Annotated in this window: 53 protein-coding genes, 1 tRNA gene and 1 riboswitch (2 of these 55 running past the window's edge); of the genes, 21 read left to right on the top strand and 33 right to left on the bottom strand. The window is 63.1% G+C overall.

Going from position 1 to position 56,626, the window contains the following annotated elements:
* A protein-coding gene (pabB, locus tag P0D71_RS14640) for an aminodeoxychorismate synthase component I (RefSeq protein WP_408480707.1) crosses the window boundary here: on the top strand, positions 1–1,705 show its 3' portion. 224 nt of this gene lie to the left of the window's left edge; only the last 1,705 of its 1,929 coding nucleotides appear in the window; its start codon lies off the left edge, out of view; its stop codon occupies positions 1,703–1,705.
* A 156-nt stretch (positions 1,706–1,861) separates the two neighbouring features.
* Here the strand turns inward: pabB and panB are convergent, their stop codons facing one another.
* The 7 genes from panB to P0D71_RS14605 all read right to left on the bottom strand — a co-directional run bounded on the left by panB (position 1,862) and on the right by P0D71_RS14605 (position 8,174).
* On the bottom strand, positions 1,862–2,677 hold the full coding sequence (panB, locus tag P0D71_RS14635; protein ID WP_408186796.1) for a 3-methyl-2-oxobutanoate hydroxymethyltransferase: 816 nt from the start codon (positions 2,675–2,677) through the stop codon (positions 1,862–1,864).
* A gap of 38 nt (positions 2,678–2,715) precedes the next feature.
* Positions 2,716–3,396 carry a deoxynucleoside kinase gene (locus tag P0D71_RS14630; protein WP_408301054.1) on the bottom strand — a complete coding sequence of 227 codons (681 nt, stop codon included), beginning with the start codon at positions 3,394–3,396 and terminating at the stop codon, positions 2,716–2,718.
* Positions 3,393–3,941: a 2-amino-4-hydroxy-6-hydroxymethyldihydropteridine diphosphokinase gene (gene folK, locus P0D71_RS14625; protein WP_091796664.1), complete on the bottom strand. Its 549-nt coding sequence runs from the start codon at positions 3,939–3,941 to the stop codon at positions 3,393–3,395. The genes P0D71_RS14630 and folK overlap by 4 nt, the downstream gene beginning before the upstream one ends.
* 48 nt (positions 3,942–3,989) lie before the next feature.
* Positions 3,990–5,579: a polynucleotide adenylyltransferase PcnB gene (gene pcnB / locus P0D71_RS14620; RefSeq protein WP_408301052.1), complete on the bottom strand. Its 1,590-nt coding sequence runs from the start codon at positions 5,577–5,579 to the stop codon at positions 3,990–3,992.
* Positions 5,576–6,262: a histidinol-phosphatase gene (locus P0D71_RS14615; RefSeq protein WP_091796662.1), complete on the bottom strand. Its 687-nt coding sequence runs from the start codon at positions 6,260–6,262 to the stop codon at positions 5,576–5,578. The genes pcnB and P0D71_RS14615 overlap by 4 nt, the downstream gene beginning before the upstream one ends.
* On the bottom strand, positions 6,255–7,025 hold the full coding sequence (gene hda / locus P0D71_RS14610) for a DnaA regulatory inactivator Hda (RefSeq protein WP_408301050.1): 771 nt from the start codon (positions 7,023–7,025) through the stop codon (positions 6,255–6,257). Before hda ends, P0D71_RS14615 begins: the two co-directional genes overlap by 8 nt.
* Before the next feature lie 72 nt (positions 7,026–7,097).
* Complete coding sequence (locus P0D71_RS14605) at positions 7,098–8,174, bottom strand: AI-2E family transporter (protein ID WP_408480705.1); 1,077 nt, start codon at positions 8,172–8,174, stop codon at positions 7,098–7,100.
* A 101-nt stretch (positions 8,175–8,275) separates the two neighbouring features.
* On the opposite strand from P0D71_RS14605, the gene purM reads away from it, so the two are divergent.
* Positions 8,276–9,343 carry a phosphoribosylformylglycinamidine cyclo-ligase gene (gene purM, locus P0D71_RS14600; protein ID WP_091796660.1) on the top strand — a complete coding sequence of 356 codons (1,068 nt, stop codon included), beginning with the start codon at positions 8,276–8,278 and terminating at the stop codon, positions 9,341–9,343.
* Positions 9,344–9,421: 78 nt separating this feature from the next.
* Here the strand turns inward: purM and miaA are convergent, their stop codons facing one another.
* Both miaA and mutL read right to left on the bottom strand, forming a co-directional pair.
* Positions 9,422–10,369, bottom strand: coding sequence for a tRNA (adenosine(37)-N6)-dimethylallyltransferase MiaA (miaA, locus tag P0D71_RS14595; RefSeq protein ID WP_408480703.1), 948 nt, complete (start codon positions 10,367–10,369; stop codon positions 9,422–9,424).
* A gap of 34 nt (positions 10,370–10,403) precedes the next feature.
* The gene (gene mutL / locus P0D71_RS14590; RefSeq protein ID WP_408480701.1) at positions 10,404–12,452 is read right to left on the bottom strand and encodes a DNA mismatch repair endonuclease MutL; all 2,049 of its coding nucleotides are present in this window, start codon (positions 12,450–12,452) and stop codon (positions 10,404–10,406) included.
* 206 nt (positions 12,453–12,658) lie between these two features.
* On the opposite strand from mutL, the gene P0D71_RS14585 reads away from it, so the two are divergent.
* Positions 12,659–13,330 (top strand): DedA family protein, encoded by a 672-nt coding sequence (locus P0D71_RS14585; protein ID WP_091796657.1) that lies wholly within the window; start codon positions 12,659–12,661, stop codon positions 13,328–13,330.
* 161 nt (positions 13,331–13,491) lie between these two features.
* Here the strand turns inward: P0D71_RS14585 and P0D71_RS14580 are convergent, their stop codons facing one another.
* The 14 genes from P0D71_RS14580 to ydfG form a co-directional block, all read right to left on the bottom strand.
* A complete protein-coding gene (locus P0D71_RS14580; RefSeq protein WP_408301042.1) occupies positions 13,492–14,304 on the bottom strand; it encodes a mechanosensitive ion channel family protein in 813 nt (270 codons plus the stop codon).
* 234 nt (positions 14,305–14,538) lie between these two features.
* Positions 14,539–14,913 carry a hypothetical protein gene (locus tag P0D71_RS14575; RefSeq protein ID WP_408301040.1) on the bottom strand — a complete coding sequence of 125 codons (375 nt, stop codon included), beginning with the start codon at positions 14,911–14,913 and terminating at the stop codon, positions 14,539–14,541.
* A 315-nt stretch (positions 14,914–15,228) separates the two neighbouring features.
* Positions 15,229–17,019 (bottom strand): chloride channel protein, encoded by a 1,791-nt coding sequence (locus P0D71_RS14570; protein ID WP_408480699.1) that lies wholly within the window; start codon positions 17,017–17,019, stop codon positions 15,229–15,231.
* A gap of 48 nt (positions 17,020–17,067) precedes the next feature.
* Entirely contained in the window at positions 17,068–17,481 is a 414-nt protein-coding gene (locus tag P0D71_RS14565) for a MarR family winged helix-turn-helix transcriptional regulator (RefSeq protein WP_091796653.1), read from the bottom strand.
* 85 nt (positions 17,482–17,566) lie between these two features.
* A complete protein-coding gene (locus tag P0D71_RS14560; protein WP_408480697.1) occupies positions 17,567–18,730 on the bottom strand; it encodes an HPP family protein in 1,164 nt (387 codons plus the stop codon).
* A 357-nt stretch (positions 18,731–19,087) separates the two neighbouring features.
* A tRNA-Lys gene (locus tag P0D71_RS14555) sits at positions 19,088–19,163 on the bottom strand.
* Positions 19,164–19,327: 164 nt separating this feature from the next.
* Positions 19,328–20,077 (bottom strand): tol-pal system protein YbgF, encoded by a 750-nt coding sequence (gene ybgF / locus P0D71_RS14550; protein WP_408349857.1) that lies wholly within the window; start codon positions 20,075–20,077, stop codon positions 19,328–19,330.
* Between the two features lie 19 nt (positions 20,078–20,096).
* Positions 20,097–20,606 carry a peptidoglycan-associated lipoprotein Pal gene (gene pal, locus P0D71_RS14545; protein ID WP_012431817.1) on the bottom strand — a complete coding sequence of 170 codons (510 nt, stop codon included), beginning with the start codon at positions 20,604–20,606 and terminating at the stop codon, positions 20,097–20,099.
* Positions 20,607–20,638: 32 nt separating this feature from the next.
* Positions 20,639–21,931 (bottom strand): Tol-Pal system beta propeller repeat protein TolB, encoded by a 1,293-nt coding sequence (tolB, locus tag P0D71_RS14540; RefSeq protein WP_091796650.1) that lies wholly within the window; start codon positions 21,929–21,931, stop codon positions 20,639–20,641.
* 139 nt (positions 21,932–22,070) lie between these two features.
* A complete protein-coding gene (tolA, locus tag P0D71_RS14535) occupies positions 22,071–23,108 on the bottom strand; it encodes a cell envelope integrity protein TolA (RefSeq protein ID WP_091796649.1) in 1,038 nt (345 codons plus the stop codon).
* Positions 23,105–23,551: a protein TolR gene (gene tolR, locus P0D71_RS14530; RefSeq protein WP_007179120.1), complete on the bottom strand. Its 447-nt coding sequence runs from the start codon at positions 23,549–23,551 to the stop codon at positions 23,105–23,107. The genes tolA and tolR overlap by 4 nt, the downstream gene beginning before the upstream one ends.
* A gap of 10 nt (positions 23,552–23,561) precedes the next feature.
* A complete protein-coding gene (tolQ, locus tag P0D71_RS14525) occupies positions 23,562–24,239 on the bottom strand; it encodes a protein TolQ (protein WP_007179119.1) in 678 nt (225 codons plus the stop codon).
* Positions 24,240–24,394: 155 nt separating this feature from the next.
* Positions 24,395–24,874, bottom strand: a complete 480-nt coding sequence (gene ybgC / locus P0D71_RS14520; RefSeq protein WP_408480695.1) for a tol-pal system-associated acyl-CoA thioesterase — start codon at positions 24,872–24,874, stop codon at positions 24,395–24,397.
* 58 nt (positions 24,875–24,932) lie between these two features.
* On the bottom strand, positions 24,933–25,679 hold the full coding sequence (gene ydfG, locus P0D71_RS14515) for a bifunctional NADP-dependent 3-hydroxy acid dehydrogenase/3-hydroxypropionate dehydrogenase YdfG (protein ID WP_091796647.1): 747 nt from the start codon (positions 25,677–25,679) through the stop codon (positions 24,933–24,935).
* Positions 25,680–25,920: 241 nt separating this feature from the next.
* Positions 25,921–26,029, top strand: a riboswitch (ZMP/ZTP riboswitch).
* A gap of 166 nt (positions 26,030–26,195) precedes the next feature.
* On the opposite strand from ydfG, the gene glyA reads away from it, so the two are divergent.
* From glyA to P0D71_RS14480, 7 genes are all read left to right on the top strand, one after another.
* Positions 26,196–27,443 (top strand): serine hydroxymethyltransferase, encoded by a 1,248-nt coding sequence (gene glyA, locus P0D71_RS14510; RefSeq protein ID WP_408301028.1) that lies wholly within the window; start codon positions 26,196–26,198, stop codon positions 27,441–27,443.
* Between the two features lie 6 nt (positions 27,444–27,449).
* On the top strand, positions 27,450–27,932 hold the full coding sequence (nrdR, locus tag P0D71_RS14505; protein WP_091796645.1) for a transcriptional regulator NrdR: 483 nt from the start codon (positions 27,450–27,452) through the stop codon (positions 27,930–27,932).
* 204 nt (positions 27,933–28,136) lie between these two features.
* Entirely contained in the window at positions 28,137–28,697 is a 561-nt protein-coding gene (locus P0D71_RS14500) for a GspH/FimT family pseudopilin (protein ID WP_408480693.1), read from the top strand.
* Entirely contained in the window at positions 28,694–29,140 is a 447-nt protein-coding gene (locus P0D71_RS14495) for a type IV pilus modification PilV family protein (RefSeq protein WP_408186716.1), read from the top strand. Before P0D71_RS14500 ends, P0D71_RS14495 begins: the two co-directional genes overlap by 4 nt.
* Positions 29,137–29,946 (top strand): PilW family protein, encoded by an 810-nt coding sequence (locus tag P0D71_RS14490; protein ID WP_408480691.1) that lies wholly within the window; start codon positions 29,137–29,139, stop codon positions 29,944–29,946. The genes P0D71_RS14495 and P0D71_RS14490 overlap by 4 nt, the downstream gene beginning before the upstream one ends.
* On the top strand, positions 29,943–30,557 hold the full coding sequence (locus tag P0D71_RS14485; RefSeq protein ID WP_408480689.1) for a pilus assembly PilX family protein: 615 nt from the start codon (positions 29,943–29,945) through the stop codon (positions 30,555–30,557). Before P0D71_RS14490 ends, P0D71_RS14485 begins: the two co-directional genes overlap by 4 nt.
* A gap of 11 nt (positions 30,558–30,568) precedes the next feature.
* Positions 30,569–31,021 (top strand): type IV pilin protein, encoded by a 453-nt coding sequence (locus P0D71_RS14480; RefSeq protein ID WP_091800788.1) that lies wholly within the window; start codon positions 30,569–30,571, stop codon positions 31,019–31,021.
* Positions 31,022–31,101: 80 nt separating this feature from the next.
* On the opposite strand, the gene P0D71_RS14475 is transcribed toward P0D71_RS14480, so the two are convergent.
* The 3 genes from P0D71_RS14475 to P0D71_RS14465 all read right to left on the bottom strand — a co-directional run bounded on the left by P0D71_RS14475 (position 31,102) and on the right by P0D71_RS14465 (position 32,499).
* Entirely contained in the window at positions 31,102–31,581 is a 480-nt protein-coding gene (locus P0D71_RS14475; protein ID WP_091796642.1) for a DUF3318 domain-containing protein, read from the bottom strand.
* A 97-nt stretch (positions 31,582–31,678) separates the two neighbouring features.
* Entirely contained in the window at positions 31,679–32,065 is a 387-nt protein-coding gene (locus P0D71_RS14470; protein WP_011486908.1) for a phage holin family protein, read from the bottom strand.
* Between the two features lie 131 nt (positions 32,066–32,196).
* The gene (locus P0D71_RS14465; RefSeq protein WP_091796641.1) at positions 32,197–32,499 is read right to left on the bottom strand and encodes an ElaB/YgaM/YqjD family protein; all 303 of its coding nucleotides are present in this window, start codon (positions 32,497–32,499) and stop codon (positions 32,197–32,199) included.
* A gap of 341 nt (positions 32,500–32,840) precedes the next feature.
* Between P0D71_RS14465 and P0D71_RS14460 the strand changes: the two genes are divergently transcribed.
* On the top strand, positions 32,841–33,479 hold the full coding sequence (locus P0D71_RS14460) for a peroxiredoxin (protein WP_408480745.1): 639 nt from the start codon (positions 32,841–32,843) through the stop codon (positions 33,477–33,479).
* A gap of 137 nt (positions 33,480–33,616) precedes the next feature.
* Here the strand turns inward: P0D71_RS14460 and P0D71_RS14455 are convergent, their stop codons facing one another.
* Entirely contained in the window at positions 33,617–34,807 is a 1,191-nt protein-coding gene (locus tag P0D71_RS14455; protein WP_091796639.1) for an acyl-CoA dehydrogenase, read from the bottom strand.
* 104 nt (positions 34,808–34,911) lie between these two features.
* Here P0D71_RS14455 and P0D71_RS14450 point away from each other — a divergent pair, with 104 nt between their 5' ends.
* Positions 34,912–35,697, top strand: coding sequence for an IclR family transcriptional regulator (locus tag P0D71_RS14450; RefSeq protein ID WP_091796638.1), 786 nt, complete (start codon positions 34,912–34,914; stop codon positions 35,695–35,697).
* A 140-nt stretch (positions 35,698–35,837) separates the two neighbouring features.
* On the opposite strand, the gene P0D71_RS14445 is transcribed toward P0D71_RS14450, so the two are convergent.
* Positions 35,838–36,671: an EAL domain-containing protein gene (locus tag P0D71_RS14445; RefSeq protein ID WP_091800785.1), complete on the bottom strand. Its 834-nt coding sequence runs from the start codon at positions 36,669–36,671 to the stop codon at positions 35,838–35,840.
* A gap of 343 nt (positions 36,672–37,014) precedes the next feature.
* Between P0D71_RS14445 and P0D71_RS14440 the strand changes: the two genes are divergently transcribed.
* From P0D71_RS14440 to fahA, 3 genes are read left to right on the top strand one after another with little or no spacing between them, the layout of a single operon-like run.
* Positions 37,015–38,379, top strand: coding sequence for an MFS transporter (locus tag P0D71_RS14440; RefSeq protein WP_408480686.1), 1,365 nt, complete (start codon positions 37,015–37,017; stop codon positions 38,377–38,379).
* A gap of 34 nt (positions 38,380–38,413) precedes the next feature.
* Positions 38,414–39,760: a homogentisate 1,2-dioxygenase gene (hmgA, locus tag P0D71_RS14435; protein ID WP_408480684.1), complete on the top strand. Its 1,347-nt coding sequence runs from the start codon at positions 38,414–38,416 to the stop codon at positions 39,758–39,760.
* Positions 39,757–41,067, top strand: a complete 1,311-nt coding sequence (fahA, locus tag P0D71_RS14430) for a fumarylacetoacetase (protein WP_091796635.1) — start codon at positions 39,757–39,759, stop codon at positions 41,065–41,067. Before hmgA ends, fahA begins: the two co-directional genes overlap by 4 nt.
* 122 nt (positions 41,068–41,189) lie before the next feature.
* Here fahA and P0D71_RS14425 read toward each other — a convergent pair whose 3' ends face one another.
* The 3 genes from P0D71_RS14425 to P0D71_RS14415 all read right to left on the bottom strand — a co-directional run bounded on the left by P0D71_RS14425 (position 41,190) and on the right by P0D71_RS14415 (position 44,686).
* On the bottom strand, positions 41,190–42,350 hold the full coding sequence (locus P0D71_RS14425) for an MFS transporter (RefSeq protein WP_408480681.1): 1,161 nt from the start codon (positions 42,348–42,350) through the stop codon (positions 41,190–41,192).
* Between the two features lie 152 nt (positions 42,351–42,502).
* Positions 42,503–43,669, bottom strand: coding sequence for an MFS transporter (locus P0D71_RS14420; protein WP_091800783.1), 1,167 nt, complete (start codon positions 43,667–43,669; stop codon positions 42,503–42,505).
* A 192-nt stretch (positions 43,670–43,861) separates the two neighbouring features.
* Complete coding sequence (locus P0D71_RS14415; RefSeq protein ID WP_408480679.1) at positions 43,862–44,686, bottom strand: crotonase/enoyl-CoA hydratase family protein; 825 nt, start codon at positions 44,684–44,686, stop codon at positions 43,862–43,864.
* 87 nt (positions 44,687–44,773) lie between these two features.
* Here P0D71_RS14415 and P0D71_RS14410 point away from each other — a divergent pair, with 87 nt between their 5' ends.
* Positions 44,774–45,391 carry a plasmid fertility inhibition factor family protein gene (locus P0D71_RS14410; protein ID WP_091796632.1) on the top strand — a complete coding sequence of 206 codons (618 nt, stop codon included), beginning with the start codon at positions 44,774–44,776 and terminating at the stop codon, positions 45,389–45,391.
* A gap of 183 nt (positions 45,392–45,574) precedes the next feature.
* Here the strand turns inward: P0D71_RS14410 and P0D71_RS14405 are convergent, their stop codons facing one another.
* Entirely contained in the window at positions 45,575–46,573 is a 999-nt protein-coding gene (locus P0D71_RS14405) for a 2-hydroxyacid dehydrogenase (protein ID WP_408480677.1), read from the bottom strand.
* Positions 46,574–47,015: 442 nt separating this feature from the next.
* On the opposite strand from P0D71_RS14405, the gene aspT (P0D71_RS14400) reads away from it, so the two are divergent.
* From aspT (P0D71_RS14400) to P0D71_RS14380, 5 genes are all read left to right on the top strand, one after another.
* Entirely contained in the window at positions 47,016–48,698 is a 1,683-nt protein-coding gene (gene aspT, locus P0D71_RS14400; RefSeq protein WP_408480675.1) for an aspartate-alanine antiporter, read from the top strand.
* Between the two features lie 141 nt (positions 48,699–48,839).
* Positions 48,840–50,522 carry an aspartate-alanine antiporter gene (aspT, locus tag P0D71_RS14395; protein WP_408480673.1) on the top strand — a complete coding sequence of 561 codons (1,683 nt, stop codon included), beginning with the start codon at positions 48,840–48,842 and terminating at the stop codon, positions 50,520–50,522.
* A 90-nt stretch (positions 50,523–50,612) separates the two neighbouring features.
* A complete protein-coding gene (locus P0D71_RS14390; protein WP_408186728.1) occupies positions 50,613–52,277 on the top strand; it encodes a bifunctional aspartate transaminase/aspartate 4-decarboxylase in 1,665 nt (554 codons plus the stop codon).
* A gap of 152 nt (positions 52,278–52,429) precedes the next feature.
* The gene (locus tag P0D71_RS14385) at positions 52,430–53,653 is read left to right on the top strand and encodes a pyridoxal-phosphate-dependent aminotransferase family protein (RefSeq protein ID WP_091800780.1); all 1,224 of its coding nucleotides are present in this window, start codon (positions 52,430–52,432) and stop codon (positions 53,651–53,653) included.
* Positions 53,654–54,809: 1,156 nt separating this feature from the next.
* Positions 54,810–55,262: a hypothetical protein gene (locus P0D71_RS14380; protein ID WP_408355491.1), complete on the top strand. Its 453-nt coding sequence runs from the start codon at positions 54,810–54,812 to the stop codon at positions 55,260–55,262.
* Between the two features lie 329 nt (positions 55,263–55,591).
* Here the strand turns inward: P0D71_RS14380 and P0D71_RS14375 are convergent, their stop codons facing one another.
* Positions 55,592–56,626, bottom strand: partial view of an MFS transporter gene (locus tag P0D71_RS14375; RefSeq protein WP_408300999.1) — the 3' portion only. Its footprint extends 177 nt past the window's final position; the window shows 1,035 of its 1,212 coding nt (coding positions 178–1,212); its start codon lies off the right edge, out of view; the stop codon is at positions 55,592–55,594.

Here is a 56,626-nt window from a genome sequence, read left to right as displayed (position 1 = left end):
CGAGGCGGATTGGTCTCTGAAAACGCAGCGTGGCGATGCCACGCTGCGTTTTTTATTGTTCGAACGTTGCGAGAAGCGTTCGCGTGAAGAGGTCGACGCGTGGCTCACGGCACGTGACCAGGGCGCGGCCGAGCCATCGGTGGCGGGCACGGCCAACGTGCGCGCGAGCGTCGATCCGCTGCAGTTCAACGCGGCGATCGACGGGGTCCACGCAGCCCTGCGCGTGGGCGATTCCTATCAGGTCAACTACACCTACCGGCTCGGCTTCGACGTGCTCGGCTCGCCCGTCGCGCTATATCGGCGGCTGAGAGCGCGCCAGCCGGTGCGCTACGGTGCGCTGATCGCGTTGCCGGACGGCGATTGGGTGTTGTCGTGCTCGCCGGAGCTCTTCGTCGAAAAGCAGGGCGAGACGTTGCATGCGCGGCCGATGAAAGGCACCGCGCCGCGATCCGACGACCCGGCGGCGGACCGGCGCGCTGCCGAATTCCTGGGCAACGATCCTAAAAACCGCGCCGAAAACGTGATGATCGTCGACCTGTTGCGCAACGATCTGTCGAGGGTGGCGCAGACGGGCTCGGTCAAGGTGCCGGCGCTCTTTTCGGTCGAGCCGTATGCGACGGTCTGGCAGATGACGTCCACTGTGCATGCGGCGTTGCGGCCCGGCACGTCGTTCGCCGGGATACTGCGCGCGCTGTTTCCCTGTGGCTCGATCACGGGCGCGCCGAAGCATCGCACGATGCAATTGATCGATGAACTCGAGAGCACGCCGCGTGGGCTCTATACCGGCGCCATCGGCTGGCTGGATGCGCCCTCGGCGGCCGCGCACACCACGAGTGCCGGCACATCCACACCGGCTGCGAACGAAACCGCCTGCGGTGACTTCTGCCTGTCCGTCGCGATCCGCACGTTGACGCTGAGCCGGTCGGCGCAAACGGGGCAACTGGAAGGCAAGATGGGCATCGGCGCGGGGATCGTGCTCGACAGCGTCGCCGCCGACGAATACGCGGAGTGTCAATTGAAGGCCCGCTTTCTGACCCATGCCGAGCCGGGTTTCGAACTCTTCGAAACAATGTATGCGACGCGCGAAGAGGGCGTGCGGCATTGGTCGCGCCATCTTGCGCGGCTCTCGTCGAGCGCGGCGGTACTCGGCTTCAAACTCGACGATACGATCGCCAACGCCCTTCGCGCGGAGATCGCGGCGAAGTGCGCGGCGCTGCCCGCACAAACTCCGCATCGCATGCGGCTCGCGTTGAGCAAGAACGGCACGGCGAACATCACCGTGGCCGTGCTGACGCCGCTAGCCGACTCCACTGTCGGCGTGTTGCTCGGACCCGATCACGCCTTCCCGGCAACCGACGCCTACGACTTGCTGCTGCGTCACAAAACCACTCGCCGCGCCGAATACGATCGCGGCTGGCGCGAAGCCGAAGCGAAGGGCGCGTTCGACACGCTGTTCTTCAACGGGCAGGGCGAATTGACCGAAGGTGGCCGGTCGAATGTCTTCGTGAAGTTGGCGGGGCGCTGGTGGACGCCGCCGCTTGCGTCGGGCGTGCTGCCAGGCGTGATGCGCAGCGTTTTGCTCGAGGAGGCGTCGGGTCTGCAGGCGGCCGAACGTGTGCTCACCCGAACCGATCTGCAAAACGCCGAAGCGCTGATGGTGTGCAATGCACTGCGAGGCGCGCTGCCGGCGCGGATCGTGGACTGAGAGAGGCGCGCCGCCACGGGCTGGGACAGGTCGACCGGTCGCCAGAGAAAGACAACCGGCCTTGTATGCGTTTGAACGCGATATCGGATACGCGCCAAAGCGAACGACAACGGGCACGAAACGGCCCGTTCCGCTCGATCCTCTAACGCTCGAAACTCAGAACGTGTGCTCCGGCCCAGGGAACGAGCCGTCCTTCACGGCAGCGACATAAGCTTCCACGGCCGCGAGAATACTCGGCTGCCCCTGCATGAAATCCTTCACGAAGCGCGGCCGTTTGCCGGGGAAAATGCCCAGCATGTCGTGCAGCACCAGCACCTGACCCGAACAGTCCAGTCCCGCGCCGATACCAATCGTCGGAATGCGCAGTTGCTTCGTGACGTCGCTTGCGAGCAGCGTCGGGATCGCTTCCATCACGATCAATTGCGCGCCGGCCGCCTGCACGGCGAGCGAGTCGCGAAGCAACTGCGTCGCGCCCGCTTCGGTCTTGCCTTGCACCTTGAAGCCGCCGAACGCATGCACCGATTGCGGCGTCAGGCCGACGTGCGCGCACACGGGAATCGAGCGCTCCACGAGGAAGCGCACCGTGTCCGCGAGCCATTCGCCGCCCTCGAGCTTCACCATTTGCGCGCCGGCGCGCATCAATTCAACCGAGCTTCTGAATGCCTCTTCCGGCGTGCCGTAAGTGCCGAACGGCAAGTCGGCCACGATCAGCGCCGCGGGCCGCGCGCGCGCCACGCTAGCCGTGTGATACGCGATGTCGGCGAGCGACACGGGCAGGGTGGTCGTCTGGCCTTGCAGCACGTTGCCGAGCGAGTCGCCGATCAGCAGCACGTCGACGCCCGCGCGGTCCAGCAGCGCGGCGAAGCTCGCGTCGTAACAGGTGAGCATGGCGATTCTTTCGCCGGCGTCGCGCATTGCCTGCAGTTTCGGCACGGTGATAGCGTTCCGGCTCGCTTCCTGCAAATAGGTCATGGGTCAATCCGTTGAGAAAAAAGAGGTGGCCACGCCGCTCAGAGCGACGTGCCTTTGACAAAGAATTCCTTGCGGCCGCGCATGGTTTCAATGCGTTCGGCGAGCAGCGCAAGGTCCGCGTCGGAGTCGAGCGGATTCAGGTGTTCGGCGTTGACCGTTAGCACGGGCGTGCGGTCGTAGTGATAGAAAAACTCGTTGTACGCATCGCACAGGGCGTGCAGATAGGCGTCGGAAATCTGCAGCTCCATCGGCACGGCGCGCTTCTGGATACGCGCGAACAGCACCTCAGGGCTCGCCTGCAGATAGACGACGAAGTCCGGCGCCGGCGCGCTGGCTTCGATACGCGCGGCAAGCGCGCGATACAACTGCCACTCGTCTTCCTGCAGCGTCAGACGCGCGAAGATGTCGTTCTTCTGCGTCATGAAATCGGCGATCAGCGGCGTGCCCGACAGGTGCGCCGCGCTTACGTCCTGAGCCTGCTGCGCGCGTTGCAACGCGAAGTGCAGTTGTGTGGGTAACGCGTAACGCGCGGTGTCGCGGTAAAAACGTTCGAGAAAAGGATTGTCCTGCGGCCGTTCGAACAGTTCCTGCATCGACCAGCGCTGCGCAAGGCGCCGTGCGAGCGACGTCTTGCCGACGCCGATCGGCCCTTCGATCGCGAGATAGCCGAACGGCGGCCGCAGTTGCGGTGCCGTGACGGTGAGCGGCGATGAATTCATTCGCAGGGGCCCTTGCCGGCAGTGCCTTCACCGGCGGTCAATGCATTGAGCATAGGACACTGGCAAGGCCCTTTCACCTTCTCGATGCGCTGATCGCTCACGCCGCTGAGCAGCGCCTCGGCGCGGCCATGTTGCGGAATGACCAGTGCGGCGTCGATCTCGACGAGCGGCACCAGCGCGAAGGCGCGTTCGGTCAGGCGAGGATGCGGCACGATCAGATCGGCTTCGTCGATCGATTGATCGCCGAACAGCAGAATGTCCAGATCGAGCGTGCGCGGTGCGTTGCGAAACGGCCGCTCACGGCCGAACTGATGCTCGATCTTGTGGCATAGCGCAAGCAGATGCCGCACGGGGAGCGTCGTATCGACCTTCACGACGCAGTTGAAATAGTCGTCACCGCCCGCGTCGATCGGGGCAGTGCGATACAGGCTCGACTTGGCGAGCACGGTGATGGTGTGCTGTTGTGCGAGGCACACCACCGCGTCTTTCAGGGTCTGGCGCGCGTCCCCGAGATTCGCGCCGAGGCCGAGATAAGCAACCGTCATGGCATAACTTCCTGCAACTATCGTTCGACGGCAACAGCCAACGCTGTGTCAGTCTTCGTGCGAGCCATTATGGCCTGCTTCGTCGGCTGTGCGTTCGGCTGGCGTGCCGCCCTCCAATCCGTCGCCCGGCTTGCGGCTTCTCGCGCCACTGCTGCGCCGCCGTCGTTTTCTGGGGCTTCGGTCCTTCCCGCCTTGCGTGAGCAATGTCTCACGTGCGGCGATGTCTCCGTCTATGAACTCCGTCCACCACGCACCGACCGACTCATCGAGTTCGCCCGATTCGCAGCGCAACAGGAGGAAATCATACCCCGCTCTAAATCTTTGGTGTTCCAGCAGCTTCAGCGCGCTTCTTCCCGAGCGTTTCTCGAGGCGTAACTGCAGACCCCAGATCTCGCGCATATCCGATGAAAAGCGCTTGTGGATCGCGAGTTTCTCGGTTTGCATGTCGAGCACCTCGTCCATTGCGCGATGCAGTGCGGGGACCGGATATTCGCCGTTCGCTTCGAATTTTTGCCAACGCTGCTGCACGTCGTGCCACAACAACGTGGCGAACAGGAAGCCCGGCGACACCGGTTTGCCGGCGCGCACGCGGGCATCCGTGTTGTTCAACGCAAGCGTGATGAATTTCTCGCCGATGGGTTGTTCGAGCACCACGTCGAGCAAGGGCAGCAGGCCATGATGCAGGCCTTCCTGCCGGAGGCGTTTCAAACACGCGAGCGCATGGCCGGAGAGCATCAGCTTGAGCATCTCGTCGAACAGGCGCGCGGCGGGCACGTTGTTGATCAGATCAGCCATGTTGGCGATCGGCTCGCGGGTGCTGTCCTCGATCTCGAAGTCGAGCTTCGCCGCGAAACGCACCACGCGCAGCATGCGCACCGGATCTTCGCGGTAACGCGTGGCCGGGTCGCCGATCATGCGCAACAGACGCGCGCGCATGTCGGCCATGCCGTTGTGATAATCCAGCACGGTTTGCGTGGCCGGATCGTAGTACATCGCGTTGATCGTGAAGTCGCGGCGCGTGGCGTCTTCGTGCTGCTCGCCCCACACGTTGTCGCGCAGCACGCGGCCGCTTGCATCCACGGCGTGGGTGCGGCGATCGAGTTCGTCGCGCTTCAGGCGGCGCGGCGGCGCCGCGTCTGCCGCGGGTGGATCGACCAGTGCGCGGAACGTGGAGGTTTCGATGATTTCCTGGCCGAACTGCACATGCACGATCTGAAACCGCCGACCGATAATGCGCGCGCGGCGGAACAGCTTCTGCACCTGTTCAGGCGTGGCATCGGTCGCGACGTCGAAGTCTTTCGGTTTGATGCCGAGCAGCAGATCGCGCACCGCACCGCCGACGATGAACGCGCGGTGCCCGGCCTGTTGCAGACCCTCGGTCACGCGAATCGCGTTCCGCGAGATGAGCGACTGGTCGATGCCGTGCACGTCGTGCGGAATGATGACCGGCACGTCCGGGTCGCGTACGGTTTTCGCGGGCACGCTGGCGCGGGTGGGCTTGCGGCGCGCTTTGCTCGCGCCTGACGGAGTGCGCGCCGGCGCGTTGCCGGTTTCGTCTGCTTCGGCTTCGGCGGGCAGGGTGTCGTCAGCGGGTGCCGCGTCCTGGCCGAATAGCTTGCGGATAAATTTTTTGATCACGAGGGTTGGAAGAGTTCGAGGATGCGCCAGCCTTTGGCCTGCGCATGGGCGCGCAATGTGTCGTCGGGATTGGTCGCGATCGGGTCCGTGACTTTTTCGAGCAGCGGGATGTCGTTGTGCGAATCGCTATAGAAATAGCTGTGCTCGAAGTCGCTCCACGTCTTGCCGAGCGAGGCGAGCCACGCTTCGGTGCGCACGATCTTGCCTTCCTTGTAGCTCGGCGTGCCGGTGGGGCGCCCGGTGTACGGCGAATGCGGCTCGCCGTCGACGGTTTCCGCTTCGCAGGCGATCAGCGTGTCGACGCCGAATGCCTGCGCGATCGGGCGGGTGATGAATTCGTTGGTGGCGGTGACCACGCAGCACAGGTCGCCGGCTTCCTGGTGCTGCTTCACCAACTCCTGCGCCACGGGGAAGATCGCCGGCTTGATGACTTCGTGCATGTACTGCGCGTGAAAGTCGGCGAGCTGCGCGCGCGTGTACTTCGACAGCGGCGTGAGCATGGCGATCAGATAGGCGTGAATGTCGAGCCGGCCGGCTTTGTAGTCGGCGAAAAAGCGGTCGTTTTCACGGGCGAAATTTTCGGCGTCGACCATGCCGTGTTTCACCATGAAGCGGCCCCATTCGTGGTCGCTGTCGGTGGGGATGAGCGTGTGGTCGAGGTCGAAGAGTGCGAGGTTAGCCATGGGGGCCTATTTTACTTGAAGCGGCGGATGAAGCGGATGAGCTCGCCGAGTTGGGCGCGGCACGCCGTTCTTCGGCGTCCGGCGAGGCCAGCATGGTGCGCAACAGTGGCAGCGTGACCGCGCGTTTCTGTTCGAGCGAAAAGCGGTCGAGCGCGTCGAGCAGCGCCATCAGGCTCGGCATGTCGCGGCGAAAATGGGTGAGCAGGTAGGCCGGCACGTCGTCGGCGAGCATGATGCCGCGCTCGCGTGCCGCGTGTTTGAGGACCGCGGCCTTGCCTTCGTCGGGCAGCGGCGCGAGATGGAACACGAGGCCCCAGCCGAGGCGCGTGCGTAAATCCTCGCGCACCGTCATACCGATGGGTGGCGCGTTGCCCGCGGCGACGAGTGCGCTGGTGGGATGCGCGCGCACTTCGTTGAACAGGTTGAAAACGGCGATTTGCTGTGCGGCGGAGAGTGCGTCGCAATCGTCGATCGCATACAGGGCGACGCGCGGGTCGAAACTGAAGGCGGCGAGGCTGCTCTGCGGGCCGGCGAAGCGCGCGTGCCCCGGCGACGCTTCGTGCACGAGCGCCTGCAGCAGATGCGTGCGGCCGCTGCCGGACTCGCCCCAGATGTAGAAGGTGCGATCGGCGACCGGCCCGGCGGCGAGCGCGTTTTCGAGCTCGCGCAGGCGCGTGACCAGCTCGGCGTTGGCGCCGGCGAAGAAATTGTCGAATGTCGATGGCGGCGGGGTGCCGAGATCGAGCGTCAGTTGACGAAGCACAGTAGGTTAATGCCGAAAATGAGGCTAAGCCGCAAATGGCCCGTCACGCGGGCCGGAATAGTCAACAAGCAGTCAGTTCTTATAAAGCGTGCTCGTCAGATAGCTTTGGCGCAACTCGCGCATGGCGACCGACAGGATCGCGCTGACCGGCAACGCCAGCAATACGCCGAAAAAGCCGAACAGCTGCCCGAACGCGAGCAACGCGAAAATCACCGCGAGCGGGTGCAGGCCGATCCGTTCGCCCACCAGACGCGGCGTGAGGAAAAAACTCTCCAGGATCTGGCCGACACCGTAAATCAGCGCGACCGCGCCGAAGCCGTACCAGTCGCCGAATTGCAGCAGCGCCGCGAGCAGCGCCAGCGCGAGCCCGGTGGCAAACCCGATGTACGGGATGAACACCGCGAGCCCCGTGAAGATCCCGACCGGCAACGCGATCTCGAAGCGCGCGAGGCTCAGCGCAATCGCATAGTATGCGGCGAGCACGCCCATGACGAGCAACTGGCCGCGCAGATATTGCGACAGCATCTGGTCCATGTCGCGCGCGAGTTGCAGCGTCTTGTCGAGCCAGCGGCGCGGCACCACGATCTGTATGCGGGCGAGCATGCGGTTCCAGTCGTACAGCAGGTAGAACAGCACGAGCGGCACCATCACCACGTTGCCGACCACCGTCATCATGACATTGCCGCTCGTGCGGATGGAGGTCCACGCATACATCGCCACCGTCTGCGCGCTGCCTTCGAGCTGCCCCATCACGAGATCGCGGATACTGGCGAAGTCGAGCGAATCGGCGAGGCCCAGCATGGCCAGCTTGGGTTGCAGCCAGGCGTTCACGTGCGCGAACAGCACGGGTACCTGCTGCCGCAACTGCGGCCCTTCTTTCTGGATGACGGCGAGCACCAGCAGCACGAGCAAGGTCATCAGCAGCGTGAAGAACAGCATCATGAGCAACGCCGCAAGACCGCGCGGCACGCGCCGGCGCACCATCCACGCGACGCCCGGCTGCAGAATGTACGCGAGAATCGCACCGAGCAGAAACGGCGTGAGAACCGGACTCAGCAGCCAGAGCAGTATGCCGATGCCTAGCGCAATGGCAAGCCAGGTGAAGGCGCGGCGCTGGACAGGCGTCGGAATCGAGGAGTTCTCTTGCAAGGTTGTTTCCCAGGTGTCGTTCGGGACCGGATGATTCAAATTCCAGCCAGTCGGCCGGCATCGGGTAAAATCGCATTTTACCGACCTTCGAGCTCGTCCCCATGAATCAACCGAAATCCGCCCCGAATTCAACTGGTTCGGCCCAAGGGTTGTCGTATCGCGACGCCGGCGTGGACATCGACGCGGGCGACGCCCTTGTCGACGCGATCAAGCCCTTTGCCAAAAAGACGATGCGCGACGGCGTGCTGGGCGGCATCGGCGGATTCGGCGCGCTGTTCGAAGTGCCGAAGAAGTATAAAGAGCCGGTGCTCGTGTCCGGCACCGACGGCGTCGGCACCAAGCTGCGCCTCGCCTTTCAACTGAACAAACACGACACCGTCGGCCAGGATCTGGTGGCGATGAGCGTGAACGACATTCTCGTGCAAGGCGCCGAGCCGCTGTTTTTCCTCGACTATTTCGCTTGCGGCAAGCTGGACGTCGGCACGGCGGCAACGGTCGTGAAGGGTATCGCGCACGGCTGCGAACTGTCCGGTTGCGCGCTGATCGGCGGTGAGACGGCGGAAATGCCGGGCATGTACCCCGACGGCGAATACGATCTGGCCGGTTTCGCGGTCGGCGCGGTGGAAAAGAGCAAGATTATCGACGGCAGCACGATTGCCCCGGGCGACGTGGTGCTCGGTCTGGCTTCGAGCGGCATCCATTCGAACGGGTTTTCGCTGGTGCGCAAGATCATCGAGCGCGCGCAGCCTGATCTGAACGCTGATTTCGACGGCCGCTCGCTCGCCGACGCGCTGATGGCGCCCACGCATATCTACGTGAAGCCGCTGCTGGCGCTGATGCAGCAAGTCGCCGTCAAGGGTATGGCGCACATCACGGGTGGCGGGCTGGTCGAGAATATTCCGCGCGTGCTGCGTGAAGGTTTGACGGCTGAGCTGGACCATCGCGCCTGGCCGCTGCCGCCGCTGTTCTCGTGGCTGCAAAAGCACGGCGGCGTGGCGGATGCGGAAATGCACCGTGTGTTCAACTGCGGTATCGGCATGGCCGTGGTCGTGTCGGCTGCGGATGCTGACGCTGCAATCGGTTTGCTGTCCGCCGCCGGCGAGCAGGTCTGGAAGATCGGCGTGATTCGCGAAAGCGCGGCCGGTGAGGCTCAGACCGTGGTGGTCTAAAGGCTTCGGGGCCTGTGCGGCGCGCTTTCAGAGTGCGCCGCGCGGGTCAACGCATCAACGCATCAAAGCTTCAAAGTTTCAATCCAACGCTTCAATCGCCTCAAGCACCCGCGCCGTCGCGTGCGGATCGCAGCAATCCACCACCACTCGCTCCGTCATGCTTCGCAGCCATGTGAGCTGCCGCTTGCACAATTGCCGCGTTGCGAAGACCCCCTTGTCGCGCATGGTCGAATAATCGACCGCGCCATCCAGATATTCCCAGACCTGCCGATAGCCCACGCAACGCATGGACGGCATCTCGGGCAATAAGTCGCCGCGCTCGCGCAACTTTACGACTTCATCGACGAAACCGCTGGCCAGCATCGCATCGAAGCGCTTCTCGATCCGCGCATGCAGCACACCGCGATCCGACGGCTCCAGCGCAATCGGCACGAAGCGCCATGCGGCGGCGGCGTCATCCACTCGGGCCGGCGCGGCCAGCAAGGCGGACATGGCCTGCCCGGTCAGCATGTAAACTTCCAGCGCCCGCTGAATGCGCTGTGAATCGTTCGGTGCGAGGCGCGCGGCCGTCACGGGATCGATCGCGGCAAGCCGGGCGTGCATGGCCGGCCAACCCTCGCGTGCGGCGTCGGCATTGAGCGTGGCACGCAGGTCGGCGTCGGCGGCAGGCAGATCGTTGAGCCCCTGGGTGAGCGCCTTGTAGTACAGCATGGTTCCGCCGACCAGCACCGGCAAACGCCCGCGAGCGTGGATTTCACTGGTCAGCCGCAAGGTGTCGGCGCGAAATTGCGCGGCGGAGTAGGCGTCGGTCGGATCGACGATATCGATCAGATGATGCGGCGCCACCGCGCGCTCTTCAGCGGTTGGCTTGGCGGTGCCGATATCCATCTCGCGATAGACCAGCGCCGAATCGACACTGATGATCTCCACCGGACGCCGCGCGGCCAGCGCCAGCGCGGCGGCGGTCTTGCCGGACGCGGTCGGCCCGAGCAGGCACGGGACGGTCGTGGGTGTGCGTGAAGTCATAGGCCAGGCGGTCGCGTGTCGCGGCAGCGTCACGTCACTGACCACGCATGAACAGCCGATCGAGATCGGACAGCGTCAACTGATACCACGTAGGACGTCCGTGATTGCATTGATCGGCACGCTCGGTCGCCTCCATCTGACGCAGCAGCGCGTTCATTTCATCGAGCGTCAGGCGCCGGTTCGCACGCACCGCGTGATGGCACGCGAGCGTGCCGAGCAGTTCGTGCTGACGTTCGGTCAACACGCGCGAGCCGCCAAATGCATGCAGATCGGAGAGGACCGCGCGCGCCAGCGCCTGCAGATCCGCGTCTTTTAGCAACGCCGGCACGGCGCGGATCGCGAGCGTGGTCGGTGACAGCACGGCGAGGTCGAAACCGAGTGCGTCGAGCGTGTCGCGCTCTTCTTCCACGGTGCCGATTTCGATCGGGTCGGCCTGCATCGACAGCGGGATCAGTAGCGGTTGCACGGCAATCGTGCGGTCGGCCAACGCGTTTTTGAACTGCTCGTACAGAATGCGCTCGTGCGCGGCGTGCATGTCGACGATCACCAGACCGTGCGCGTTCTGCGCCAGCACGTAGATGCCGTGGATCTGGCCGAGCGCGAAGCCGAGCGGTTGCTCGTCGGCGGCGTGGAAAGCGGGCGTGGAGTAGGGCGCAGACGCGTTGTACGGCGACGGCGCTTCGCCGGCCGAATCGCGGACCTCGAAAAGCGTGGCGCCTTCCGCTGTGCCGGCATGCGTGTCTTTGCGGCCGAAGAGCGCGTCGTAGAACGCGAGCGGTTGGGCAACCGGCAGCGTGCCTTGCGTCATGCGAGCCTGGCGCATCCAGGTATTGCCGGACTGTGGCGACGATCCGAAGCCGCCTGATGTACCGCTTGATCCACCACCGAAACCGCCTGCACCCGCACCGGGGCTGCCTCCGCCGATGCCCGCACCGCCCAGTGGCGTCGCGCCGAACGAAGCCGGACCGCCAGCGGAGGGCGCCAGATGCGCCGCATGCCCGCCCGCTGTCGTTTCCGGCGACGCGCCCGCATGCCGCGCCAATGCGCGCTGCACGGCGTGAAACACGAACTGGTGGATCGAGCGCGAATCGCGAAACCGTACTTCGATTTTCGACGGATGCACGTTCACATCGACCGCTTCAGGCGGCAGATCGAGAAACAGCACATAGGACGGATAGCGCTCGCCGTGCAGCACGTCTTCATAGGCGGCGCGTACGGCGTGCGTGAGCAGCTTGTCGCGCACAAAACGGCCATTGACGAAGAAGTACTGCTGATCGGCGCGCCCGCGGCTCGCGGTCGGCAGGCCCGCACAACCGTAGACCGCAAGCGGGCCGGCGGATTCGTCGAGCGGCAGATGCGCCGTGGCAAACGTGTCGCCGAGAATCTTCGCGACCCGCACGGGCGGCTCGCTGGCGTTCCAGTGTTCGACGGCCTTGCCGTTATGCAGCACCGAAATCGCGACATCCGGCCGTGCCAGCGCCGCGCGGCGGATCTGTTCGAGGCAGTGGCCGAGTTCGGTCTGCTCGCTTTTCAGAAATTTGCGGCGCGCCGGCGTGTTGAAGTACAACTCGCGGACTTCGATCGTGGTGCCTTGTGTGCCCGCTGCGGGGCTCAGCACGCCGGTTTGCGCATCCACGCGCACCGCGTGCGCCGCGTCGGCCGTGCGGCTCGTAATGGTCATCTGCGCGACAGAAGCGATCGAGGCCAACGCCTCGCCGCGGAACCCCAGCGTGGCCACTGCTTCCAGTTCGGCAAGCGAGCGGATTTTGCTGGTCGCGTGGCGCATCAGCGCTAGCGCGAGTTCGTTCTCGGGGATGCCGCAGCCGTCGTCGGTGATCGAGATGCGCTTCACGCCGCCTTCGTCGAGCAGAATGCGCAGCGACTGCGCGCCCGCGTCGAGCGCGTTTTCCAGCAGTTCCTTGACGACCGACGCAGGCCGCTCGACCACTTCGCCGGCGGCAATCTGACTGATCAGCTGATCGGGAAGGGGCTGGATCGCGCGCAACGGGCGTGGTGCGGGCGCGGCGGCGGAAACCGCGGTCGCGGCGTCGAGGCCGGCAGGCGTTTCGGAGAATTCGGACATGGCGAAATTATAGCGATTCGGCGCGGCAGGCTCGCGGTGCGCTCGAGCGCACCGAAGCGCGGGAGATTTTTAATCGCCGCCGGGCACTTTCTGTATCATGACGCGGTCAATTTGCCGCGGCGAGTGAGCGTTTGCCGCCATCGCCAGCTGGTCTGCTCATACGGCCATTTCCGCCACCGTCACATTCGCTTAATAAAGGATTCTCTTTGGACACGTTGCTACATTTCGTCAACCTTGTCTTGCACATCGACAAGTTCCTCGGAGACTTTATTCACGTGTACGGCGCCTGGGTCTACGCGGTGCTGTTTCTGATCGTGTTCTGCGAAACCGGGCTCGTGATTCTGCCGTTTCTGCCGGGCGATTCGCTGCTGTTCATCGGCGGGGCTTTCTGTGCGACGGGAGAAATGAACATTGGCTTGCTGATCGTGTTGCTGCTCGTAGCGGCCATCAGCGGCAATACCGTCAACTACATGATCGGGCGGGCCATTGGGCCGCGAGTGTTCAATTCGCACATTCCTTTTCTCGAGCGTTTTCTCGATCGCAGCGCGCTGCAGAAGACGCACAACTTCTACGAGAAGCATGGCGGCAAGACTATCGTGCTGGCGCGTTTCATTCCGGTGGTGCGCACCTTCGCGCCGTTCGTTGCGGGTGCATCCGAAATGACGGTGAGCCGGTTTCAGTTGTTCAATTTTGCCGGCGCTTTTTTCTGGGTATTGCTGTTGACGTTGCTCGGTTATTTTTTCGGCAACATTCCGTTTATCCGTCAGTATCTGAATGTGATCGTACTGGTGGGTATCGGTGCTGCGGTTGTACCGGTCGTGCTCGGCGCGTTGTGGAAGATGATGCGCAAGAACGCATCGAATGCGGGAAGCCGCTGAGGTTTTGCCGCAGGGCTAGTCCGATAAAAAACGGCGTCGCGAATCTCGCGACGCCGTTTTTGTTTGGTCTTTCTGAATCGCACTGAATTGACAATTAACAATTGGCAATGCGATTAATTGCGCCGTGTCAGCCGGTGGCGATTCTCGTCGCGCGGCAACACTCAGCTCACTGCACGCGGCGCCAGTGGCGTTTCCGGCGTCGGGTAGCCGGCTTCCTTGAACGTCTGGATGATCGCGCGGTTGGTGTCGAAGTAGACCTGCCAATAGCTCTCATTGTGCGTGTAGGGCCGCACGCAGAGCAGGGGGCCTTCCGGCGTGAAGCCCAGCACTTCGATGTCCGGCGCGGGACTCTCGGCCACGTTCGGAATTTGCGTGACAGCCGCCTTCAGCCGGTTCATCGCATCCGTCGGATCGACGCCATTGGCGATCTTCGCTGTCAGCTCGACGCGGCGCACGGGCAAGAGGCTGTAGTTCGAGATCGTGTCGGAAAATATCTTGTTATTGCCGACGATAGTCGTCACATTGTCCGGCGTCACGATGGTGGTGCCGAACAGACCCAACTCCGAGACCGTGCCGGTCACGCCGCCCGCGGTGACGAAATCGCCGACCTTGAACGGCCGCAGCACCTGCATGAATACGCCCGCGGCGAAGTGGGCAAGCAGGCCGCCCCAAGCGGTGCCAATCGCAAGGCCGAGGCCGGCGAGCAGCGCGGCGAACGAAGTGGTCTGTACACCGAATACCTGAAGGATCGCGAGGATCAGCAGCAGATTCAGCAGTGCGCCGAGAATCGAGCCGAGATAATGCGCCAGCGTGGGATCGACCCTTCCGTTGCGCGCCAGCACCTTGCGCAGCAGGCCAATGATCATGCCGATGAGCCAACGGCCGACGATCCACAGGACGATCGCCCCGACGACCTTGGTGCCGAGGTCGATGCCCCGGGTCATGATGAAGACGCGAACGGTTTCGAGATCCAAGATGTTCCTCGTTGGGTAAGTTGCCTTCGACTGATTGAACAGCGGTGGTGCAATACAGCGGCAAATGCCCGGCGACGGGCGCAAACGGTAACACTCGGTGTTCGGAAGTTATAGGCGACGGCGCGCGCATCCGCAAGGACCGTTCCAGTTCCCTGATGGCTTGATAAGGCTTGTCTGGCGGGAAGAGTCGGCCGCTTTGGCGGACGCGTTCGCAGCGATTGTGATTGGTGCGCGCTACATCGGCAGATGCGATTTCGAATACGGCGACGTTTGAATGACAAGGGTTGCGCCGGTACTGACTTTCGCGAAGTGCGAGCGGCGTGCCACATGGCGCCAGGCGAGCGCGACGATGATCGCGAGCCAGTATGCGCAGGCGCGCTCGAAGAACGCTATCGATGTGCTGAGGTGGCCATAGCGGCTCTGCGAGTCGGCGAACACCAGGAAGGTCAGCGCGGCATCGAGCAGGAACGCGACACACGCCAACGCGCCGAAAATGTGCGAACCATCGAGCGACGCGCCAGGTATGCGGCGGTTGCACAGATGACAGGCGGCCAGCACGAAAGCCAGCAGAGCCAGGTTCGAGAGGAGATCGAACAGAAAATTGGTCATATGGGTGGAATGAAAGCGCGGGGCTGCGGTGTTTTGCCAAAGCGTCTGCTTACGCAGAGTCACAGCGTGCCTTGCTGGACCGGCGGCGATCATTGCACGTCTTTATGTCTCAATAAATGTTCAGGTTCGGAGTCCGTTGTTTCCTGGCTGAGTCGAGAAATTGGCTACGGAAAATGCCGGTGGAGTCATGCGAAATGGCGGCAAAGGCTGTCGGAAATATCCTTTGATCACGTGTTCCCACGTAGTTAGACATTGCCTCGCCTCATTGCAGTCTCTCTCGATCGACACGGCGCTTCGCAAGCCACGCTAACCGGCTCAGCGAAGCGGCGAAAGGCGTCGCTTCGCGGCACGCGTACCCAGACGCCGGAAGCGCTCCTTCTTATGCTCTTCTTCGAAGTGGGCAAGCGACGGTTTCACCAGATCGCTTCGCGATACGATGCCGATGAGTCGCCGTGTGTCGACGTCGTCCACGACGGGCATGCGCTCCAGACCGTGAACGGCGAGCCGTGTTGCGACGAGGCGGCAGGTTTCGCCCGGCAATGCGACCACGGGTATGTGCGTTCCCATCAGTTCAAGCAGCGTTGCCGCGGCGTGCTCGACGTCGTGAGCGGCACTCATGCGCTCGAGGGTCGCGCGGTCGATAACCCCAGTAACCGCGCCGTCCCGAACCACCGGATAGGCTCGATGCTTTTGCGCCGGGCCGAAGTGTCGTGCAAGCGTTTCGTCGATAGTCGCGTGTGCGTCGATCGTTTCGACGTCACGCGTCATGACCTCGTCGACGTAGTGGCGCTCCAACGGATCGACACCATATTCGCGGTAGATGTGATATCCACGGCGCGCGATTTTTTCCGTCATGATCGAGCGGCGCATCACGACTGTCGCGAAGCCGTGCGCGACCAGCGTGGCGGCGAGTAGCGGCAATAGCGCGTTGCTGTCATGGGTCAGGCCGAACGCGAACACGATTGCGGTGAGCGGAGCGCCCAAGGTCGCGCCGAGCGTGGCTGCCATGCACACGAGCGGCCACAGCGCCGGATCGTTGCCCGGCATCAGATGGCTCAACACCACGCCGAGACCGGCGCCCAGCATCAGCAGCGGCGCAAGCACGCCGCCCGAGGTGCCCGAGCCGAGCGCAACGACCCACATGACGGCCTTCACGAGCAGTAGCGCGAGCGCAACCTGAAGCGCCAGATGCAGATGCAGCAGGTCGCCGATGACGTCGTAGCCGACACCCAGCGCGCGCGGCTCGATAAAGCCGCCAATTCCGACGACGAGTCCGCCGAGCGCGGGCCACCACATCCAATGGATACTGAGTTTGCCGAACAGATCTTCGGTCTTGTAGAGCGCGGCGGAGAGGCCCGTTGCCAGCGCGCCTGACAGTAAGCCGGCGATCACGCAGGTGAACAGCGACAACGCGCCGGGCGGCGCTGTTTCGAGCGGAAACAGCGGCCCCGCGCCGAACAGTGCGCCGCGCGCGAAGCCTGCCACCGCGCAGGCGAGCGCGACCGGCAAGAAACTGCGCGGCCGCCATTCGAACAACAGCAACTCGACCGCGAGCAGCACTGCCGCGACCGGCGTGCCGAACACCGCGGTCATGCCGGCTGCGGCGCCGGCGACCAGCAGCGTTTTACGCTCCGCCGCGCTCACGCGCACGCACTGCGCGATCAACGAACCCAAAGCGCCGCCCGTCATGATGATGGGACCTTCCGCGCCGAACGGCCCGCCGCTGCCGATCACGATGCCGGATGACAGCGGCTTGAGGATCGCCACCTTCGGCGACATACGGCTCTTGCCGAACAGGATCGCTTCGATGGCTTCCGGAATGCCGTGGCCGCGAATCTTCTCCGAGCCGTAGCGCGCCATCAGGCCGACGATCAGGCCGCCCGCCACCGGCACCAGCACGACCCAGATGCCTAACGTGTTGTGCGCCGGCGATCGATCCGCGAAGGAAAGCGTGCCGAAGAAAAACAGGTTCGTGAACAGGTGGATCAGATTCAGCAGTACGAAAGCCGCCGCCGTACTGATCACGCCGATGCACGCCGCCAGCAAGGCGATGCCGGGCAGGCGGCGGTTTTCGGCGAAGTCGCGCTTGTGGGTGTCGGCTGTCATGATCGGGACGAGATTGAGGTGAGTGGGCAGTGAGCGGCGTGCCGCGGACTAAAGATCGATTTGCGGCACGTTGAACGCGCCTTCGAGCGACTTCAATTCGGCACGGTGCAGCGCGGCCAGTTTGGCCAGGGTCTTTTCGCCGGGCTTTTGCAGGTGTACTTCCACCTGGCGGCGATCGGTCTCGCTGACCTTGCGTTTGACGAGGCCGAGCGCTTCGCATCGCGATACCAGTGCCACGACACCGTGATGCTGGGCTTGCAGCCGTTCGGCCAATTCGCCGATGGTCGCCCAGTCCCGCTGCGGATAGCCTTTGATGTGTAGAAGCAGCAGATATTGCAAAGGCGTGATGCCTTCGGTTTGGGCGGCCTGTTCGGAGAAGCGTTCGAATCTGCGCATTTGATAGCGGAACTCGGACAACTGCTCGAAATCGGACTTTTCCAGTTCGCGGCGTGGGGTTTTCATTGAAGCGTGGCTTTATCGGGAAATGCCATTTATATCACAACGTGATGTATTTGGGCGTGACGATGGCGCAAGTCGAGACGGGCTGTCAGGCCGCGCGCTGCGACGCTTGCTGTGGCATGCGAGGCTGGCGGTATAAACCGGAGATCAGATTTGCCTGAGTCACCATCCCCGCGAGTTCTCTTGTCTGGCTGTCCAGCACTGGAATGTGGTGGTGTCCAAAGTCAGCGAATAGCGGCACCAGGTCCGCGATGGGCGTGGTGGTGTCGACCGTGCGGACGGGAGTTGTCATCAGCGTGCCGACGGTCGGTTCTTTCGCGCGGCGCCGGCCGAACAACCGGTGTCGAAGCCGTGTGAAAACGCCCGTTTGCCGGCCGCTGCCAAGATCGGCCCGCGTGACGATACCGATCACGTGCCGCTCTTCGTTCGTGACCGGCAGCGCCTTGATGCCGTGACGTTGCAGGATGCTCCACGCAGTCGTTGCGCGCGTCTGCGCCGACACGGCGATCACGTTGCGCGACATGATGTTCGCGCAGGTGATCTCGTCGAAGCTGCGCGCGTAGGTTTGCAACTGCAAGGCGCGCAGCAGGGATTCCAGATCGTCAGGTGCGATGTCGAGCAGTTCGCTTTGCCGCCTGAGCACGGCGTCGAGATCCGCACGCGTGAAGCCGGGCCGCGGCTGAGCGTCCGGATCTGATTTGCTAGCGCCTGGCCGTGCCGAATGGGGATAACGGTGGCCAGTGATCGCGTGATACACGATTGCGGCGCCGAGGAGCGCCGCGGACTGAAGCGCGATCGGCTCGAGCACGAAGCGGTAGCCGAGCGCATGCACGGCCGGTCCGCCCAGCACGGCCGTGAGCGCGACCGCTCCGGATGGCGGATGCACGCAGCGCAGCACGAACATGGCGCAGATCGCGGCGCCGACGGCGACGGGAGCCGCGTGCAGCGGATCGCCGATCCAGCTTGCACAGGCAACGCCGACAGTCGCCGAAACAAGGTTGCCGCCGATGATGGACCACGGTTGCGCAAGCGGACTCGCCGGCACCGCGAACAGCAGCACGGCCGATGCGCCCATGGGCGCCACCAGCAACGGGATATTGCCGCCCGAACCCAGCAGCAGATGCGTGATGGCGGCGGTGAACGCAATGCCTATCAATGCACCGACGCACGAACGCAAACGCTCCCTCCACGCGAGAGCGACGGGCGGCGGTGCGAGGCGGGCGAGCCAGCGGTTGAGGGTAGGGCGGGGCAAGGTCGGTTGCGTTGGGTGAGGTTTGTGGGCTGGCGCGAGGGTTTCAGTGGATGGGCAGCGGGGCTGCGGTGGGTGAGATTATATGTGATTGTGATATAAATTGGCGCGAGGGTAGTTGTGTGGATTGACGGGCAGTGTAAGTGACTGGTCATCACAGGCCGGGGCGCGGCGGGTTTCGCGTCATGGGGCTGAGACCGGAAGTGATGGTCGGAAAGACGGGGGAGGGGCAGAAGGGGGGGGCGGTGCGGAAACCCTAAATGCCGACCGCGGCGCAACGCGGGGACGCATAGCGTAAAGAAACCGTGCCGCAAAAAGAAAAGGGCTCGCACGCTGACGCGTGCAAGCCCTTGAATCTTTTGGTAGGCCGTACGGGATTCGAACCTGTGACCAACGGATTAAAAGTCCGCTGCTCTACCAGCTGAGCTAACGACCCAAAAGAGAGCGAAATTATAGCGATAGCCCCGGTGAGCTGTCAACCCATCGAGCCTACGTAAGCAATCACCACTTCAGATAGTGAAAAGCCCAGGTATCACTACCCGGGCTTTTCAGCGAGAGGCGCGCGTGGCTATGACTTCGGACACTGCGCGTTACTGCCAGCTACTTGATCTGCGAGAGCTTGCTCTGGGCCGATTGCGCGACGTCCGAGCCGCCGTACTGCGCGACGATCTGCTCCAGCGTCTTCTTGGCCGCGGCCTTCTGACCCTGCTCGAGCTGATTGTTCGCAATCGCCAACAATGCTTCAGGCGCACGCGGATGCTGCGGATATTTCTGCACCACACCTTGCCAGGTCGCCGTCGAGCCCTTGTAGTCGCGCAACGCATACAACGCGTTGCCCAGCCAGTACTGCGCGGTCGGCTGGTAAGGGCTGTTCGGAAACTTGGAGATGAAGGTGCGGAACGACGCCGCCGCATTCTTGAAGTCGCCGTTGCGGAATTGCTGCGAAGCCGCGTTGAACGACTCGGTCTCACCCGGCTGCACCTCGCCCTGGACGCCGTCCACCGTTTGCTGCTGCGGCTCGAATTTCTTCAGGCGCGTATCCAGATCGGTGTAGTAGTCCTTTTGCTGCTTTTGCAGCGTGGCGAGCTGATTGCCCATGTCCTCGTTCTGTCCGCGCAGCGTCGCGACCTGCTGATTGAGCTGGTCGAGACGATTGGACTGATCGAGGATCGTGCGTTGCGCAGCCGACAACTGACTCGACAGGCTATCGGTCTTCGAGCGCAGATCGAGAATGGCCTGACGGGCCTGATCGTCGTCGAAGATGCCCGCATGGGCGGGCACAGCCGTGAAGGCCGTGCCTGCGACGCAGGCCGCTGCGGCAAACCGCAGCCAGGAGAAACGATGCGTCATTCGGCTCATCACCCGTTACTTACTGTTGGTATACGAGGTCGGCGCGGCGGTTTTGTGCCCACGACGATTCGTCATGACCCGTAGCTTGCGGCTTTTCCTTGCCGAGGCTCACGGCTTCCATTTGCGAGTCCGTCACGCCCATCAACGACAGCGAACGGCGCACAGCTTCAGCACGCTTCTGGCCGAGTGCCAGGTTGTACTCGCTGGTGCCGCGTTCGTCGGTGTTGCCCTGGATCAGGACGTGGCGTTGCGGATGGCTCTTCAGGTATTGCGCGTGTTGTTGCAGCAGCGATTGGTAGTCGTCCTTCACCGAGTAGCTGTCGAAGTCGAAGTAGATGCTGCGCTTGGCGAGCGGGCTGTTCGGATCGTTCAGCGGGTCGACGTTGACCGTCGCGACATCGTTCGGGTTCGGCTGTGCCGAGACCGTGCCACCCTTGTTAGCGTTCTCGTCGAGCTTGACGCCCGAGTGACATGCGGCCAGCGCACCGACCATCAATACAGCAAAAGCGAAGCGAAGTTTTGACATCATTTGGTTACTCTCCTTGTGTTATTGCATAAACGTTATTGCATAAACGGGCCCCAGGACGGCTCGCGTACGCTGCCACCCTGAACGGACAGGACCTGCCGAGTGCGACCGTCGGTCGATACTGCGGCCAACACGCCACGGCCGTTCACCTGTGTGGCGTAAAGAATGTACTGACCGTTCGCCGCGAAGCTCGGCGATTCGTCATGTGTCGTGTCCGTCAGGCCTGTGGCGGTGTTGCCTTGCAGGTCCTGGATATAAAGCTTGAAGCCGCCGCCGACGCGCGAGATATAAGCGAGCTGTTTGCCGTCCGGGCTCACGCGCGGGCTGGTGTTGTAGCTGCCCGTGAACGTGACGCGCTGTGCGGCGCCGGCGTTTTCGCCTTGGGCCGACATCTTGTAGATCTGCGGCTGGCCGCCACGGTCGCTGGTGAAATAGATCGACTGGCCGTCAGGCGAGAAGCACGGTTCGGTGTCGATCGAGCTGCCTTGCGTGAGACGGCGCAGGCCGCTGCCGTCTGCATTGACGGCGAAAATCTGCGTGTTGCCGGTGCGCGAGAGCGCAACCGCCAGCGTACGTCCGTCCGGCGACCACGCCGGCGCACTGTTATTGCCCTTCTGGTCCGACACCACGATGCGGCGGCCCGTGGGCAGATCGTGAATGTAGACGATCGGCTTTTTCTTTTCGAACGAAACGTAAGCGACCTTGGTGCCGTCTGGCGACCATGCTGGCGAGATGATCGGCTCGGGGCTCGACAGCGCGATGTGCGCGTCCTGGCCGTCCGAATCGGAGATCTGCAACTGATAACGGCCGCCCGTCTTGATGACGTACGACAGGCGCGTGGCGAACACGCCGCGGCCGCCCATGAGCTTCGCGTAGATGTAGTCCGCAACCTTGTGCGCGCTCATGCGCAAGCCGCTTTCCGGGCTCACCAGCACGAGGCCGCCGAGGCTTTCGCCCTTGACGGTGTCGTACAGCTTGAAGCGCACTTCATATTGACCGTTCGGCAGGCGGTTCACGCTGCCCGACACGAACGCGTTGGCGCCCTTGGCCTTCCAGCTGCCGAGGTCGACGGAATCCGTTTCGGCGACCGGGGTGGAGCCCGCGTCGATGTTAGTGAATTTGCCGCTGCGCTGCAGATCCTGACGCACGATCGTGCTGACCTGCTGCGGCGAGTTCGCTTCATTGGCGAAATTCGCCGTTGCGATCGGAAACTGGGTGGACCCGACGCCCGTGACGAGGACGTTGAGTTGTGCGTTGGCGGCGCCACCTACGGCGATCAGGCACGACGCTACAAGTGTCCGCAGGCCTAGCTTGGTCATCAAACTCATGCTGTATGGATTCCCCAAAAACGGTTTTACTAACGCTTCAAGACAGCAGACAGACCCGAAAACAACTAATTCGTTCCCGAGCGCGCCCCGATGGGCGGGGCGCTGCGTTTGCTGTCGACTGACTGTCGAACTGCTGCAATCAACCGGCCGGGCGCAACGTAATCAGGAAGCTGGTCGGTGTCTTGCCATTGATGTCCTGAGGCATCGGATCAGTACGCTGGACGGCCCGCAGCGCCGCGTCGTCCCACGCTGCGTTGCCGCTGCTGCGTGAAATCGTTGCGCCAAGCAAGGTGCCCGTCGGCGAGCAGCGCACGGAGACGACCGTCTCCAGGCCGCTGGTCTCACCGCCCCACGTGATGTTCGGGCGCACTGCACGACGCACCTTGTCCGAGTAGCCCGGCGAGGTCGCCGTGCCACCCGAGCCGCTGCCCGTGCCGTTCTTTCCGAGGCCATCGCTGGTGGTCGAGCCGGTGCCGCCGGTCGCGAGGCCTTGCATCTGCGCGAGGCGTGCGCGACGTTCCGCATCCAGTTTCTTCGCTTGCGCCGCGGCGTCGGCTTGCGCTTTGGCCTTCGCGGCTTTCTGCGCGTCGGCCTTCTTCTGCGCTTCAGCCTCGGCTTGCTTTTGCTGTTCCTGCTGCTGTTCCTTCAACTGCTGTTGCTTTTGCTGCTCGGCCAATTGCTGTTGCTTCAGCTTGTTGGCCTCCTGCTGTTGCTGCTGTTGCTGCTGTTGTTTCTGTTTCGCTGCGGCAGCCTTTTGTGCCGCGAGTTGCGCTGCCTGTTCGGCCGCCAGTTGCTGCTGTCGCTTCGCTTCAGCTTCCTGCTGGGCCTGCAGCTTCTGCTGACGTTGCTGCTCGGCCAACTGAGCCTGGCGAGCCGCCTCCTGTTGCTGGCGCTTCTTTTCCTGCAGCGCGATGTCGGCCTGCTCGTCGCGCACCGGCGGGGCAGGGGCGACCGGCACGGGCGCGGGCGGTGGCGGGACGGGACGCGGGATCACCGCGTCGGGCACTTCGGTCCACAGTTCCGCTTCAGCGCCCTCAGGCGTACTGTTTTGCCACTGAATGCCGTGATACAGGAAGAATCCGAGCAGCGCGTGCATCACCAGCGCGAACGCAAAGGCTCGCCCGGTGCCGCGTTCACGCGGTGGCTGGAGCGGGTATTCGGAGTTCTTGCGGATCATTGCGATTTGACGAGCAATCCAACGCGCTTGACGCCGCGAGCCTTGAGCTCGGACATCACGTTCATCACGACTTCGTACTTCACGGTCTTGTCGGCGGCGATGACGACCGGCTGATCCGGGTGCGATTGCGCGCGCTCGGCGATAAAGCCGTTCAGATCGGCCTTGGTCATGTCTTCCTGCTGCTGCGCACCCGAATCGTCCTTGTATTTGACGCTCATGTTGCCGTCCGCGCGAATGTTCACGATGACGGGCGGCGTTTGCTGCTGCGGCGCCGCGCCACCGACTGTCGGCAGATTGACGATCGACGGCGCGACGAGCGGCGCGGTCACCATGAAGATCACGAGCAGCACGAGCATTACGTCGATATACGGCACGACGTTGATGTCGGCCATCGCGCGGCGCGAGCGGCTGCCGCGCATGCTGGAGGAGCGAGAGCCTGCCATCGTGGACTCCTTACTGTGCCTGACGCTGCAGGATGTTCGAGAATTCTTCGATAAAGGTCTCGAAGCGGATCGCCAGACGGTCGATGTCGTGCGCGTAGCGATTGTAGGCAACCACGGCCGGAATCGCAGCGAACAGGCCAATTGCGGTAGCCGTCAGCGCTTCGGCGATGCCCGGCGCGACATTCGCCAGGGTGGCCTGCTGCACGTTGGCGAGGCCGCGGAACGCGTTCATGATCCCCCACACCGTGCCGAACAGACCGATATACGGGCTGACCGAGCCGACCGACGCGAGAAACGCGAGATTGGCTTCGAGCACGTCCATTTCACGCTGGAACGCGGCACGCATGGCACGCCGCGCGCCGTCGAGAATCGCGCCCGGATCGTTCAGACGCTTTTCCTTGCCCTTCAGGAATTCGCGCATGCCGGACTCGAAAATCCGCTCCAGGGCGCCGATCGTGTGGCGGTTGTTCGCGGCACTTTGATAAAGCGCCTGCAGGTCGCCACCCGACCAGAAATCGCGTTCGAAACGTTCAGTCTGCGCGCGCGCCCGACGGATCGCAAACCACTTGCGGAAGATGAAGGTCCACGACAACAGCGACAACAGCAGCAACAGGGCCATGACGGCCTGCGCCAGCAGGCTCGCATTGAGTACGAGGGAAACGATCGACAGATCTTGTGTAGTGTTCATAAAGGTTCGTTTTAACGTCCCGGAAGGGGGCGTCCGGCTGCAAGGCCGCTCGAAGCTTGCCGTGAGCAAAACGGAAGCATCGGCGATATTGCAAGCCGAACCATGCTTTGTGTTGCTTGATCGTTACGAGTTCACTGGCCCCGTAACAACGGGGTTCAGTCATTGTCCGTTGACACGCCGCTGTCGCTCACGGCCGGACCGCGCCGCAAGGCGGCAAGAACCGGCGGAGGAATCGCGGCCGGCCGCAGCGCGATGCGGTCCACGCAGCCGACCCGGATGGAACCGGTAGCAAGCAGCGTGCCGTCGCGCCACGCTTCCTGCGCGAAATCGACCGAAGCGCGGCCGAGACGCTCGATCCGGCTGACTACGTTGACGACATCGTCGAGCCGGGCCGGCGCCCGGTAATCGACCGCGGTGCTGCGGACGATGAAAATTGCCCCCGACTCATCCGCGAGCCGATTCTGGTCGACGCCGCACGCGCGCAGCCATTCGGTGCGCGCCCGTTCGAAAAATTTCAGGTAGTTCGCGTAAAACACGATGCCGCCGGCGTCGGTATCTTCGTAATACACGCGGATGGGCCACGTATAGCCGATTTCCGTGCCGGGCTGGCTGGTCGACATATTCATGCGGCGCATTTTACCGGAACGCACACCCCAAGGTCTGTTTCAAGATGTGCGCCCCGTCTGGCGGGCGTTAGCCGCGATGAACGGACAACGCGGAGAACGATTGCGCCACCGGCATCAGCTCGATCGTGTTGATATTGACGTGCGCCGGGCGCGTGGCGATCCAGTAGATCGAGTCCGCGATGTCTTCGGGTGTGAGCGGTTGCACGTTTTCGTACATTTTGGCGGCTTTGTTGTCGTCGCCGCGAAACCGGACGTTCGAGAACTCGGTGCCGCCGCACAGGCCAGGTTCGACGTTCGTCACCCGCAGCGCAGTGCCGGCCACATCGGCGCGCAGATTCAGGCTGAACTGATGCACGAACGCTTTGGTGGCCCCGTAGACGTTGCCGCCCGCGTACGGCCAGCTGCCGGCTGCCGAGCCCAGATTGAAAATGTGGCCGCGGTTGCGCTCCACCATGCCCGGCAGTAACGCGTGCGTGACCTGCACGAGACCTGTGCAGTTGGTCTCGATCATGGTGTTCCACTCGTCGAGACTCGCTTTCTGCGCCGGTTCGATGCCGAGTGCGAGGCCGGCGTTATTGACCAGCACGTCGATTGCGGCGAAGTCCGCCGGCAGCGAGGCAGGAACGGCCTCGACGGCCGCGCGGTCGCGTACGTCGAGTTCATACGGCAGAAGCGCGTCGCCGAGTTCATCGGCGAGTGCCTGCAGACGGTCCTTGCGGCGAGCTGTGGCGACCACACGATGGCCACCCTTGACGAAGGCGCGAGCGATAGCGGCGCCGAATCCCGCGGACGCTCCGGTGACGAACACGATCATTGCTGTGGTTCCCTGGCAGGTAGGAGAGAAAGGCCCCAAGCCTACTTCCATTGCCGCGCTGCGGCAAGGGTAAACCAGCCGTACGAGAGGCTTTGGGAGGGACGCGCCGCGGCCCGCCGGCGCTGTTCCGTCAGACGTTTGCGCGCTGCACAAGGCGGCGCTGAGGGCCGTCCAGCCGGCACGTGCGGCAGCGGCCGGAAGCCGGTTGCCTATTCGATCCTCTTCCAATAAACTAACGCGCTCATCCCTGCGTGACTGGCGATAGAACCGGTTCAAGCAATCGGATTCAAGGTGGAGCAACCCACCGTGAAGCGCAGGGTGCCGTTTTGCCGTTCGCCTGGGCAGCCGTGATCCGCGCGCATTGATCTGCGCTGGCGGTGGCTGTCCTGCCTCGCGTGTGCGGCGACTCTCCATCCGCCACGTCAGGGCTGGCCCAGCCGCCAGCAGCGCTGCGTACCCTCTACGCAAGATTCGGCGCACGATCCGGTCAACCTGAACACATTCAACGGAATCCGTATGTTTGACAGAGCCCAAAGCACCATCGCCAACGTCGATCCTGAACTCTGGAAGGTCATCGAGCAGGAAAACCGCCGTCAGGAAGAGCACATCGAACTGATCGCGTCGGAAAACTACACGAGCCCGGCCGTCATGGCTGCGCAAGGCTCGCAACTCACGAACAAGTACGCAGAAGGGTATCCGGGCAAGCGCTACTACGGCGGCTGCGAGTACGTCGATATCGCCGAGCAGTTGGCGATCGACCGCGTGAAGCAACTGTTCGGCGCCGAAGCCGCCAACGTGCAGCCGAACTCCGGCTCGCAGGCGAACCAGGGCGTGTTCTTCGCCATGCTCAAGCCGGGCGACACGATCATGGGCATGAGCCTCGCGCACGGTGGCCACCTCACGCACGGTTCGCCGGTCAACATGTCGGGCAAGTGGTTCAACGTGGTGAGCTACGGCCTGAACGAAGCCGAAGACATCGACTACGATGCCGCAGAAAAGCTCGCTCAGGAACACAAGCCGAAGCTGATCGTGGCGGGCGCCTCCGCGTTTGCGCTGCGTATCGATTTCGAACGCCTGTCGAAGATCGCCAAGTCGGTCGGCGCGTACTTCATGGTCGACATGGCGCATTACGCCGGCCTGATCGCGGCGGGCGTCTATCCGAATCCGGTGCCGCACGCCGATTTCGTTACCACTACCACGCACAAGAGCCTGCGCGGCCCGCGCGGCGGCGTGATCCTGATGAAAGCCGAGTTCGAAAAGCAGATCAATTCGGCCATCTTCCCGGGCATTCAAGGTGGACCGCTGATGCACGTGATCGCCGGCAAGGCCGTCGCGTTCAAGGAAGCGCTGTCGCCCGAGTTCAAGGCGTACCAGCAGCAAGTCGTCGAAAACGCGCGCGTGCTGGCGGAAACGCTGGTCAAGCGCGGTCTGCGCATCGTGTCGGGCCGCACCGAAAGCCACGTGATGCTCGTCGACCTGCGCGCAAAGAAGATTACCGGCAAGGCTGCGGAAGCCGCGCTGGGTGCTGCTCACATCACGGTCAACAAGAACGCGATTCCGAACGATCCGGAAAAGCCGTTCGTGACGAGCGGCGTGCGACTCGGCTCGCCGGCCATGACCACGCGCGGTTTCGGCGTCAAGGAAGCCGAGCAGGTAGGTAACCTGATCGCCGACGTGCTGGACAACCCGGAAGACGCCGCCACGATCGAACGCGTGCGCGCGCAAGTCGCCGAGCTGACCCAGCGTTTCCCGGTTTACCGCTAAGCCGCCATGCACTGCCCCTTCTGCCGTCACGCCGATACGCAGGTTGTCGACTCGCGCGTATCCGAAGACGGCGCAACGATTCGCCGGCGCCGCCGCTGCCCGGCCTGCGACAAACGTTTTACGACGTATGAGCGGGTCGAGCTGGCGTTGCCGTCGGTCGTCAAGAAGGATGGCAGCCGCACGGAATTCGACCGCCGCAAGATCGTCGCGAGCATGCAACTGGCGCTGCGCAAGCGCCCGGTGGCCGCAGACGCGATCGACGCGGCGGTTGCGCGCATCGAGTATCAGTTGCTCGGCAGCGGCGAGCGCGAGGTGCGCAGTGAGCGCCTCGGCGAGCTCGTGATGAACGAGTTGCGTGCGCTCGACACCATTGCCTACGTTCGTTTTGCGTCTGTCTACCGGCGCTTCGAAGACGTCTCCGAATTCGAAGACGTGATCGAAGAATTTCGCCGCGCCTCTTCTCCTCCCAAGCCCCCCCGCAAACGCTGAACGCAGTCGCATCTCGCGTTGCGTCTGAGTAGCCGTTTTTCCCTGCGTCGTTTCGCGCATCCGCATCTCCCGTTGCCGTTATGGTTCGTCGCGTGCATTTTTGCGCGGGATAGCGTCTGAGTGCCACCTGGCCATTCGGCCGATTGTTGAGCGATTTGCAAATCGCTAGATTGGCTGCATTCTTCGAATCGATCAGGGATGCAGATGAAATGGAATGCAGTCTGTCCGCCGCGACGCCGCGGCTTCACGCTTGTCGAAACGCTGGCCGTGGTCGCGCTGCTTGCCGTGATCGCCGTACTGGGTACGCCCTCGTTCGTCGCGTGGTACGTGCGCGATCAGGTCGACGCCCGCGCGAAGGCGCTTGCCTCGACGCTTGCCTATGCGCGTAGTGAAGCGTTGCGCCAGGGCGCGCGAGTCACCGTCTTCCGGACCGATGCGGCCCGGCATTGTCTTGCGGCGGGGCAGCCGTGCGGCAATGGTGTGGCTGACTGGTCCTGCGGCTGGGCTGTTCTCGCTGAACGAGGCGGATCGTCATCGCTATTGCGCGCGCAGCCTCTCTTTGCAGCCGTGAGCATTACCGGCACGCAGACGAATCTCACGTTCACGCCGCCAGCGGGGCAATTGATCGGCACCTTCCGCAGTTTTGATATTGCGCCGCGTGCGCCGTCCAAGGCCACGCAAGGGGCCACGTGGCGGCGCTGCATTCGTATTGCAGCGGGTGGTCGCGCGCGGATCGCCGAAGGCGCTTGCGGAGCGGCGTCATGAACCGATACCCGCAGAACCGTTACTCGCGCTGTTGCGGGTCGGCGTGTGGTGGCAGCTCATTGATCGAGGTCATGCTGGCTGTCGCGTTAATGGCGGTCACAGCGCTGGGCTTGATCGCCGGGCAATTGTGGACCGTGCGTGAAGCCCGCGCGATGTCGATGCGCGAACACGCCGCCTGGATAGCCGACTCCGTTGTGGAGGCGACGTACGCGTCTTCCGCGGGCGACGCGGCAATCAGGCAATGGAGCGCGCGGGCAGCGGTAGTTTTGCCGCATGGCGAAGCCTCGGTGCGTGACAACGGCGGTGTGTCCTTTGCGCGTGTTACGTGGGCAGCGCTGCGCGACATGCCGCATTCCGACGATGTGATCGACAAGCCCGTGCCCTGCGGCGGAGCGGATCTTCCCGTGGGGTCGTCATGCGTAGCGCTGGCGTTTGCACAATGATGCGGCGATCGAATCCCGCTCGCGGCCACACGCTGATCGAATTCGCGATTGCCATGGCGCTGGGGCTGCTGGTGACCGCGGGTGCTGTCTCGCTATATACGGCCCAGCGCAGTGCATTCGAACACGCGAGCGATGCGATGCGGATCCGCGAATCCGGCCTCATTGCACTGACGCTGATCGGCCAGCAATTGCAAATGGCCGGCTTCGTACCCGCGGACGTCGCACGGTACAACACTCCCGCACCGTTGTTCGGATGCTCGGGTGGCCGTCCGACCGGCGCTGACGATAGCCTTGCCTGCGAGACCTTGCCTAGTCATTCAGACGGCGTCGCGGTCAGCTATGTCGGTGACAACGTGTCCACATGGCCGTCCTCCAGCGGGCAAACAACCGACTGCCTCGGGCAGGCCGTGACCGGCGCCAGCGCAGCGCTCGGCGACAAGGGTGTGCTGGTCGTCAACCGGTACTTCGCCAGAGTCAGTGCTTCGACCGGGGAGCCGGAGCTTTATTGCGAGGGCAACGGCAAGACGGGGTCCGCGCAGCCGCTGGTCGAAGGTGTCGAGCGCGTGCGCGTCAAGTACTGGTTGGCCGGTGCGCTGGCTGCAAGCGACGCGTCAGCCGTGACGGCCGATCAATGGGCGAAGGTCGTCGCCGTCGATCTCTGCGTGCTCGTGCGTGGTGCGCCACGAGGACAGCGTTCGCGCTATGTCGATTGTGACGGCGTCGGCGCTCTGGCTAGCGATTCGCGTCCGCGCCAGGCGTTCTCGCGGCGCGTTGCGATACGCAATCACGCGGAGGATGGGGCGTGACGAAACGGCGAATCGAACAGCAACAGCACCTGGCAGTCAGGCGATGCGTTAGGCGTCACGATCAAGTGGAAGACTTTTCGTGCTTCAGTCGAGTGCCCCGCGAAAACCGTTCACGCATTCGGCAACTCGGTGCAGTCTTACCGATCGTCCTGCTGATTTCAGCGATGATGTTGGCCACTTCCGCGGCCTGGTTCGAGACATCGATTGCGGCAGCGCGTGGCGCCACCAATGTTCGCGAATACCTGCAGGCTTTCCATGCTGCGGATTCGGCGTTGACTTTGTGTACCCGCAGTGTGATCGCGAGGGCAACCACCCAAAGCGCGGCGCCGCTGCCGACCGTATCCGGCGAACCGGTTCAATGGAAACTCGAAGCCGCGTTCGAAGCCGGCGCCGTTACGCCCGTAGCGCAATGGCCCGGATCGCTACGAGCGCCGCAATGTCTGGTCGAGGCCTGGCGTCTGGCAACTCGCACTGATGCTCGAGCGTACTTATTGACTTCGCGCGGCTTCGGCCGGACGAATGCGTCGCAGGTGTGGTTGCAGGTGGAGCTGGTAATCGATGGAGAGAAGATTGAACGTCATTGGCGCCGCGTCGCCGCGCGGCCTTTCTGATTGGAGGTGTCATGAAGCCGCATACATCCGCCTTCACGCTGCTCGAATTGATGATCACGCTGGCGATTGTCGCCGCGCTGGCCGTGTTTGCCGTGCCTTCGTACCGCAGCCATGTCGCGCGAACTCATCGAATCGATGCGGCGGCCGCGCTGTATCGCGCGGCCCAATTCGTCGAGGGAGCGTCGAGCGACAACTTGTCGGCATTGCCCCCAGGTCTCGATCAGGCGCCGCAATTCGGCACACCCGTTTATCGCCTGCATGTTCTGCCCGCCGACGATGCGAACGGTGGCTACGCGATAGAGGCGGCGCCGAGCGAATCAGGTCCGATGCACGACGACACCTGCGGTATTTTCACGCTCGATGCGACAGGATTACGTAGCAACAAGAGTGGCACAACCGGCGGTTCAAACAGCGGAACAAACGGTTCGACAACCGCTAGCGCCGATTGCTGGAATACAAGCTAGCGAACCGGCAAGACGGCGAACCGGCAAACCTGCAAACCGGCAAGACGGCAAGACGGCAAGACGGCAATCAACGTCACGCGTCAATAACCGCTATTGGTCGAGTCGGCCCTGTCGCCAGACGACGCAGCGGAATCCTGCTTCATCTGTTGCCAGATCCGATAGGCTTCCCATCCGGCAAGGGCGAGGCTGCCCCATTTGAGCACAGGCTTGGCGCCCGCTGCGACCGTTGCGCGCAGTGGCTTGGCGAGGAGGATCGAAGCGATCGAACTGATGAGCGGATACTGTTTGAGGAGGGCGCCAATGCTTCCCGCGTTAAGAAAGCTCGCCTTCGAGCCTTGGCCCACACGCATGCCACCGAAGCCCGGCAGGATGAACTTGAGCCAACTGAAGTGCGTCACTGCCTGCCGCAATTCGATAGTCGCCTGAGCGAGTTCCATGCGCTCGACATCCGCGCGCACGAGCAGCAGTTCCTTGCGCAGCGCGCGCAAATGAGGTGCGCTCAGATCTTTGGCCTGGTGGCGCTTGTTACGGAAGGCGGTATCGGAATGGATCTGGCTCATGGCGTGTCGGCGGCAGTGAAGGTGGGGCGGTAGAACGGCGCTGCAAATCGCGCGAAATTCTTAAGAAGACGCAGGGCACGCCGTTGCGTCTTCCGGGTCACGGTTTGCGGAATACGTCGCGGTCTTTTTCGAACTCGGCAATGGTCGCCTCGAACACCATCGGGGCATTGCGCAATCCGCTGCGCGCTTTCAGCGCACAGGCTAATCCCGCAATCGCATAGACCGCGGTGATGCCGGCGAGCGCTTGCCAGCGGTAGGTGTCCCAGAATGCGATGGCGATCAGCGCCGTGAGCGCGATCAGTGCCATTGTGGCGAGCATCATGGCGGCGAGGCCGAGAAACAGCACGCCGAGCAGACGGTCCTTTTCTTCGGCGAGTTCGATGCCGACCAGTTCCAGCCGCGTTTGCAAAATGGCAAACACGGAACCGATTATGCGGCGCAAAGGACTATGTTCTCCGCGCTGCGATTGTGTGTCGATCGTCATGGCTGTGGGCGTTGCGCGTGAAGGCCTAACCGGCGCGCACGCGCGCCAGAAGAAGCGGACCGGCCAGGCTTGCGCCGGTCAACTCGATTCGCTGATGCGCCGGACGGTTAGGTCCGACGCCGTCGCCAGTGTTACTTGCGGTTGATCAACAGCCCAAGCAGCACGCCGGCGCCCGCGGCGATGCCGATGGATGCCCACGGGTGCTCGTGCACGTAGTCGTCGGTGGCGCGGGCCGCTTTCTTACCTTTTTCGACCACTACGACCTGAACGTCAGCCGCTTTTTCCCTGGCCTGCTTCAGGCGCGTCAGCGCCGTTTCACGAAGTTCCGAAGCGCGCTCGCCGGTGGCGCTCGCGGCTTGTTTCAGCAGATCTTCAGCGTCCGCGAGGACGGTTTTGATATCCGACATCAATCTCTCCTTGTTGACTTCCGACATTGACAGCTCCCCTTCGTCTCACGCCACGCGTGAATCGTAACCAAAGAAACGGCCGCTGGCGAGCGCAGGGCTCGGTTGGTTCACAACTTCGCACGAACCGTTCCCGGTTGAAGCATAACGACAAAACCCCCGCCGCCAGCACAATATGCGGCAAAGTTTGCCTAGAATGGAGTTGATCTGTCCCGCAAAGTTTCCACTAAATCAGTGAAAATTACAAAAACGCATAAAGTAGTGACGCGATGTTCGTTCGTCACACACCGTCGCTCCCGTATGCTTTATCTTTGCGGGGCGCCGTCGGTGAATGCTGTCGCGGCAATGTCCAAACCTCTAGGAGATGCATGATGAGTCTACGTCTTGGCGATATCGCGCCGGATTTCGAACAGCAGTCGAGTGTCGGCCCGATCAAATTCCATGAATGGCTGGGCGATAGCTGGGGCGTGCTGTTTTCGCATCCGGCTGACTTCACGCCGGTCTGCACGACCGAACTGGGCTTGACGGCGAAGCTGGCTGATGAATTCGAGAAGCGCAATGTGAAGACCATCGCGTTGTCGGTCGACAGCGCCGAGTCTCACAAGGAGTGGATTAAAGACATTAACGAGACTCAAGCCGCCAATGTCGGCTTCCCGATTCTCGCTGATGGCGACCGGAAGGTTTCCGAGCTGTACGACATGATCCATCCGAATGCGAACGAAACGCTGACCGTCCGCTCGCTGTTCGTGATCGACCCGAAGAAGAAGGTGCGGCTCATCATCACCTATCCGGCCAGCACGGGCCGCAACTTCGACGAAGTGCTGCGTGTGATCGATTCGCTGCAACTCACCGACAATCACTCGGTCGCGACACCGGGTAACTGGAAGCAGGGTGATGACGTGGTGATCGTCCCGTCGCTGAAGGACGAGGAAGTCATCAAGCAGAAATTCCCGAACGGCTACAAGGCGCTGCGCCCGTATCTGCGCATGACGCCGCAGCCGAACAAGTAAGCGGCGGTGAGTGACAAAGCGCGCCATGCACTGCGGCGTGCTGCGTCGAACAAAAAAAGCCAGTTCATATGAACTGGCTTTTTTATCGTGTTGCGCAAACGCCCCCAACGGCCGGCGGCATCAGCGCACCGCAGGTTTCAGAAGAAAGCCTGAATGCCCGTTTGCGCGCGGCCAAGAATCAGCGCGTGAATGTCGTGCGTGCCTTCATAAGTGTTCACGACTTCCAGATTCACCAGATGCCGCGCCACGCCGAACTCGTCCGAGATGCCGTTGCCGCCGAGCATGTCACGTGCGAGCCGCGCAATGTCCAGCGCCTTGCCGCATGAATTGCGCTTCATGATCGAGGTGATCTCGACGGCCGCGGTGCCTTCGTCCTTCATGCGGCCAAGACGCAGCACGCCTTGCAGTCCGAGCGTGATTTCGGTCTGCATGTCGGCGAGCTTCTTCTGGATCAACTGGTTCGCGGCGAGCGGCCGGCCGAACTGTTTGCGATCCAGCACGTACTGACGCGCGGTATGCCAGCATGCTTCGGCCGCGCCGAGCGCGCCCCAGGCAATGCCATAGCGCGCCGAGTTCAGACAGGTGAACGGACCGCGCAAACCGCTGACTTCCGGGAAACGGTTCTCTTCCGGCACGAACACTTCGTCGAGCACGATTTCGCCGGTAATCGACGCACGCAGGCCCACCTTGCTGTGAATAGTCGGCGCCGACAGGCCCTTCCAGCCCTTCTCGAGAATGAAGCCGCGAATCGCGTCCTTGCCGTCTTCTTCGAGCTTCGCCCACACCACGAACACGTCGGCGATGGGCGAATTGGTGATCCACATCTTCGAGCCCGACAGCGAATAGCCGCCGTCAACTTTCTTGGCCCGCGTGACCATGCTGCCCGGATCGGAACCGTGATTCGGTTCGGTCAGTCCGAAGCAGCCGATCCATTCACCGGTGGCGAGCTTCGGCAGGTATTTCTGCTTCTGCGCTTCCGAGCCGAACGCGTGGATCGGCACCATGACCAGCGACGATTGCACCGACATCATTGACCGGTAGCCGGAATCGACGCGCTCCACCTCGCGCGCAATCAAGCCATACGCGACGTAGTTCAGGCCGGGGCCGCCGTATTGTTCGGGAATCGTCGGGCCGAGCAGGCCGAGTTCGCCCATCTCGCGAAAGATCTCGATGTCGGTCTTCTCGTGCCGGAACGCTTCGAGCACGCGCGGCTGCAGCTTGTCCTGCGCATAAGCCGCAGCGGCGTCGCGCACCATGCGTTCGTCTTCGGTCAGCTGCTGATCCAGCAGCAACGGGTCTTCCCAGTGAAACTGCGCGGCCTCGGCCATGGCTTATCTCCTGATTCCTTGCTTGACTAAACGTGCGTGAAGCTTGACTTAAGTTCCGCTATGCGAAACAATGTTTTGCAAACCACGTCCGAGTGTATCACCCCATGACGCCTGCATCCACTCCCTCCGAACCGCTCGACGAGCGCAAATTCGTCGTCGCCCTCGCACGCGGGCTGGATTTGCTGCGCGCGTTCAAGCCGGGAGAAACAATGCTCGGCAACCGCGATTTCGTCGAACGCACCGGCTTGCCGAAGGCGACCGTCAACCGGCTCGCCTACACGCTGACCGTGCTCGGCTATCTGCGACTCGACGAAACCTTGGGCAAATATGCGCTCGACGCCGGTGTGCTGTCGCTCGGTTTCGCGCTGCTTTCGGGCACGGACACGCTCGAACTCGCTCGCCCGCACATGCGCACGTTCGCGCGCGAGGTGGGCGCGGCGGTTTCGCTCGGTTGCCGCGATGGGCTCGACATGATTTATCTGGAGACGATTCGCAGTGAAACCGCGTTGACGCTCGGACTCGCTTCCGGCTCGAAACTATCGATGTTGACGAGTTCGATGGGGCGCGCCTATCTCGCCGTGCAACCGCTCGACGTGCGCGCCGCATTGCTGGCCGAACTGCGGAAGGCGGCGGGCAAGGAAGGCGACGAACTGGTCGCCGATGCGGAGAAAGAAATCGCTGCCTTCGCCGCGCAACGCTGCTGCTATTCGTTCCGCGCGTGGCACGACGATGTCAATGCGGTTGCGGTGCCGTTTCGCGAGCCGCGCGAAGGCCGCTGGCTGGTGCTGAGTTGCAGCGGGCCGGCTTCGTCGATGGGAGAGGAGGTGTTTCGTGACAATGTCGCGCCGCGGCTGAAGGCGCTCGCGCGGCGTTTGGGCGATACGGGCTGAAGCGGCGCGGGTGCGGCTACGTGACTTGGCTCACGTCTGCTCGACGGGGCTCGACGAGATCAACCGCTCAACGGCTCAACGGCTCAACGGCTCAACGGCTCAACGGCTCAACGGCTCAACCGCCCAACCGCCCAACCAACTCAAACCGCCCGGTCGTGATAATGCGCATTGAACAACGGCCCTTGCACGAAGCGCACGTCGTATTGCTGCAAAGCATCGAACTGCGCTTCATCCACCACACGATTGAAGATCAGCGGAATCCGCAAGCGGCCGGCATAACCCACTAGCGGTTTAACCGTCGCATCGCGCAAAGCGGTGCCCGCATCCATCTTGAGGAAGTCGAGCCGCGCGGTCTCCGACACCGACAGAATCTGTCCCGCGTTGGACAGATTGCCCGCCACCTTGAAGCCATAGTGCTGATAGCTCTTGGTCAGATAGCCGAGAAAAGTCTTGTGCGCGACCGCCGCAGCCGGCAACTCGATCACCACCCGCGACGGGTTCAATCCGAACGACACCAGCACGGTCGAAAAATGCCGCCCGTGGTCGTACTTCACACTCTTGAGCAGCCGCTCGTGTACTCGAAGAAAGAGCAGCCCATGCCGCTGCGCGCCGAAGAAATTGATGGCGTGCAGCGCGCGTGACATGCGGTCGAGTTCGACGAGATCCCGATCGTCGGCGATCCGGTCGAACGGATCGAACACGTCGGACGGCGCAGCGTCGAGCAGGTGCGTGACAGCCTGAAAGCCGAGTTCGTCGCCGAACCGGTCAACCCCCTCGGCCCCGGACGAAAGCGACTGCGCCAACGCATGCACGCTGATATCGAAGATCGGCTCGTAGGCGCTGGCGAGTTCCAGCTCTTCGAACCGCGCCAGCGCGACGTCGTGATGCAGGCCTTGCCCCATCGCCAGATGCGCGCCGAGAAACGGATGATCGGCGGCGCGGGCAATGAGAGCGGGGATGGTCGGCGGAATCATGTAGACGTATGGATGGCGATGGAGAGGCGCGCGGCAACGCAATCCGGTTGCCGCATCCATTGATGGTAGCAGTCCGCACCGCGCTCACATGAACAAATTGCTCATAACGTTATCCGCCGAACGCTCGTATCCACGGGCCACGGCGCGTTTGCGCAGCGGTTTTTCAGGGTATACGTTAATTTCACTATCCGTAATTAGTTTTACCATACGTAAATCGTAGCGCACCTGCGATGGCGGGAATATTTGTGCCGCGTGGCCTGCATGTACCGGACACGCGCGCTTCTGGGCCGGTTCGGCCGCACCGCCGCCCAACCACCCAATCAGCAAGAGGGGAGACGACCCAATGAGCGCTAAACCGGCGGCGGCCGCCGCGAACGTCATCGAAGTCGAGCGCGTGCTCGGCGAAACGCATCACCCGGCATTCCAGCTGATGCTGCTCGTTCTATGCGGGCTGTGCCTCGTGATCGACGGTTTCGACGCGCAGGCCATGGGCTACGTCGCGCCGAGCGTGATCGGCGAATGGCATGTGTCGAAAGCGGCGCTCGGTCCGGTGTTCAGCGCCAGTCTGTTCGGCATGCTGCTCGGCGCGCTCGGGCTGTCGGTGCTGGCTGACCGCGTCGGCCGCCGTCCGGTGCTGATCGGCTCGACGTTTTTCTTCGCGCTGTCGATGCTGGCCACGCCTTTTGTCACGACGATCCCTGCCTTGATCGCACTGCGCTTCATCACCGGGCTCGGACTCGGCTGCATCATGCCGAACGCGATGGCACTGGTCGGCGAATTCTCGACACCCGCGCATCGCGTCAAGCGCATGATGCTGGTGTCGTGCGGCTTCACGCTGGGTGCGGCGCTCGGCGGCTTCATCAGCGCCGCGCTGATTCCGGCCTACGGTTGGCGCGCGGTCTTCTGGGTTGGCGGCGCAGTGCCGTTGCTGCTCGCGCTGGCCATGCTTGCCGCGCTGCCGGAGTCGCTGCAATTCCTGGTGCTCAAGGGCCGCAGCGAGCGCGCCTTGCGCTGGCTCGCGAAGTTCAACCCTGCGCTGACGATCGATGCGAACACGCGTCTCGTCGTGCGTGAGAAGGGCAACGACGGCGCGCCGGTCGCTGAACTGTTCCGCGCCGGCCGTCGCCCGGTGACCTTGATTCTGTGGGCGATCAGCTTCATGAACCTGATCGATCTGTATTTCCTGTCGAACTGGCTGCCCACCGTGATGCGCGACGCCGGCTATTCGCCGAGCACGGCGGTGATCGTCGGCACGGTGCTGCAAACGGGCGGCGTGGTCGGCACCTTGCTGCTCGGCTGGTTTATCGAACGCTTCGGTTTTGTGCACGTGCTGTTCGTCTGTTTCGTGGGCGCGGCGCTGGCGGTCGGCACGATCGGCACGGTAGCGCATGCGTTGCCGTGGTTGTTGATCGTTGTGTTCGCGGGCGGCTTCTGCGTGGTCGGCGGACAGCCGGCGGTCAACGCGCTGGCGGGCCATTTTTATCCGACCACGCTGCGCTCGACAGGGATCGGCTGGAGCCTCGGCATTGGCCGGATCGGGTCGGTGATCGGGCCGCTAATCGGCGGTCAACTGATTGCGCTCAATTGGTCGAACGCGTCGCTGTTTCATGCGGCGGCCGTGCCGGTGCTGTGCTCCGCGCTGCTGGTGATCGCGCTGGCCGCGGCGACGCGCCAACGCGGCCGCCCGTCCGAGGCGCAGACCGCGTGAGATGACGAGATCGAGTATCAACGGAGAACCTTGCATGGATACCCAAACACGTACGCCTAACACCGCCAGTTCGCGGCTTGAAATCGAGCCGGGCTATCAGTCGGGCTTCGCGAACGAATTCGCGACGGAAGCTCTGCCGGGCGCGTTGCCCGAAGGCCGCAACTCGCCGCAACGCGCGCCCTATGGTCTGTACGCCGAACAGGTGTCGGGCACGGCGTTCACTGCGCCGCGCGGTCACAATCGCCGCTCGTGGCTGTACCGGATTCGTCCGGCGGCTGTGCACAGGCCGTTCACGCAGTTGCCTGCGGAGCGACTCGTCGCCAACTTCGCCGAGGTGCCACCGACACCGCCGAACCAGTTGCGTTGGGACCCGCTGCCGATGCCCGCCGAACCGACCGACTTCGTCGACGGCTGGGTGACGATGGCCGGCAACGGCGCGGCGGAATCGATGAGCGGTTGCGCGATTCATCTGTACGCGGCGAACCGCTCGATGCAGGACCGCTTCTTCTACAGCGCCGACGGCGAATTGCTGATCGTGCCGCAGCAAGGGCGCCTCCATATCGCCACCGAAATGGGCCGGCTCGACGTCGAGCCGTTCGAGATCGTGGTGATACCGCGCGGCGTGCGCTTCGCGGTGAGCCTGCCGGATGGTACGGCGCGCGGCTATATCTGCGAGAACTTCGGGGCGTTGCTGCGTTTGCCGGATCTTGGCCCGATCGGCTCGAACGGCCTCGCCAATCCGCGCGATTTCCTCACGCCGCATGCGGCCTACGAGGATCGTGAAGGCAAGTTCGAACTCGTCGCCAAGCTGAACGGCAACCTGTGGCGCGCGGACATTGGCCATTCGCCGCTCGACGTGGTGGCGTGGCACGGCAATTACGCACCGTACAAGTACGATCTGCGCCGCTTCAACACGATCGGCTCGATCAGCTTCGACCATCCGGACCCGTCGATCTTTCTGGTGCTGCAATCGCAAAGCGATACGCCGGGCGTCGATGCGATCGACTTCGTGATCTTCCCGCCGCGCTGGCTGGCCGCCGAAGATACGTTCCGCCCGCCCTGGTTCCATCGCAACGTCGCGAGCGAGTTCATGGGTCTCGTGCACGGCGTGTACGACGCGAAGGCCGAGGGTTTCTTGCCGGGCGGCGGGAGTCTGCATAACTGCATGACGGGTCACGGCCCGGACGCGGACACGTTCGAAAAAGCCTCGCATGGCGACACGTCGAAGCCGATGAAAGTCGGCGACACGATGGCCTTCATGTTCGAGACGCGCACGCTGATCAAGCCGACCCGCTTCGCGCTCGAAACCGCGCAATTGCAGGCGCATTACTACGAGTGCTGGCAAGGTCTCAAGAAACACTTCAATCCGGAGCAACGATGAACGCATTGAGCGATCTTCAGGCGACGCTCGATCCGTCGCGCAAAAGCTGGGTCGAGTCGGCCAACGAGCCGAGCAATGATTTCTCGATTCAGAATCTGCCGTTCGGCATTTTCAGCGACGCTCTGAATGCGACGCGCCGCGTGGGCGTGGCGATCGGTGGCAGCATCGTCGATCTGGCCGCGCTCGAAAGCGCGGGTCTGCTGAGCGTGCCTTCATCGGGTGTGGGCGAGAGCGTGTTCGTACGCGACACGTTGAACGATTTCATCGCGCTGGGACGCGACACATGGCGCAGCGTGCGCGTTCAGTTGAGCAAGCTGCTGTCGCGCAATGACGCGACGCTGCGCGACGACGCCGAGCTGCGCAGCCGCGCGCTGATCCGCCAGGCCGACGCGCAATTGCATCTGCCGGTGCAGATTCCGGGCTACACCGATTTCTATTCGTCGAAGGAGCATGCGACGAATGTCGGCTCCATGTTCCGCGATCCGAAGAATGCGCTGCTGCCGAACTGGTCGGAGATGCCGATCGGCTACAACGGACGCGCGTCGTCGGTGGTGGTGAGCGGCACGCCGGTGCGTCGTCCTAACGGACAGTTGAAGCTGCCGGATCAGGAGCGTCCGGTGTTCGGCGCGTGCCGCAAGCTGGATATCGAGCTCGAAACGGGCTTCGTGATCGGCGCTGGCAACGCCCTGGGCGAGCCGGTTGCGTGCGCGGATGCCGAAGCGCATATCTTCGGCATGGTGCTGCTGAACGACTGGAGCGCGCGCGATATCCAGCAATGGGAATATGTGCCGCTGGGGCCGTTCAACGCGAAGACATTCGCGACCACGATCTCGCCGTGGATCGTGACGCTCGACGCGCTCGAACCATTTCGCGTCGCACAGCCGGCGCAGGAACCGCAGCCGCTCGACTACCTGCGCCACGACGGCGAGCATGCTTTCGACATCACGCTGGAAGTGACGCTGCGCCCAAAGCAGGCAGAGCGGGCGAGCACGATTACGCGGACCAACTTCAAGCACATGTACTGGACGATGGCGCAGCAGCTCGCGCATCACACGGTATCGGGCTGCAATACGCGCGTGGGCGACCTGATGGGCTCGGGCACGATCAGCGGGCCGACGGAAGATTCGTTCGGCAGCCTGCTCGAACTGACATGGAACGGCAAGAAGCCGCTGGAGTTGCAGGAAGGCGGCACGCGCAGTTTTATCGAAGACGGCGACGAGTTGACGCTCGCGGGTTGGTGCCAGGGCGAGGGTTATCGAGTGGGCTTCGGTGTGTGCGCCGGGGAGATTTTGCCGGCGTTGAAGTGACGCTGAAAGACCGCGCGAGCAGCACGCAAGCCGCATGACGAAAAACGGGGAAGCCAGGATGAACGGCTTCCCCGTTTTGCTATTCGCGCATCATGACGCGGTGACACCTTCAAGGCAGGCTATCAGCCGACGCTCCCCACCGGCGCATGCCGCTTCTCCCACCAGACCGCGCCGAGAAACGCCAACGCCGCAGCGAGCAGCACGCCGACTATCGCGTCGTTACCCACACTCTTCATCAGCGCACCGGCCACCAGCGGGCCGCCGAAACTGGCCGCGCTCCACGAGGCGCCAACAAGCGAGCTGGCCGACACCAGCGCGACACCGCGAAAGCGTTCACCGCAGGCCACCAGCGAGAGCGTGTAGATCGCGCCTGCCGCCGCGCCGAGCACATAGAGCAGCGGCCAGCAAAGCCACGGTGAAGTGACCGCCCAAGGCAGAAACGGCAGTAACGCTACGACGACCACACCGCAACCTATATGCACCCGCTCGCGGCCGAGCCGGTCGGCGAGCCAGCCGATCGGAAACTGCATCGTCGTATCGCCGAGCAGCAGAGCCGAGGCGAACAGCACGGCCACCTCGCTCGTGATGCCGTGCGACATCGCGAAGAGCGGCAGCAACGAGAGCGCGATCGTGTCGAACAACGCGAAGAAGCCGGTGCCGATCACGAGCGCCGGCATCTGCGGTAAGACACGACGCCAGCTGCCGTGCGCCGCGTGCTCGTCGTCGGAGGCTTGGGGCGTCGTGCGGATCGCGGCAAGCATCGGCAGCGCCAGCAGGAAGAGCGCGCCGCACAGCAGGAAGCGCCAGTGCGCGAAGCCCGCGATTTGACTCACCAGCACCGGCCCCGCCATCTGGAACAGCGTGAAGTTGGTGGCGTAGATGGCGACGACGCGGCCGCGCGAGGCGTCGTCGGCCAACTGGTTGACCCAGGCTTCGCCGATCGTGAAGAGGAGCATCAGTGCCGCGCCGCACAGCACGCGCAACACGGCCCAGAGCCACAGGTTCGCGGTGAGTTGCATCAGCGCGGTGGCGAGCGCCACCACCAGCACGGCACCGACGATCACCTGGCGGCCGCCGAAGCGCGCCGCGATCCAGCCGGCGAGCGGCACGATGACGAGCCCGCCGCCCGCTTGCGCGGCCGTCAGCAGACCGACCACGTCGGTGCCATAGCCGGCTTGTGTGAGCGCGAGGGCAGTGAGGGGAAGTGTCGCGCCGCTGCCGAGTCCGACAACGGCGACACTGAGGATCAAAGCGAGGAAATCGCGAGTGAGGATGACTTTCATCGGCCGAGATGCTACTACGGCCGCGAGTCATGCGCAGTCTGGATCGAGGTTGCGATGTGAGCCGTTGCTGCGCCAACTCGCCGGCACGAGTGTGGCCGTGAGTCGTCGCGCAGGGTACGGATAAGCGGCGATAAGGGCGCCGATCAGGCCAATCAGCCCGCCACGGCGACCCGTTGCGCGCGCCGGTCGATCGACACCGACCACAGCGTCAGCACGAGCGCGCCGATCGAGGTCGCCACGCCGACCCACGGCAGCGTCGTGAGCGGCGCGCCCGCGCCGATCGCCATGCCGCCGAGCCACGCGCCCGTCGCATTGCCGAGGTTGAAGGCGCCCTGGTTCAAGGTCGAAGCCAGATTCGGCGCATGGCTCGCGCGGTCGACGATCAGCATTTGCAGCGGCGGCACGATGGCGAAAGCCAGAACGCCCCAGGCGAAAATCGTGATCATCGCCGGAATTTCGGCATGCATGGTGCCGGCAAAGATGGTCAGGATGACGACGATGGCGAGCAGAAACGCCACCAGCGAAGGCATCAGCCGCCAGTCGGCGAGCTTGCCGCCGAGCGTGCTGCCCACCGTCAGGCCGAGACCGAACAGCAGCAACACGAGGGTCACGGCATGCGGCGTAAAGCCGGTCACGTCTTCGAGAATCGGCGTGATGTACGTGAAGGTGGAAAAGAGACTCGCCGATGCGAGCACGCTGATGCCGAGCACCATCAGCACTTGCGGGTTCTTCAACACGCTGAATTCGCGGACGAGGCTCGCCTTCTGCATCTCGATCTTCGCCGGCAGGCACACGGCGAGCGCGGCTGCCGCGACGAGGCCGATGCCCGTCACCGCCCAGAAGGTGGCGCGCCAGCCCACCGCCTGGCCGAGCGCGGTGCCGAGCGGCACGCCCAGCACGTTGGCGAGCGTGAGGCCCGTGAACATCAGCGCGATGGCTTGCGCACGGCGGTTCGGCGCGACGAGGCCGGCAGCCACCACCGAACCGATGCCGAAGAACGCGCCATGGCAGAACGCCGTGACGATGCGCGCGGCCATCAGCACCGCGTAACCCGGCGCAACCGCGCACAGCAGATTGCCGACGATGAACACGCCGATCAGACTCATCAGCGCCTTCTTGCGCGGCATGTTGGCAACCGCGATCGCGACGATCGGCGCGCCGATGGTGACACCGAGCGCATACGCCGACACCAGCATGCCGGCCGCCGGGATCGAGACGGCCAGGTCGCGCGCGACATCGGGCAGCAGCCCCATGATCACGAATTCGGTGGTACCGATTCCAAAAGCGGCAACGGCAAGGGCGAGCAGAGGCAGAGGCATGATGAAGGAGCGTGAATCGGCGCGACGGGGGAACGTCGCGCGGCCGGCGCGCGTTTTCGGGGCGAGAACGCGTGCGCCGGACAAGGGGGTAAAGCAGTAGGGGATTCTACCTAAGTCAAAACAGCCTTGCTGAGCGTCAGGGCCGTTGTTGTTTTTCGCTGAAAACCGCGGCGGCTCGAACTCGCTTTTTGGCTAACGTGGGCCGTCGCCGGTATCGAAGATGTTGCCGTGGCGGCCTGCGCCTCCGGCGAAACGCGCCGCGCCGGCCACGCCTTCTTCGAAGACGGCCTGATAGCCGCCCGCGCCTTCGCGACGCAGTGCTTCCGCGAAATCATCGAGCATGCTGTTTTCCAGCACGGAGCGGCGATCGGCGAGCAACGCCGCCTGCGGCAACGCGGCGAGCTCCGCCGCCAGCTGTTCGGCTGCCGCGCGTGCCGTGCCTTTGGCAACGACGCGGTTGGCGAGGCCGAAGCTGAGCGCTTCCTGCGCGCTCACCGCGCGGCCGGTCAGAATCAGGTCCAGCGCGCGTGACAGCCCGATCAGACGCGGCAGGCGGATCGTGCCGCCGTCGATCAACGGAATCCCCACGCGGCGGCAGAATACGCCGAGCACCGCGTCGTCTTCGACCACTCTCAGATCGCACATTGCGGCCAATTCCAGACCGCCCGCGACCGCATAGCCCGCAATCGCGGCAACGACCGGCTTGCTGAAGCTCGTGCGCGTCGGTCCCATCGGTCCGGGGCCGCGACCGTCGGCGTGTAGCTCGTTGCGGCGGGTGTCGTCGGCGAGAGCGGTCAGGTCCGCGCCGGCGCAGAAGGTGCCGCCCGCGCCGAACAGCACCGCCGCGCGCCAGGCCGGCTCCGCTTCGAAGCGGGCGAACGCGGCGCTGAGCGCTTGCGCGACAGGACGGTCGACGGCATTGCGACGCGCGGGCCGCTCAAGAACGATCGTGGCGACGCCGATATCCTCATTAGCTTCGATGCGCACGTGGTCATTGAAATTATGCGTGGTTACCATCGTTGTCTCCGTATCGATCCGCGTTACCTGCTCATTCGGGTTTTCGCGCGGTGTGTTCATGCAGCGTAGTTAATACCGTGGCCTGTCATGCTTCTTTCACAATCGGCTCGTAGCTTTAGCGCTCTCCTAACGCGCTGGCGATATTTCGCCGGCTTATCGAGCCTGCCTTTGCCCTTGTCCAATTCATCGTCAACCGCCGCGCCGGCTTGTGCCGAGACGGTCTGGACCGTGCCGCTGCAAGAGCATTCATGGTACGACCATGTGCGCCTGAAACGCGTCTTCGTCACGGATGGCACGCGCCATCAGGTCGTGCTCGTCGACGTGCGCAAGCTGCTCGTGTGCGCCGATCGCGACAACACCGATTATGTCTTGAAGCCGGTCGCCGAATGGCATTCCGGCAAGGTGCGCGGCATTCGCGAGTTTCTCGATCCGGAGAACCCGCGCATTCCGCAGATGCCGTACGTGACGATCTCGACGCGTCGCGGGCCGGGTCTGCTCGGCTGGTTCGGGCTGGAGCGCGAGGGCGTGGTGGCCTTCCGCAATGGCCAGCATCGCGCACGCTATCTGGCCGACGCGGGCGCGCGCTGGTTTCCGGTGGAAGTGCATGAGCGCGAAGCGATGTTGCTGCGTGAGCTTTGCGGCGCGGCAGACGACGCGCGCACGGCGGTCCGCGCGACGCCGCTGAACGGCAGCGGCGGAGTTTAAGCGGGCGCGCGCAAAGCGATCTACGCGCGACTTCGCTGAACCACAGCGGCGGTGCCTAAGGTATCGGCGCTTAACGGGCGGGCGCACGCTGGTCTGCGCGACTTCGCTGAACAGCAGTAGCGGCGTTTAAGCGGGCGCGCGCAAAGCGATCCAAGCGACACCGCAAAACACCAGCAGTGGAATCTAAACCGCCGCGCGCACCACGTTGCGCGGCGTGCCGGCCTGCCACGCCGCGACGTTCGCGAGCGTGGTCTGGGCGATCTCGCTCATCGCCTCGCGGGTGAAGAACGCCTGGTGCGCGGTGACGATCACGTTCGGGAACATCAGCAGGCGCGCCAGCACGTCATCCTGCAACGGGAGGTTCGAGTGATCCTCGAAGAACAGGCCGCCTTCTTCTTCATAAACGTCGAGCCCGAGGTGGCCGAGCTGGCCGTCCTTCAACGCGCCGATCAATGCATTGCTTTCGACGAGACCGCCGCGGCCCGTGTTGATCAGCATCGCGCCGCGCTTCATCTTCGCGAGCGCGGCGGCGTCGATCAGGTGGTACGTGCCCGCCACCAGCGGACAATGCAGGCTGACGACGTCGGACTCGGCGAGCAGCGTGTCGAGCGGCACATAGCGGGCGCCGAGCGCGAGCAGGTCGTCGGCGGGCGTGCCGGGATCGTGCGCCAGCACCTGCATGCCGAAGCCCGCCATGATGCGGCCGAACACGCGACCGATCATGCCGGTGCCGATCACGCCCACGGTCTTGCCGTGCAGATCGAAGCCGAGCAGTCCATGCAGCGAAAAGTCGCCTTCGCGCGTGCGTGCGGCGGCGCGCGGCAAACGCCGGTTCAGCGCCAGGATCAAGCCGACCGCATGCTCGGCCACGGCGTGCGGCGAGTAGGCGGGCACCCGCGCGACGGTGATGTCGAGGCGTTCGGCCGCGGCCAGATCGACGTGATTGAAGCCCGCCGAGCGCAGCGCGATCATGCGCGTGCCGCCGGCATGGAGCCGCTCCAGTACCGCCGCATCGACGCTGTCGTTGACGAACGGGCACACCACTTCATAGCCTTGGGCGAGGACGGCGGTCTCGCTGTCGAGGTGTGATTCCTGGAAATGCAGCTCATAGCAGTGTGACGCATTGGCTTCGCTGAACGTGTCGCTGTCGTACTGGCGGCTGCTGAAAAGAATCATGCGCATGTCGGACTCCGAAGATGGCGTGCCAATGCTAAAGATCATTTTTTGCGAAGATGAATTGGCCAGGAGTTGAAAATAATATTGACAGCTTCGCCGAACTACAATATTTATTAAAAAAGCAGTCTTAAGAAAGCATGTTCACTCATGCTGTAATAATTGGCCATCAGCAGACTAAGTCTTTTTCACGGCGTTGGGCTACTTCGCGAGGAAAGAGTGACTGTCGAGCTATCGAAAATCCGTTCCACCGCCACGGTCGCCGTTGCAATGCGGCATCTCCCCTTGGACGCGATTCGCGTCATTCAATTGCCATAAATTGTGTTTTCACTCAGTCGCTATGCCGGTTGAGTAATGTGGCGCGACATACTGGGTGAAAATGAATTCATTGGTATTTGGGGAATGAATCTTTCGGCATCCTGCCAATCAACCCAAAAATCGGCGAACCAACATGATCGGTGAATTGCTGAGATCTCAACCCGAGATCGCGCTGTTCGCAAGCCTTGCAATCGGATATTTCATTGGCTCGTTCCGCATCGGACCCATTCAGCTGGGCGGCGTGTGCGGCACGTTGATCGTCGCGTTGCTATTGGGCCAGACAGGCGCACGCCTCGCTCCCGATCTGAAGAACATCGCGTTCGCGTTGTTCATCTTCGCGCTGGGCTTCACCGGCGGACCGCAGTTCTTCGCCAATGTCGGGCGCGGCTGGCGCTACGGTCTGCTGTCGGTGGTCGAGATCGTTTCCGTGCTGGCGCTGATCATGATCGCCGTGGTCGTCATGCGGCTCGACGCCGGCACGGCGGCCGGTCTACTGGCCGGCGCGGCGACGGAGTCGGCCGTGATCGGCACGGCGTCCGAGGCGATTTCCAAGCTCGGCTTCAGCGATTCCGAAACGCTGCGCTTGCAGGCCAACATCGTGACCGCGTACAGCGTGAGCTACCTGTTCGGCCTGATCACCATCGTGCTCTTCACCAGCCAGTTCGCGCCGCTGCTGTTGCGCGTCAATCTGCGCGACGAAGCCGAGCGCGTGTGGCGCAAGCTCGGTGGCGACGGCGCGTATGGCGAGGGTCAGCGCGCTGCCGCGCCGGCGCTCGTGGGCCGCGCGTTCGAAGTCGGCGCGGCGGCCGGCACGACGATCCGGGCATTCGAACAGCAGTACGGCTTCAACCTGACGGTCGAGCGGGTCCGGCGCAATGGCGCGGAGGTGCCCGCCGAACCGCAACTCACGCTCACGCGAGGCGACGTCATTCTGGTGGGCGGGCGGCGCGAAGCGATCGTGGCGGCCGCCGCAGGTCTCGGTGCCGAAGTGGACGGCGCGGACTTCGGCCAGGTGATGGCCGAGAAGCTCGACGTCGTGCTGACACGCCGCGACCTGCACGGACTCACGGTCGCGCAGGTGCGCGAGCAGGCGGCGCCCGAAAACGGCCGCGGCGTCTACATCGCGGCGGTCACGCGACTCGAGACCACAGTGCCCGCGCTGCCCGGCACCGAACTCAATCGCGGCGACGTGCTCACGCTGGTGGGCGGCAAGGCGGATGTCCTGCGCGGCGCGAAGCGTCTGGGCTACGTGGTCGCGGCCACGCAGAAGACCGACTTCGTTTATCTGGGGCTCGGCGTGCTGGTCGGCATGGCGATCGGTCATCTCGGCGGGCGGGTCGGCGGCGTGTCGATCGCGCTCGGCACGGGCGGTGGCTGTCTGCTGTCGGGGCTGCTGTTCGGCTGGATCCGTTCGCGTTATCCGGTGATCGGCTCGCTGCCTTCGGCGGCGGCGCAAATCCTCAAGGACTTCGGCCTCGCCACTTTCATCGCCGCGGTGGGTTTGTCGGCGGGACCGGACGCCATCAAGCTGGTGCGCGAGTACGGACTCGCATTGCCGGTGGCCGGGATTCTGATGGTGCTCGTGCCCGGTCTGCTGTCGCTCTGGATCGGCCGCATGTTTCTCAAGCTCGAGGCGCCCATGCTGCTCGGCGCGATCGCAGGCCAGCAATGCAGCACGCCAGCGATCAGCGCACTGGTGGGCGTTACCGGCAACTCCACCCCGGTGATCGGCTACACGATCACGTATGCACTCTCGAACATTCTGTTGCCGCTAATGGGGCCGGTGGTAGTCGGCCTCGCCGGGAAATTCCACTAGGCGGCCAGATGTGCCGGGCGTGACAAGCCATGCCACGTTTGGCCGATGCAGCAGACGGCACGCGCGGCGCGACACGATTGCGCTTCGCCTGCGCAGGCAGCAACCAGTACTCAGTATCGCAAACTATCCAGCGAGGGCACGATGGACTGGCTACATCATATTTTTCAGAAATCACCGGAGATGGCGCTGTTTCTGTCGCTCGCGGCCGGGTACTTCATCGGACAGATCAACTTCGGCAAGTTTCAGCTGGGCGGCGTGGGCGGGTCGCTGCTGGCCGCGGTGGTGATCAGTCAGGCGGGCGTGACGATCGACAACGGCGTGAAGTCGGTCATGTTCGCCGTCTTCATCTACGCGGTCGGCTACGACTCCGGCCCGGGCTTCTTCAACTCGCTGAACCGCAAGACCCTGCGTGAGATCGCGATGGCGGTCTTTCTGGCAGTCACCGCGCTGATCACCGTGGTGGTGTGCGCGAAGCTGTTCCACCTGAACAAGGGGCTCGCCGCCGGACTCGCGGGCGGCGCGCTGACTCAATCGGCGATTATCGGCACGGCGGGCGACGCGATTGCGCGTCTCGGCCTGCCCGCCGATCAGGTCAAGTCGCTGCAATCGGACGTGGCGATCGCCTACGCGGTGACCTATGTGTTCGGCTCGTTGGGCGCGATCATCGTGTGCGTGAATATCCTGCCCAAATTCATGGGCCAAAGTTTGCGCGATGCCTCGCTCGAAGTGGAACGCGAACTGACCGCGGGTGCGACGGCCAGCGGGCCGGGGCAACTCTCCGCGCTGCCCGAGATGGTCGGCCGCGCGTACACGATCGATGTCAGCGCCGGGAAAACGGTGAAAGCCGTCGAGACGCAGCATCGAGACCTGTTGACGATCGAGCGGATCAAGCGTGACGGCCAGCCGCTCGACCCGGCGCCCGATCTGGTGCTGAAACCCAACGACGTGGTGCTCGTGGTGGGGCGCCGCGAGGCCGTGGTCGAATTCGGCGCGGCCGGCGGCGAGGTTGCCGCCGTCGAAGATGTCGGCGTCGTCATGCAGACACGCGAAGGCGTGTTCACGCGCAAGGGCATGAACCACACGACGATCGCCGCCGCGCGGCAAGTGGTGGATCGCGATATGCGGCACGGCGTCTACATCCAGAGTATTTCGCGCGCCGGTCAGCCACTGCCGGTCCTGCCGGAAACCATCCTGGAGCACGGCGATGTCATCACTTTCTACGGTTCGCCGAAAGACACCAAGCGCGCTGTCGAGGCAGCCGGCTACGAACTGCCGTACACCAACAAGACCGACTTCATCTACATGGGCGTCGGCCTCGTACTCGGTCTGCTGATCGGGCTGATCGTCGTCGACGTCGCCGGCATTCCGCTCACGCTCGGCTCGGGTGGCGGCTGCCTGCTGGCCGGTCTGCTGTTCGGCTGGATGCGCGGCAAGTATCCGATGTATGGCGTGATGCCGACGGCGGCCTCGCAACTGCTGAAGGACTTCGGCCTCGCGGCCTTCGTGGCGGTGGTCGGTTTGAACTCCGGCCTGCAGGCCGTGGTCACCGTCAAACAGAGCGGCTTGACGATCTTCCTGCTCGGCGTGTTCGTCACGTTGTTTCCGTTGTTGCTCACCATGCTGTTCGGCCGCTACGTGCTGAAGTACAACAACGCGGCCATTCTCGCGGGGGCGCTGACCGGCTCGCGCAGTGCGAATCCGGCCTTCGGCGGCGTGCTCGACAAGGCGGAAAGCGCCGTGCCGACCGTGCCGTTCGCGATCACGTACGCGATCGCGAACGTCGCGTTGACACTGCTCGGCCCGCTCGTGGTCGGGCTCGTGTAGCGCGCGTCTATCGATCTCTGTTACGCCGGCGCTAACGGGCGATCGTTCGCCGCGCCGGCATCTTTCACCAGGCTCATTGGAGAACGCATCATGGCAAAAGAGAAGGGCGACAAGAAACGTGCGGATATGGCGCAACCGGGCATGTCGGCACTCAGCCCGTTCGAGTTGAAGGATGAACTGATCAAGGCGGCGGGTGGCAGCGCCGTGGAACGTCCCGCCAATGCGTCGATGCTCAACGCCGGCCGCGGCAACCCGAATTTTCTCGCGACGATTCCGCGCCACGGCTTCTGGCAACTCGGTCTCTTTGCGATGCGCGAATCGGAGCGCTCGTTTGCCTACATGCCTGAGGGCGTGGGCGGCTTTCCGCGGCACGACGGCCTCGAGGAACGCTTCGATCTATTCCTGCGCGAGAACAAGGGCGTGGCCGGCATCGACTTTCTGCGCGGTGCGGTGTCGTACGTGCGCGATCAGCTGGGTTACTCCGCCGGCGACTTTCTGTATGAAATGTGCGAGGGCATTCTCGCTTCCAACTACCCGGTGCCGGACCGCATGCTGAAGCTGTCCGAACTGATCGTCGGGCAGTATCTGCGCAAGGAGATGATCGGCGACCATCCTTTTGTCGGCGAATTCGACATATTCGCGGTGGAAGGCGGTACGGCCGCGATGACGTATATCTTCAACACGCTGCGCGAGAATCACCTGATCAAGGCGGGCGACACGATCGCGCTCGGCATGCCGATCTTCACGCCGTACATCGAGATTCCGCGCCTGAACGACTACCGGTTGAACGTCGTCAATCTCGAAGCCGACGTGGCCAATGGCTGGCAGTATTCGAAGAAGGAACTCGACAAGCTGCGCGATCCGAAGGTGAAGGCGTTCTTTCTCGTGAACCCGAGCAATCCGCCTTCGGTGAAGATCAATGACGAAAGCCTTCAATACATTGCCGAGATCGTCAAGGAACGGCCCGATCTGATCCTGCTGACCGACGACGTGTACGGCACCTTTGCCGACGACTTCGTGTCGCTGTTCGCGCTCGCGCCGAAGAACACCATTCTCGTGTATTCGTACTCGAAATATTTCGGCGCGACCGGCTGGCGCCTCGGCACGATCGCGACGCATCGCGACAACGTGCTCGACAAGCTGATCGCCGAGTTGCCGAAAGACACGAAGAAGCAGTTGCACGAGCGCTACGAATCGATCACGACGGAGCCGGACAAGCTCAAGTTCATCGACCGGCTGGTGGCCGACAGCCGCACGGTCGCGCTGAATCACACCGCGGGTCTGTCGACGCCGCAGCAGGTGCAGATGGTGCTGTTTTCGCTGTTCTCGTTGATGGACACGCCGGACGCCTACAAGAACGCGTTGAAGCGTTTGATTCGCAAGCGCAAGCAGGCGCTTTACGAAGAGGTCGGCATTTCCTTCGAGGACGATGATCCGAATCAGGTCGACTACTACACGATTCTCGACGTCGAATTCCTCGGCGAGCGGATGTTCGGGCGCGAGTTCGTTGATTGGCTGCTGAAGAACACGCAGCCATCCGAAATGCTGTTCCGCCTCGCTCGCGAGGCGCGGGTCGTGCTGCTGCCGGGGCTTGGCTTCGGCACGCAGCATCCGTCGGGGCGCGTGTCGTTGGCGAACCTGAACGAAGCCGACTACCGGCAGATCGGGCGCGCGTTGCGCAAGCTGATCGAGGAGTATGTCGAGCGTTTCAACGCGGCGACCGGCAAGAAACTCGACAAGACCACGGTGAAATGACGGCTTTGTCGACGGTGTCGTGGCGTCACGCATAGTCAAAAAACTTGCGCAACTGCGCGGATCGGTGAATGATCGAACACGCGGCCTCGCCAGCGTCCATGCTGGCGGGGCCGTTTGCTCCTTTGCGTCCTGACATTCACGTACCGATCATCATGCCGACTTCATCATTCACATCCGCCTCTTTTGCAGTGCCCTGTCCGGTTGTCGAGTCGCTCGACGCCATTCTTCCCGAAGAGCCGCTCCTGATGATGGGCGCCGGCCCCGTGCCGATTCCCGCGGCCGTGGCGAAGGCCAATGCGATCGTGATCAATCACCTGGGCGCAACGATGGTGAAGGTGATTGGGCAGGTGAAGTCGATGGCGCGCTATGTGTTCCAGACGAATTCGAAATGGGTGCTGGGTGTGGCCGGACCCGGCTCGGCCGCGATGGAGATGGCGATCTCGAACCTGGCGTGGGAAGGCACGCGGGTGCTGTCCATCAAGAACGGCTTCTTCAGCGAACGGATGGCGGAGATGGGCCGGCGCGTCGGCGCGCGGGTGAGCACGCTCGATGTTGCCGACCGGACGGTGGCGAGCCTCGAAGAGATTGCCGAGGCGATCCGGCGCGAGCGGCCTGAGATCGTGACGGTGGTGCAGGGCGAGACGTCCAATACGGTGTGGAATTATCGGCTGAAGGAAATTGCCGCGTTGGCGAAAGCGGCCGGCGCGCTGGTGATCGTCGATGCGGTTTGCACGTTGAGCACGATGCCGTTGGAGATGGATGCCTGGGGGATCGATGCGGTGATTACGGGTGGGCAGAAGGGGTTGTCGTCGATTCCGGGTGTGTCGTTGATTGCGTTTTCAGATGCTGCGTGGGAGAGGGTTAAGGGGCGCACGGCACCGAACGCGCATTGGTGTCTGGATGCGACGCTTGCTGAGAATTTTTGGCATAACGCTGGGTATCACTATACGGCGCCTGTTTCTGGGGTTCTGGCTTTGCATGAGGCTTTGCGGTTGGTGTGTGCCGAGACGCTAGAGAAGAGGTTTGCTCGGCATTTGAGGTGTTCGCTGGCGTTGCAGGATGGGGTTGTGGCGATGGGGCTTCGGTTGTATGCGCCGGAGGCTTGTCGGTTGAATTCGGTTGTGGGGATCGAGGTGCCTGATCGGTTTAGTCCTGCGGATGTTTGTGCGCATATTTCGCGGATGCATCAGGTGGAGATTTCGGGGTCGTTTGGGTTGCCGATTGTTCGCGTTGGGCAGATGGGGGAGCAGTGTCGGGAACATAATCTTTTTCGGACTGTGCATGCGCTCGGGCGGACTATGGTTGATCTTGGGGTTAAGGTGGATTTGCCGGCGGGGGTTGCGGCTTTGGAGAGAGGGTTGTCGGGGGGGAGGTGATTGGGTCTTTTGCCTGCTCGGAGGAGGTTGTTTGTTGGTGGTGGTTTTTGGTGTTGGCCTTTCCTTGATTTGTTTGTGGTCTATTAGCGTTGCCCCTGTGCGGGGCGGCACCTACTTTCTTTGCCGCGGCAAAGAAAGTAGGCAAAGAAAGCCGCTTTGAACCGCCAGCCTTGAAGCGGGTCCCCCGCGCAGTCACGGTAGTGGTCCATCTGGAATCGGGGTTCTCGCACATTCGGCGGCAGTGACAAGGGCGTCATACTTCCCGCCTCGCGCTCCGCGCTCGCCGGAAGGGCTGTTCAAAACCAGTGGTTTTAGTTGGGCGCGTGGGGGCCGTCGGCTTCGCCTCGGCGATGCCGCTCTGCCTGTGATTTCAAGGCGATCCGCGCGCCAAATGCCTCTTGCATTCCAGCAGGACCGCGGCGGCGCATCATCAATTTGTGCGCGGCCGGACTGTCGGCTTTGCCTCGGCGTTGGCGCTCGGCCGATAAACTTCAAAGCGCCCCGCGCGCCAAGCGCGTCTCTCATTTCAGCACAATGGAGATGGCCCATGCCAATTTGTGTGCGCCGAAGGCCCACCGGCTTCGGCTCGCGCAGGTCGCACAGACGGTAAGGTTCAATGCGCTCCGCGCACCAAACGTGGCTCGCACTTCAGCAGGGCAACGTCGGCCCATAAATGCCCGCTGGTTCTTGAAGGCAACTGGACACATCTCGCCTTTCAGAAATGTCGTCACGCATCTCGCTAATCGGATCGGGCACACGCCTCGCGAATCATTCGTTGCGATTTCTGCGGAAGTTTCTTCTGCGTCGTAGTCTTTTGCTCTGGCAGATCATTGGGCAATTTCGGAATTGGTTGCCGCGTACGCGTTTTAGCTCGTTCGGGTGATCGCTCGCAACGCGATATGTTTAAACTCGTTTTGTCGTGTACTTCACGACAACAGGTTTCGCAGCCTGCATCTGATCCTACCCGTGTGCTTGCATGAGCAGGTGCGCGACTGCCTTTGCACGTCTGATTTCATTGGGCGGGCCTTGGCGGGGGAGCCTCACGGCTCGCCGGCGTTGGGTTGGATCAGCCGGTCTGCGAATCCCGTCAATGTGCCCGCTCACCACCGTGCAAGCGCTAGGTGAGCGGTCCAGCTAAGTTTAGGGAGATCGCGCCATGAGTAAATCCGTCAAACGTAAACGAACCACATCGCGGCCGCCCGTTGACGCAGTTCAATACGAGAAACTGGCGCTGTCCGCTTTCGGATTGATTGAACGGCAATTAAGCCAATTAGACAAACTGACCACGCTTGTGGCCTCGATAGTTAGGAGTCCGGCTGTGACACGAGAAGAGAGACATCGCCAGCGACGATTGCTGGATCTGTTGCTCGACACCGTCGAGGACTACCAATACGAAGTCGAGACTGACCGTGAGCTATATCAGGTCATTGCGCTGGACGCGAGGGGCGTTGTGCAAAGCAGGATCACGGCGCGCCACGCAGCGAATGTTCTTGAAAAAGCGACGCGGAGGGCATCGGAAACCCGAGAAGAGGTTGACGAAACTCGAGCCAAGCACAGCGAGCCAGCTCGATCCAAAACGATCGCACGAACGAGAGCGACTGCGCATTGAGGGACACGGAACACTGCTGGACCGAACCGAAGCCGGGGGCCTGAAGCCGACCGTTCCGGCGAGCGCGGAGCGCGAGGCGGGAGGTATGACGGCCTTGTCACCGAGGCCGAATGCGCGAGAACCCCGATTCCAGATGCACCACTACGGCGACTGTGCGAGGGACCCGCTTATGAGCTGGCGGTTCAAAGCGGCTTTCTTTGCCTACTTTCTTTGCCGCGGCAAAGAAAGTAGGTGCCGCCCCGCACAGGGGCAACGCTAATAGACCACTAAGAAAACAAGGAAAGGCCACCGCCCCAGGTCCACAACAAAACCGTGCCGATCGCACCCCCTCAAAGCGCCGCAGGCAAATTAGTGACCTTAGCATTCCGAAGATAAAGAAGAGTAGACAGCCCAACACCCGCAGCAGCGGCAACCGCCGCAAAAAGAAACACCGACCCATACCCAAACTCACCAGCGATATACCCGGCCAACGGCCCAGTAATCCCCAACGAGAGATCGAGAAAAACCGAATAAGCCGACAAAGCCGCCCCACGACTAGCCGGCGGCACAAGCCCAACCGCCTCGACCCCAAGAGCCGGAAACACCAAAGCAAACCCGAACCCAGTCAAAGCCGCACCAGCAAGCGCAACATGAGGCTCAGGCGCCAGCCACAACATCAACAACCCGGCGCATTCAAACGAAAACGAAGCAATCGCGACCCGAAACCCGCCATAAGTCTTGATCGTATTGGCAAACAGCAACCGCGCCCCGATAAACAGCGTCCCGAACACCGTCAACGAGAGCGCCGCATTCGGCCAATGCTTCGCCGCATAAAACAGCGTAATGAAAGTCGCGATCGACCCAAATCCGGCCGACCCGAGCGCCAACCCAATCCCATGCGGCAACACGCGAGTGAAAACACTGCGGTACGACATCCGCTCGCCATGCACGATCGGCACCGGCGCGATTGGACGAGCGAGATAAAACCCGAGCGCCGCCAGCAGAATCACCAGAATGCCCAACGCGGCAAATCCAACCGTGTGCTCGATCGCCACACCCAGCGGCGCACCGATCGCCAGCGCGCCATACGTCGCGATACCGTTCCACGAGATCACCCGCGCATTGTTGCTCGTGCCCACCCGGCCGATCCCCCACAGAATCGCACCCGTGCCGCACAAGCTCTCGCCGAATCCCAACACGAGCCGGCTGCAGACCAGCAGCCCCAGGCTCAGCACGGGCCAGCGCCCGCACAGCACAGCCAGCAACAGCAAAACCCCGCTCGCGCCACACCCCATCAAACCAATCGTCACCGTCCGTTTCGGCCCCAACGTGTCCGCGGAACGGCCAGCCAGCGGTCGCGATGCCAGCGTCGCCAGATACTGCAC

Origin of the sequence: Paraburkholderia sp. RL17-383-BIF-A, from assembly GCF_046028015.1 — a bacterium.
Lineage (GTDB): Bacteria > Pseudomonadota > Gammaproteobacteria > Burkholderiales > Burkholderiaceae > Paraburkholderia.
This window is presented reverse-complemented; position numbering and strand designations above follow the sequence as displayed.

Bases quoted from the DNA above. Each gene is read 5' to 3' on its own strand.
- panB (WP_408186796.1), bottom strand. From the start codon at position 2,677: ATGACCTATTTGCAGGAAGCGAGCCGGAACGCTATCACCGTGCCGAAA.
- P0D71_RS14630 (WP_408301054.1), bottom strand. From the start codon at position 3,396: ATGAATTCATCGCCGCTCACCGTCACGGCACCGCAACTGCGGCCGCCG.
- folK (WP_091796664.1), bottom strand. From the start codon at position 3,941: ATGACGGTTGCTTATCTCGGCCTCGGCGCGAATCTCGGGGACGCGCGC.
- P0D71_RS14615 (WP_091796662.1), bottom strand. From the start codon at position 6,262: ATGGCTAACCTCGCACTCTTCGACCTCGACCACACGCTCATCCCCACC.
- purM (WP_091796660.1), top strand. From the start codon at position 8,276: ATGAATCAACCGAAATCCGCCCCGAATTCAACTGGTTCGGCCCAAGGG.
- miaA (WP_408480703.1), bottom strand. From the start codon at position 10,369: ATGACTTCACGCACACCCACGACCGTCCCGTGCCTGCTCGGGCCGACC.
- mutL (WP_408480701.1), bottom strand. From the start codon at position 12,452: ATGTCCGAATTCTCCGAAACGCCTGCCGGCCTCGACGCCGCGACCGCG.
- P0D71_RS14575 (WP_408301040.1), bottom strand. From the start codon at position 14,913: ATGACCAATTTTCTGTTCGATCTCCTCTCGAACCTGGCTCTGCTGGCT.
- P0D71_RS14570 (WP_408480699.1), bottom strand. From the start codon at position 17,019: ATGACAGCCGACACCCACAAGCGCGACTTCGCCGAAAACCGCCGCCTG.
- P0D71_RS14565 (WP_091796653.1), bottom strand. From the start codon at position 17,481: ATGAAAACCCCACGCCGCGAACTGGAAAAGTCCGATTTCGAGCAGTTG.
- ybgF (WP_408349857.1), bottom strand. From the start codon at position 20,077: ATGACGCATCGTTTCTCCTGGCTGCGGTTTGCCGCAGCGGCCTGCGTC.
- pal (WP_012431817.1), bottom strand. From the start codon at position 20,606: ATGATGTCAAAACTTCGCTTCGCTTTTGCTGTATTGATGGTCGGTGCG.
- tolB (WP_091796650.1), bottom strand. From the start codon at position 21,931: ATGAGTTTGATGACCAAGCTAGGCCTGCGGACACTTGTAGCGTCGTGC.
- tolA (WP_091796649.1), bottom strand. From the start codon at position 23,108: ATGATCCGCAAGAACTCCGAATACCCGCTCCAGCCACCGCGTGAACGC.
- tolR (WP_007179120.1), bottom strand. From the start codon at position 23,551: ATGGCAGGCTCTCGCTCCTCCAGCATGCGCGGCAGCCGCTCGCGCCGC.
- tolQ (WP_007179119.1), bottom strand. From the start codon at position 24,239: ATGAACACTACACAAGATCTGTCGATCGTTTCCCTCGTACTCAATGCG.
- ybgC (WP_408480695.1), bottom strand. From the start codon at position 24,874: ATGCGCCGCATGAATATGTCGACCAGCCAGCCCGGCACGGAAATCGGC.
- ydfG (WP_091796647.1), bottom strand. From the start codon at position 25,679: ATGATCGTGTTCGTCACCGGAGCGTCCGCGGGATTCGGCGCCGCTATC.
- glyA (WP_408301028.1), top strand. From the start codon at position 26,196: ATGTTTGACAGAGCCCAAAGCACCATCGCCAACGTCGATCCTGAACTC.
- nrdR (WP_091796645.1), top strand. From the start codon at position 27,450: ATGCACTGCCCCTTCTGCCGTCACGCCGATACGCAGGTTGTCGACTCG.
- P0D71_RS14500 (WP_408480693.1), top strand. From the start codon at position 28,137: ATGAAATGGAATGCAGTCTGTCCGCCGCGACGCCGCGGCTTCACGCTT.
- P0D71_RS14495 (WP_408186716.1), top strand. From the start codon at position 28,694: ATGAACCGATACCCGCAGAACCGTTACTCGCGCTGTTGCGGGTCGGCG.
- P0D71_RS14490 (WP_408480691.1), top strand. From the start codon at position 29,137: ATGATGCGGCGATCGAATCCCGCTCGCGGCCACACGCTGATCGAATTC.
- P0D71_RS14480 (WP_091800788.1), top strand. From the start codon at position 30,569: ATGAAGCCGCATACATCCGCCTTCACGCTGCTCGAATTGATGATCACG.
- P0D71_RS14475 (WP_091796642.1), bottom strand. From the start codon at position 31,581: ATGAGCCAGATCCATTCCGATACCGCCTTCCGTAACAAGCGCCACCAG.
- P0D71_RS14470 (WP_011486908.1), bottom strand. From the start codon at position 32,065: ATGACGATCGACACACAATCGCAGCGCGGAGAACATAGTCCTTTGCGC.
- P0D71_RS14465 (WP_091796641.1), bottom strand. From the start codon at position 32,499: ATGTCGGAAGTCAACAAGGAGAGATTGATGTCGGATATCAAAACCGTC.
- P0D71_RS14460 (WP_408480745.1), top strand. From the start codon at position 32,841: ATGAGTCTACGTCTTGGCGATATCGCGCCGGATTTCGAACAGCAGTCG.
- P0D71_RS14455 (WP_091796639.1), bottom strand. From the start codon at position 34,807: ATGGCCGAGGCCGCGCAGTTTCACTGGGAAGACCCGTTGCTGCTGGAT.
- P0D71_RS14450 (WP_091796638.1), top strand. From the start codon at position 34,912: ATGACGCCTGCATCCACTCCCTCCGAACCGCTCGACGAGCGCAAATTC.
- P0D71_RS14445 (WP_091800785.1), bottom strand. From the start codon at position 36,671: ATGATTCCGCCGACCATCCCCGCTCTCATTGCCCGCGCCGCCGATCAT.
- P0D71_RS14440 (WP_408480686.1), top strand. From the start codon at position 37,015: ATGAGCGCTAAACCGGCGGCGGCCGCCGCGAACGTCATCGAAGTCGAG.
- hmgA (WP_408480684.1), top strand. From the start codon at position 38,414: ATGGATACCCAAACACGTACGCCTAACACCGCCAGTTCGCGGCTTGAA.
- fahA (WP_091796635.1), top strand. From the start codon at position 39,757: ATGAACGCATTGAGCGATCTTCAGGCGACGCTCGATCCGTCGCGCAAA.
- P0D71_RS14425 (WP_408480681.1), bottom strand. From the start codon at position 42,350: ATGAAAGTCATCCTCACTCGCGATTTCCTCGCTTTGATCCTCAGTGTC.
- P0D71_RS14420 (WP_091800783.1), bottom strand. From the start codon at position 43,669: ATGCCTCTGCCTCTGCTCGCCCTTGCCGTTGCCGCTTTTGGAATCGGT.
- P0D71_RS14415 (WP_408480679.1), bottom strand. From the start codon at position 44,686: ATGGTAACCACGCATAATTTCAATGACCACGTGCGCATCGAAGCTAAT.
- P0D71_RS14410 (WP_091796632.1), top strand. From the start codon at position 44,774: ATGCTTCTTTCACAATCGGCTCGTAGCTTTAGCGCTCTCCTAACGCGC.
- P0D71_RS14405 (WP_408480677.1), bottom strand. From the start codon at position 46,573: ATGCGCATGATTCTTTTCAGCAGCCGCCAGTACGACAGCGACACGTTC.
- aspT (WP_408480675.1), top strand. From the start codon at position 47,016: ATGATCGGTGAATTGCTGAGATCTCAACCCGAGATCGCGCTGTTCGCA.
- aspT (WP_408480673.1), top strand. From the start codon at position 48,840: ATGGACTGGCTACATCATATTTTTCAGAAATCACCGGAGATGGCGCTG.
- P0D71_RS14390 (WP_408186728.1), top strand. From the start codon at position 50,613: ATGGCAAAAGAGAAGGGCGACAAGAAACGTGCGGATATGGCGCAACCG.
- P0D71_RS14385 (WP_091800780.1), top strand. From the start codon at position 52,430: ATGCCGACTTCATCATTCACATCCGCCTCTTTTGCAGTGCCCTGTCCG.
- P0D71_RS14380 (WP_408355491.1), top strand. From the start codon at position 54,810: ATGAGTAAATCCGTCAAACGTAAACGAACCACATCGCGGCCGCCCGTT.